At 32.7% G+C, this 55,758-nt stretch carries 54 protein-coding genes, 1 tRNA gene and 2 pseudogenes; 29 read left to right on the top strand and 28 right to left on the bottom strand.

Translation table 11 applies throughout. The features are described from left to right. From UIB65_RS01410 to UIB65_RS01375, 8 genes and pseudogenes are all read left to right on the top strand, one after another. Positions 1 to 910: pseudogene (locus UIB65_RS01410) on the top strand (V-type ATP synthase subunit I); the annotation flags it as partial. 65 nt (positions 911 to 975) lie between these two features. After that, the gene (locus tag UIB65_RS01405) at positions 976 to 1,464 is read left to right on the top strand and encodes a V-type ATP synthase subunit K (protein WP_330039360.1); all 489 of its coding nucleotides are present in this window, start codon (positions 976 to 978) and stop codon (positions 1,462 to 1,464) included. 13 nt (positions 1,465 to 1,477) lie between these two features. After that, entirely contained in the window at positions 1,478 to 2,362 is an 885-nt protein-coding gene (locus tag UIB65_RS01400; RefSeq protein WP_330039359.1) for a V-type ATP synthase subunit E family protein, read from the top strand. A 15-nt stretch (positions 2,363 to 2,377) separates the two neighbouring features. Then, a complete protein-coding gene (locus tag UIB65_RS01395) occupies positions 2,378 to 3,532 on the top strand; it encodes a V-type ATP synthase subunit C (RefSeq protein ID WP_330039358.1) in 1,155 nt (384 codons plus the stop codon). Next, complete coding sequence (locus tag UIB65_RS01390) at positions 3,529 to 3,846, top strand: V-type ATP synthase subunit F (RefSeq protein WP_330039357.1); 318 nt, start codon at positions 3,529 to 3,531, stop codon at positions 3,844 to 3,846. The genes UIB65_RS01395 and UIB65_RS01390 overlap by 4 nt, the downstream gene beginning before the upstream one ends. Further along, positions 3,843 to 5,585 carry an ATP synthase subunit A gene (locus UIB65_RS01385; protein ID WP_330039356.1) on the top strand — a complete coding sequence of 581 codons (1,743 nt, stop codon included), beginning with the start codon at positions 3,843 to 3,845 and terminating at the stop codon, positions 5,583 to 5,585. Before UIB65_RS01390 ends, UIB65_RS01385 begins: the two co-directional genes overlap by 4 nt. 2 nt (positions 5,586 to 5,587) lie before the next feature. Further along, a complete protein-coding gene (locus UIB65_RS01380; RefSeq protein ID WP_330039355.1) occupies positions 5,588 to 6,979 on the top strand; it encodes a V-type ATP synthase subunit B in 1,392 nt (463 codons plus the stop codon). Between the two features lie 27 nt (positions 6,980 to 7,006). After that, positions 7,007 to 7,693: a V-type ATP synthase subunit D gene (locus tag UIB65_RS01375; RefSeq protein ID WP_330039354.1), complete on the top strand. Its 687-nt coding sequence runs from the start codon at positions 7,007 to 7,009 to the stop codon at positions 7,691 to 7,693. 267 nt (positions 7,694 to 7,960) lie between these two features. Here UIB65_RS01375 and UIB65_RS01370 read toward each other — a convergent pair whose 3' ends face one another. The 5 genes from UIB65_RS01370 to dnaG form a co-directional block, all read right to left on the bottom strand. Further along, entirely contained in the window at positions 7,961 to 9,145 is a 1,185-nt protein-coding gene (locus UIB65_RS01370; protein ID WP_330039353.1) for an ATP-grasp domain-containing protein, read from the bottom strand. A 30-nt stretch (positions 9,146 to 9,175) separates the two neighbouring features. Further along, positions 9,176 to 9,247 (bottom strand) — tRNA-Gln (locus UIB65_RS01365). Positions 9,248 to 9,307: 60 nt separating this feature from the next. Beyond that, positions 9,308 to 9,694, bottom strand: coding sequence for a DUF1284 domain-containing protein (locus tag UIB65_RS01360; RefSeq protein ID WP_330039352.1), 387 nt, complete (start codon positions 9,692 to 9,694; stop codon positions 9,308 to 9,310). Between the two features lie 48 nt (positions 9,695 to 9,742). Beyond that, complete coding sequence (locus tag UIB65_RS01355) at positions 9,743 to 10,345, bottom strand: biotin transporter BioY (protein ID WP_330039362.1); 603 nt, start codon at positions 10,343 to 10,345, stop codon at positions 9,743 to 9,745. Positions 10,346 to 10,501: 156 nt separating this feature from the next. Next, entirely contained in the window at positions 10,502 to 11,746 is a 1,245-nt protein-coding gene (gene dnaG, locus UIB65_RS01350; RefSeq protein ID WP_330039351.1) for a DNA primase DnaG, read from the bottom strand. 452 nt (positions 11,747 to 12,198) lie between these two features. On the opposite strand from dnaG, the gene UIB65_RS01345 reads away from it, so the two are divergent. The 4 genes and pseudogenes from UIB65_RS01345 (at position 12,199) to UIB65_RS01330 (ending at position 15,171) form a co-directional block, all read left to right on the top strand. Further along, the gene (locus UIB65_RS01345) at positions 12,199 to 12,936 is read left to right on the top strand and encodes an RraA family protein (protein WP_330039350.1); all 738 of its coding nucleotides are present in this window, start codon (positions 12,199 to 12,201) and stop codon (positions 12,934 to 12,936) included. 116 nt (positions 12,937 to 13,052) lie between these two features. After that, on the top strand, positions 13,053 to 13,340 hold the full coding sequence (locus tag UIB65_RS01340) for a Gar1/Naf1 family protein (protein WP_296803710.1): 288 nt from the start codon (positions 13,053 to 13,055) through the stop codon (positions 13,338 to 13,340). A gap of 53 nt (positions 13,341 to 13,393) precedes the next feature. Further along, positions 13,394 to 14,314 (top strand): annotated as a pseudogene (locus UIB65_RS01335) (transcription initiation factor IIB); the annotation flags it as partial. Between the two features lie 146 nt (positions 14,315 to 14,460). Beyond that, positions 14,461 to 15,171, top strand: a complete 711-nt coding sequence (locus UIB65_RS01330; protein WP_330039349.1) for a DUF4013 domain-containing protein — start codon at positions 14,461 to 14,463, stop codon at positions 15,169 to 15,171. 72 nt (positions 15,172 to 15,243) lie between these two features. Here the strand turns inward: UIB65_RS01330 and UIB65_RS01325 are convergent, their stop codons facing one another. From UIB65_RS01325 to UIB65_RS01315, 3 genes are read right to left on the bottom strand one after another with little or no spacing between them, the layout of a single operon-like run. Further along, positions 15,244 to 17,130, bottom strand: coding sequence for an MJ1255/VC2487 family glycosyltransferase (locus UIB65_RS01325; RefSeq protein WP_330039348.1), 1,887 nt, complete (start codon positions 17,128 to 17,130; stop codon positions 15,244 to 15,246). A 51-nt stretch (positions 17,131 to 17,181) separates the two neighbouring features. Then, positions 17,182 to 18,081 carry a DMT family transporter gene (locus UIB65_RS01320; protein ID WP_330039347.1) on the bottom strand — a complete coding sequence of 300 codons (900 nt, stop codon included), beginning with the start codon at positions 18,079 to 18,081 and terminating at the stop codon, positions 17,182 to 17,184. Position 18,082: 1 nt separating this feature from the next. Next, the gene (locus UIB65_RS01315; protein WP_330039346.1) at positions 18,083 to 19,156 is read right to left on the bottom strand and encodes a hypothetical protein; all 1,074 of its coding nucleotides are present in this window, start codon (positions 19,154 to 19,156) and stop codon (positions 18,083 to 18,085) included. Between the two features lie 42 nt (positions 19,157 to 19,198). Here UIB65_RS01315 and UIB65_RS01310 point away from each other — a divergent pair, with 42 nt between their 5' ends. After that, complete coding sequence (locus UIB65_RS01310) at positions 19,199 to 20,008, top strand: sulfite exporter TauE/SafE family protein (protein ID WP_330039345.1); 810 nt, start codon at positions 19,199 to 19,201, stop codon at positions 20,006 to 20,008. Between the two features lie 78 nt (positions 20,009 to 20,086). Next, complete coding sequence (locus tag UIB65_RS01305) at positions 20,087 to 21,376, top strand: TIGR02710 family CRISPR-associated CARF protein (RefSeq protein ID WP_330039344.1); 1,290 nt, start codon at positions 20,087 to 20,089, stop codon at positions 21,374 to 21,376. A 48-nt stretch (positions 21,377 to 21,424) separates the two neighbouring features. Here UIB65_RS01305 and UIB65_RS01300 read toward each other — a convergent pair whose 3' ends face one another. Genes UIB65_RS01300 through pyrH form a run of 6 tightly spaced genes read right to left on the bottom strand, consistent with a single transcriptional unit; the run spans position 21,425 to position 24,512 of the window. Further along, positions 21,425 to 21,631, bottom strand: a complete 207-nt coding sequence (locus UIB65_RS01300; protein WP_330039343.1) for a hypothetical protein — start codon at positions 21,629 to 21,631, stop codon at positions 21,425 to 21,427. A 10-nt stretch (positions 21,632 to 21,641) separates the two neighbouring features. Continuing rightward, on the bottom strand, positions 21,642 to 22,496 hold the full coding sequence (locus tag UIB65_RS01295; protein ID WP_330039342.1) for a hypothetical protein: 855 nt from the start codon (positions 22,494 to 22,496) through the stop codon (positions 21,642 to 21,644). A 1-nt stretch (position 22,497) separates the two neighbouring features. Next, a complete protein-coding gene (locus UIB65_RS01290) occupies positions 22,498 to 22,821 on the bottom strand; it encodes a YbjQ family protein (RefSeq protein ID WP_330039341.1) in 324 nt (107 codons plus the stop codon). Between the two features lie 8 nt (positions 22,822 to 22,829). After that, positions 22,830 to 23,021 (bottom strand): DUF2116 family Zn-ribbon domain-containing protein, encoded by a 192-nt coding sequence (locus UIB65_RS01285; RefSeq protein ID WP_330039340.1) that lies wholly within the window; start codon positions 23,019 to 23,021, stop codon positions 22,830 to 22,832. Positions 23,022 to 23,037: 16 nt separating this feature from the next. Beyond that, a complete protein-coding gene (locus UIB65_RS01280) occupies positions 23,038 to 23,826 on the bottom strand; it encodes a TatD family hydrolase (protein WP_330039339.1) in 789 nt (262 codons plus the stop codon). Between the two features lie 8 nt (positions 23,827 to 23,834). Beyond that, positions 23,835 to 24,512, bottom strand: a complete 678-nt coding sequence (gene pyrH, locus UIB65_RS01275) for a UMP kinase (protein WP_330039338.1) — start codon at positions 24,510 to 24,512, stop codon at positions 23,835 to 23,837. A gap of 88 nt (positions 24,513 to 24,600) precedes the next feature. Between pyrH and UIB65_RS01270 the strand changes: the two genes are divergently transcribed. After that, positions 24,601 to 25,293 (top strand): nitroreductase family protein, encoded by a 693-nt coding sequence (locus UIB65_RS01270; RefSeq protein ID WP_330039337.1) that lies wholly within the window; start codon positions 24,601 to 24,603, stop codon positions 25,291 to 25,293. A gap of 21 nt (positions 25,294 to 25,314) precedes the next feature. On the opposite strand, the gene UIB65_RS01265 is transcribed toward UIB65_RS01270, so the two are convergent. Further along, positions 25,315 to 25,998, bottom strand: a complete 684-nt coding sequence (locus UIB65_RS01265; RefSeq protein WP_330039336.1) for an MIP family channel protein — start codon at positions 25,996 to 25,998, stop codon at positions 25,315 to 25,317. Between the two features lie 77 nt (positions 25,999 to 26,075). Further along, positions 26,076 to 27,206 carry an adhesin gene (locus tag UIB65_RS01260; RefSeq protein ID WP_330039335.1) on the bottom strand — a complete coding sequence of 377 codons (1,131 nt, stop codon included), beginning with the start codon at positions 27,204 to 27,206 and terminating at the stop codon, positions 26,076 to 26,078. A 464-nt stretch (positions 27,207 to 27,670) separates the two neighbouring features. Here UIB65_RS01260 and UIB65_RS01255 point away from each other — a divergent pair, with 464 nt between their 5' ends. Together UIB65_RS01255 and UIB65_RS01250 are read left to right on the top strand one after the other, a co-directional pair. Next, positions 27,671 to 32,638 (top strand): hypothetical protein, encoded by a 4,968-nt coding sequence (locus UIB65_RS01255; protein ID WP_330039334.1) that lies wholly within the window; start codon positions 27,671 to 27,673, stop codon positions 32,636 to 32,638. A gap of 267 nt (positions 32,639 to 32,905) precedes the next feature. Then, complete coding sequence (locus UIB65_RS01250; protein WP_330039333.1) at positions 32,906 to 33,349, top strand: hypothetical protein; 444 nt, start codon at positions 32,906 to 32,908, stop codon at positions 33,347 to 33,349. Positions 33,350 to 33,355: 6 nt separating this feature from the next. Here the strand turns inward: UIB65_RS01250 and UIB65_RS01245 are convergent, their stop codons facing one another. Both UIB65_RS01245 and UIB65_RS01240 read right to left on the bottom strand, forming a co-directional pair. Next, the gene (locus UIB65_RS01245; RefSeq protein WP_296803692.1) at positions 33,356 to 33,937 is read right to left on the bottom strand and encodes a ZPR1 zinc finger domain-containing protein; all 582 of its coding nucleotides are present in this window, start codon (positions 33,935 to 33,937) and stop codon (positions 33,356 to 33,358) included. Beyond that, the gene (locus tag UIB65_RS01240) at positions 33,930 to 34,874 is read right to left on the bottom strand and encodes a 3H domain-containing protein (protein ID WP_330039332.1); all 945 of its coding nucleotides are present in this window, start codon (positions 34,872 to 34,874) and stop codon (positions 33,930 to 33,932) included. The genes UIB65_RS01245 and UIB65_RS01240 overlap by 8 nt, the downstream gene beginning before the upstream one ends. A 186-nt stretch (positions 34,875 to 35,060) precedes the next feature. On the opposite strand from UIB65_RS01240, the gene UIB65_RS01235 reads away from it, so the two are divergent. Both UIB65_RS01235 and UIB65_RS01230 read left to right on the top strand, forming a co-directional pair. Next, positions 35,061 to 36,113, top strand: coding sequence for a DUF1611 domain-containing protein (locus UIB65_RS01235; RefSeq protein ID WP_330039331.1), 1,053 nt, complete (start codon positions 35,061 to 35,063; stop codon positions 36,111 to 36,113). Between the two features lie 5 nt (positions 36,114 to 36,118). Continuing rightward, complete coding sequence (locus UIB65_RS01230) at positions 36,119 to 36,715, top strand: hypothetical protein (RefSeq protein WP_330039330.1); 597 nt, start codon at positions 36,119 to 36,121, stop codon at positions 36,713 to 36,715. Here UIB65_RS01230 and UIB65_RS01225 read toward each other — a convergent pair. Together UIB65_RS01225 and UIB65_RS01220 are read right to left on the bottom strand one after the other, a co-directional pair. After that, a complete protein-coding gene (locus UIB65_RS01225) occupies positions 36,712 to 37,617 on the bottom strand; it encodes a TDT family transporter (protein WP_330039329.1) in 906 nt (301 codons plus the stop codon). The genes UIB65_RS01230 and UIB65_RS01225 overlap by 4 nt on opposite strands. Positions 37,618 to 37,666: 49 nt before the next feature. Beyond that, positions 37,667 to 38,422 carry a TatD family hydrolase gene (locus tag UIB65_RS01220; RefSeq protein WP_330039328.1) on the bottom strand — a complete coding sequence of 252 codons (756 nt, stop codon included), beginning with the start codon at positions 38,420 to 38,422 and terminating at the stop codon, positions 37,667 to 37,669. 186 nt (positions 38,423 to 38,608) lie between these two features. Here UIB65_RS01220 and UIB65_RS01215 point away from each other — a divergent pair, with 186 nt between their 5' ends. Continuing rightward, positions 38,609 to 39,385: a transcriptional regulator FilR1 domain-containing protein gene (locus UIB65_RS01215; RefSeq protein ID WP_330039327.1), complete on the top strand. Its 777-nt coding sequence runs from the start codon at positions 38,609 to 38,611 to the stop codon at positions 39,383 to 39,385. A gap of 9 nt (positions 39,386 to 39,394) precedes the next feature. Here UIB65_RS01215 and glyS read toward each other — a convergent pair whose 3' ends face one another. Genes glyS through tfrB form a run of 5 tightly spaced genes read right to left on the bottom strand, consistent with a single transcriptional unit; the run spans position 39,395 to position 44,924 of the window. Further along, positions 39,395 to 41,089, bottom strand: coding sequence for a glycine--tRNA ligase (gene glyS / locus UIB65_RS01210; RefSeq protein WP_330039326.1), 1,695 nt, complete (start codon positions 41,087 to 41,089; stop codon positions 39,395 to 39,397). 12 nt (positions 41,090 to 41,101) lie between these two features. Next, a complete protein-coding gene (dcd, locus tag UIB65_RS01205; protein WP_330039325.1) occupies positions 41,102 to 41,689 on the bottom strand; it encodes a dCTP deaminase in 588 nt (195 codons plus the stop codon). A 15-nt stretch (positions 41,690 to 41,704) separates the two neighbouring features. Then, positions 41,705 to 42,532: a 4Fe-4S binding protein gene (locus UIB65_RS01200; protein WP_330039324.1), complete on the bottom strand. Its 828-nt coding sequence runs from the start codon at positions 42,530 to 42,532 to the stop codon at positions 41,705 to 41,707. Further along, positions 42,529 to 43,437 (bottom strand): TrmJ/YjtD family RNA methyltransferase, encoded by a 909-nt coding sequence (locus tag UIB65_RS01195; protein WP_330039323.1) that lies wholly within the window; start codon positions 43,435 to 43,437, stop codon positions 42,529 to 42,531. Before UIB65_RS01195 ends, UIB65_RS01200 begins: the two co-directional genes overlap by 4 nt. A gap of 11 nt (positions 43,438 to 43,448) precedes the next feature. Then, positions 43,449 to 44,924 (bottom strand): fumarate reductase (CoM/CoB) subunit TfrB, encoded by a 1,476-nt coding sequence (gene tfrB, locus UIB65_RS01190; RefSeq protein WP_330039361.1) that lies wholly within the window; start codon positions 44,922 to 44,924, stop codon positions 43,449 to 43,451. A 109-nt stretch (positions 44,925 to 45,033) separates the two neighbouring features. Here tfrB and iorA point away from each other — a divergent pair, with 109 nt between their 5' ends. From iorA to UIB65_RS01170, 4 genes are all read left to right on the top strand, one after another. Continuing rightward, complete coding sequence (gene iorA, locus UIB65_RS01185; RefSeq protein WP_330039322.1) at positions 45,034 to 46,926, top strand: indolepyruvate ferredoxin oxidoreductase subunit alpha; 1,893 nt, start codon at positions 45,034 to 45,036, stop codon at positions 46,924 to 46,926. Positions 46,927 to 46,930: 4 nt separating this feature from the next. Further along, positions 46,931 to 47,515: an indolepyruvate oxidoreductase subunit beta gene (locus tag UIB65_RS01180; protein ID WP_330039321.1), complete on the top strand. Its 585-nt coding sequence runs from the start codon at positions 46,931 to 46,933 to the stop codon at positions 47,513 to 47,515. Positions 47,516 to 47,569: 54 nt separating this feature from the next. After that, the gene (locus UIB65_RS01175) at positions 47,570 to 47,848 is read left to right on the top strand and encodes a hypothetical protein (RefSeq protein WP_330039320.1); all 279 of its coding nucleotides are present in this window, start codon (positions 47,570 to 47,572) and stop codon (positions 47,846 to 47,848) included. A 184-nt stretch (positions 47,849 to 48,032) separates the two neighbouring features. Continuing rightward, complete coding sequence (locus UIB65_RS01170; protein ID WP_330039319.1) at positions 48,033 to 48,155, top strand: hypothetical protein; 123 nt, start codon at positions 48,033 to 48,035, stop codon at positions 48,153 to 48,155. A gap of 89 nt (positions 48,156 to 48,244) precedes the next feature. Here UIB65_RS01170 and UIB65_RS01165 read toward each other — a convergent pair whose 3' ends face one another. Together UIB65_RS01165 and UIB65_RS01160 are read right to left on the bottom strand one after the other, a co-directional pair. Further along, positions 48,245 to 48,676 carry an amino acid-binding protein gene (locus UIB65_RS01165; protein WP_330039318.1) on the bottom strand — a complete coding sequence of 144 codons (432 nt, stop codon included), beginning with the start codon at positions 48,674 to 48,676 and terminating at the stop codon, positions 48,245 to 48,247. A gap of 8 nt (positions 48,677 to 48,684) precedes the next feature. Then, the gene (locus tag UIB65_RS01160; RefSeq protein ID WP_330039317.1) at positions 48,685 to 49,986 is read right to left on the bottom strand and encodes a phenylacetate--CoA ligase; all 1,302 of its coding nucleotides are present in this window, start codon (positions 49,984 to 49,986) and stop codon (positions 48,685 to 48,687) included. Positions 49,987 to 50,227: 241 nt separating this feature from the next. Between UIB65_RS01160 and UIB65_RS01155 the strand changes: the two genes are divergently transcribed. The 4 genes from UIB65_RS01155 to UIB65_RS01140 all read left to right on the top strand — a co-directional run bounded on the left by UIB65_RS01155 (position 50,228) and on the right by UIB65_RS01140 (position 54,253). Further along, positions 50,228 to 51,838 (top strand): sodium/solute symporter, encoded by a 1,611-nt coding sequence (locus UIB65_RS01155; RefSeq protein WP_330039316.1) that lies wholly within the window; start codon positions 50,228 to 50,230, stop codon positions 51,836 to 51,838. Next, positions 51,838 to 51,951 (top strand): symporter small accessory protein, encoded by a 114-nt coding sequence (locus tag UIB65_RS01150; protein WP_330039315.1) that lies wholly within the window; start codon positions 51,838 to 51,840, stop codon positions 51,949 to 51,951. Before UIB65_RS01155 ends, UIB65_RS01150 begins: the two co-directional genes overlap by 1 nt. A 144-nt stretch (positions 51,952 to 52,095) precedes the next feature. Beyond that, a complete protein-coding gene (locus UIB65_RS01145) occupies positions 52,096 to 52,815 on the top strand; it encodes a carboxymuconolactone decarboxylase family protein (RefSeq protein WP_330039314.1) in 720 nt (239 codons plus the stop codon). A gap of 52 nt (positions 52,816 to 52,867) precedes the next feature. After that, positions 52,868 to 54,253: a glutamate synthase-related protein gene (locus UIB65_RS01140; RefSeq protein ID WP_330039313.1), complete on the top strand. Its 1,386-nt coding sequence runs from the start codon at positions 52,868 to 52,870 to the stop codon at positions 54,251 to 54,253. A 23-nt stretch (positions 54,254 to 54,276) separates the two neighbouring features. Here UIB65_RS01140 and UIB65_RS01135 read toward each other — a convergent pair whose 3' ends face one another. After that, complete coding sequence (locus UIB65_RS01135; protein ID WP_330039312.1) at positions 54,277 to 54,684, bottom strand: pyridoxamine 5'-phosphate oxidase family protein; 408 nt, start codon at positions 54,682 to 54,684, stop codon at positions 54,277 to 54,279. A gap of 409 nt (positions 54,685 to 55,093) precedes the next feature. On the opposite strand from UIB65_RS01135, the gene modA reads away from it, so the two are divergent. Next, a partial coding sequence (gene modA, locus UIB65_RS01130; RefSeq protein WP_330039311.1) for a molybdate ABC transporter substrate-binding protein occupies positions 55,094 to 55,758 on the top strand: 665 nt, incomplete at its 3' end.

Here is a 55,758-nt window from a genome sequence, read left to right as displayed (position 1 = left end):
TTATAACGCAATGGATCCAACAATATTTGCTGCAATCACATTCCCATTTTTCTTCGGTTTCTGTTTAACCGATGCAGTTTATGGATTATTTGTATCTCTTATTGGTGTTGTATTGTTAAAAGGATTAGGTAAAATCAAAGAATCTATGCGTTCATTTGGTTGGATTTTAATCTGGTCCGGTCTGTGGTCATTTATACTGGGTATGATAACTAACGGTTTCCTTGGAAACTTCCCTGACCAATTCTTTAAATATAAATTGCCAACTGTAATTGAGGCAGTTGATGCATTTAAGCATCCTGATACAATATTAATTATTGCTATCGCAATAGGTCTTATTTACACAAACATCGGTTTTATCTTAGGTGCAATCAACAACTTAAGATATGGTAATGTTAAAGAGGCTATTGGTTCTCAATTATGTTGGTTTGTTTTTGAAGCAGGAATTATTCTACTTGTTTCAGGATTGAATTTAACTGCAAAGTTCGGAATACCACTTCCTGCAACAGGTTTAATAGGAACTGTATTGGGCGCAATATTAATCGTTGCAACTATTGGAATGCTCATTTGGGCTAACGGTGCATATGGTGTAATGGATATTTTCGGTTTCTTAGGAGATGTTTTATCATACGCACGTCTTTTAGCATTATGTTTAGCTACTGGTGGTATTGCTATGACTGTAAACATTTTAACCGGTTTAGTAAATGATATGGTTCCATTTATAGGTATCCTCCTTGCTATACTCATATTTATATTCGGTCATATCGCAAACTTCCTGTTCCAAGTATTGGGTGCATTCATTAACGCTTTACGTCTTAACTATGTAGAATTCTTCTCTCAATTCTTCATGGAAGGTAAAGGTAAATTCGAAGCTTTCAAAGCAAAAAGGACATTTACAAAAATTAAAAATTAAAAATTTTTCATTTAATCTATAAATTAATTTAAAAAAATCAATATTATTTCAAAGGTGAATTAAATATGGCAGAAATAGGATTAGGTGCTGCTTTAGCAGCTATTGGTGCTGGAGTGGCAATCGGTTTTGCTGGATTAGGTTCCGGTTTAGGTCAAGGTATGGCAGCTGCTGGTTCTGTAGGTGCAGTTGCAGAAGATAACGACATGTTTGCAAGAGGTATTATTTTCTCTGCATTACCAGAAACTCAAGCTATTTATGGGTTCTTGGTTGCAATCTTATTATTAGTATTCTCCGGTTTATTAGGTGGACAAGCTACTAAAATGACTTTAGAAGCAGGTATTATCGCTATCGGTGTAGGTGCATCCATTGGTTTCGCAGGTTTAGGTTCCGGTATGGGACAAGGTATCGCTGCAGCATCTTCCGTCGGTGCTATTGTAGAAGACAATGATATGTTTGCTCGTGGTATTATTTTCTCTGCATTACCAGAGACACAAGCTATTTACGGTTTCTTGATTGCTATTTTACTTATGGTATTTGGTGGAATCTTAGGTTAAGGAGGCAATTTATATGAGCTCAGGCACAGATAAAATTGTTTCAAGCATTATGTCTGAAGCCCAAGAGAAAGCTGATGTAATCATTCAAGAAGCTAATGCAGAAGTTGCAACAATTACTGCAAAAGCTGAAAAAACCGCAGAAACTGAAAAGATTAAAATATCAGATAATGGTAAAAAACAGTCTGAAATGAGATATCAGCAAATTATCTCTGAAGCTAAGATGAATGCTCGTAGAGCTGAATTAGGCGCTAAAGAAGAAGTCATTGAAGCTGCTTTCGCAAAAGCTACTGATGAGTTAAGAGCAAAAGCTGCTTCCTGTGATGAAGAATATGAAATTGCATTAACTAAGATGATTAAAGAAGCTGCTGATGAACTTGGTAGTGATGATTTAATTATTCAATTAAATGAAGCCGATACAAATAACTTAAAAAGTGAATTATCTTCAGATGTGATGCTTGACTCTTTCAAATTAGGAAATGTTATCTTCACATTATGTGACCCTGTAGATATTATAGGTGGAGCAATTGTAAAAACTCATGATGGTGCTGTTAAAGTTGATAAATCAATTGATGAGTCAATTTCCGACCGTGATGAATATGAAAGTTTATTAGCTAAGTTAATTAAAGAGGCTGCTGATGAAATTGAGCATCTTAATTTACTTATTCATTTAAATGAAATTGATACAAAAATGATGAAAGAAGGATTGTCAGAAAATGGTTTATACTCTTTCCAATTAGAAAATATCAATTTAACAATAGGAGAACCTATTGATGCAATTGGTGGAGTTATTTTAAAAACCGCTGATGGATCTGTTGAAGTAAATAACACAATTGATGCAAGATTAGAAAGATATAAAAGTGTCTTACGTAGTGAAGTTGCTGAAATATTATTTAAATAATTAGGAGGATAAATTATGGCAGATGGAATTGCTACCTTAATAAGTGCATTAGGTCTTACACAAGAAACCTTCTTGGCATTTTGTGTAATCGCGTTACTTGTTGTTGGTGCAGTAGTTGTAATCATTACATCCAGACCAATTTTGGACATTTATCCTTATCTTAACCCAAGTGCAAGAGTAAGAGCTAGAAAAGGAAGATTATTTGATGAAAAACAAATTTCTGAAATTGTTGAAACAAACAATGTAGAAGAAGTTGAAAATTATCTTAAAGGTGTTCCTGATTATGCTGATGTTCTTGATGAATATCCTCTTGATAAAGCATTAGATGTAGAACGTGCTAATACTTATGACTTTATTGCAAGATTGGCTCCTAAGGAAGTAAAAGATCCTTTTGTTATCATGTCTAAAAAATCAGACATAGATAATATTAAAAGTCTTTTAACTGCTAAGGAAGTTGGTCTTAATGGTGATGAAACAAGAGAATTATTAATTCCTTGCGGATCATTATATGCACAGTTAGAATCCTTAGCTGATTCTGAAAATGTATCTGACATTGTCACAAGTTTGGACGGTACTGAATACGCAACTGCTTTAGAAGATGCTCTTCCACAATATGAAAGCACTAATATGATTCTTCCATTAGAATCTGCTTTAGATAAATATTATTTAGGCAAGTTATTACGTTCTTCTGATGTTCCTGCAGATGAAAACAGACAAATTATGTATTCATATGTTGGAACTCAAGTTGATGTAGCTAATCTTAAACTAATTATAAGGGCTAAACAAGATGGCCTTGACTATGACGCTGTCGCTCCTTATATATTAGAAGAAGGATACCAATTACGTGAATGGAAACTTAAAGATTTAATGGAATCTCCTGATGTTACAAATGTAGTGTCTGGTTTAGAAGGAACAAAATATGCTGAAGCATTAACTGATGTAATGCCAGTATACAATGAAACTGGTTCAGTTGCAGTATTTGAAAAAGCATTGGATGTTTATGCATCTAACTATGCGAAATCTTTATCTTCTAAAAAACCATTAGGTGTTGGTCCAATTATTGGTTATTTAAGTCAAAAAGAAAATGAAATTAAAAATTTAAAAATTATTGCAAGAGCAAAAAGAGAAGCAAACTTCCCTAATTCAAAAATCATGGAGATGTTAATATGAGTTCTGTAGCAATTATAGGTGATATTGACACTGTATCAGGTTTTAGGTTAGGTGGTGTCAAAAAAGCAGAAGTTGTCAGTACTTCTGAAGAAGCTATCGCAGCTTTTGATAAATTTTTAGATGATGAAATTTCAATTATTATCATTACTCAATTATTGGCTAATGAAATAAGAAATCATATTAATAGAAAAATTGGTTCAAATGTTTTACCAATGATAATTGAAATACCTGATAAAGATGGGTCCTCAGGAGGATCATCTGATCAAATAAATGACCTTATTAAAAGAGTTATCGGGGTAGAGATGGTTAAATGATTATTGAAGGAAATATTATTAAGATTGCTGGGCCTGTTATTATCGCAGATGGTATGAGAGGGGCTCAGATGCTTGAGATGGTTAGAGTAGGTGATGAGAAGCTTATTGGAGAAATCATCGAATTAGAAGGTGACACCGCAACTATCCAAGTATATGAAGAAACAGCCGGTATTCAACCGGGTGAAGTAGTTGAATGTACTGGAGGTCCATTGTCTGTAGAACTCGGTCCTGGTGTAATGAGTTCAATTTTTGATGGAATTCAAAGACCTTTAAGAATCATCAGGGAGGAATCTGGTGACTTCATTGCAAGAGGAATTGATGTTGATTCTGTTAACAAAGAGAAAAAATGGACATTCAAACCAGTAGCTAAAGTTGGAGATATTGTAAAAGGTGGAGATGTACTTGGTGAAGTACAAGAAACTACTGCAGTATTGCATAAAGTTATGGTTCCACCAACTCTCGAAGGTGAAGTAACTGAAATTGCAGCTGAAGGCGACTACACTGTATTAGAAGACATCGCTGAAGTAGCTGGTGAAAAAGTTCAAATGCTTCAAAAATGGCCTGTAAAAAGAAGCCGTCCATACATAGAAAAATTAGATCCAGATATACCATTAGTCACTGGACAAAGAGCACAAGACACTTTCTTCTCCGTAGCTAAAGGAGGAGCAGCTGCTATTCCAGGTCCTTTCGGATCAGGTAAAACTGTTACTCAACAACAATTAGCTAAATGGGCTGACGCAGATATCGTTGTATATATTGGATGTGGAGAACGTGGTAACGAAATGACTGAAGTACTTACTGAATTCCCATTCCTCGACGACCCTAAAACTGGTAACCCATTGATGGACAGAACAGTTCTTATTGCAAACACTTCAAACATGCCGGTAGCAGCTCGTGAAGCATGTGTATATACTGGTATTACTATTGCTGAATACTATCGTGACCAAGGTTACGATGTAGCACTTATGGCAGACTCAACTTCAAGATGGGCAGAAGCTATGAGGGAGATTTCTGGAAGATTAGAAGAAATGCCTGGGGAAGAAGGTTACCCTGCATACTTAGCATCTAGATTAGCACAATTCTATGAAAGAGCAGGAAGGGTAAAAACTATTGGTACTGAACCAAATGTTGCATCCATTTCTGTAGTTGGTGCTGTATCACCTCCTGGTGGGGACTTATCTGAACCTGTTACTCAAAACACATTACGTATTTGTAAAGTGTTCTGGGCATTAGATGCATCCCTTGCGGATAAACGTCACTTCCCTTCAATTGACTGGTTACAAAGTTATTCATTATATGTGGACAGTATTGAAGGTTGGTGGGCTGAAAATGTAGCAGCAGATTGGAGAGCAACTCGTGACCAAGCTATGGGATTATTACAAAAAGAATCCGAGTTACAAGAAATTGTACAATTAGTTGGTCCTGATGCATTACCTGAAACTGACCAAGCTACCTTAGAAACTACCCGTATGTTAAGAGAAGATTTCTTACAACAAAATGCATTTGATGACGTAGATACATACTGTGCACCAGATAAACAATACAAAATGTTAAAAACAATTCTTTTATTCTACAAAGAATCTCTTGCAGCTGTTAACAGAGGAGCTCCAATTGCAAATATTGTAGCATTACCTGTTAAAGAAGAAATCGGTAAAATGAAATACATACCACAAGACGAATTTGATGCAAAAGTTGAAGAAATTCAATCCGCAATTACTAAACAATGCAGTGAGGCTTAAAAATGAATACAAATATTAAAACTAGGGAATATACTACTGTATCTGAAGTCTCAGGTCCTTTAATGGTTGTTGAAGGAGTAGAAGGCGTTGGTTACAATGAAATTGTAGATATTGAAACACCTACTGGTGAAAAAAGAAGTGGACAAGTTCTTGAAGTAACTAAAGATGTTGCTGTTATTCAAGTTTTTGAAGGAACTAATGATTTAAACACTAAAAATACCAAAACAAGATTCACTGGTCAAACCGCAAAAATCGGTGTATCCAGAGATATGATGGGACGTATCTTCAACGGTATTGGTAAACCTATTGATGGCGGTCCAGAAATCATACCTGATGAAGAATTAGATATTAATGGGGCTCCTATGAACCCTGCTTCTCGTGAATTCCCAGAAGAATTTATTCAAACTGGTATCTCTACCATTGACGGAATGAACACATTAGTAAGAGGACAAAAACTTCCTATCTTTTCAGGATCTGGTTTACCTCACAACGATTTAGCTGTACAAATTGCAAGACAAGCTAAAGTATTAGGTGCTGACGATGAATTCGCAGTAATTTTCGCAGCTATGGGTATTACAAACGAAGAAGCAAACTTCTTTATGAGAGACTTCGAACGTACTGGAGCATTAGAAAAATTAACAGTATTCATGAACTTAGCAGACGACCCTGCTATTGAAAGGATTTTAACTCCAAAAATGGCTTTGACCACTGCTGAATATTATGCATTTACCTTAGGTATGCAAGTATTAGTTATCTTAACAGATATGACTAACTACTGTGAAGCTTTAAGGGAAATTTCTGCAGCAAGGGAAGAAGTACCTGGAAGAAGAGGTTATCCTGGATACATGTATACTGACCTCGCAGGTATCTATGAAAGAGCAGGACGTATCGATGGTAAAGAAGGTTCTATTACTCAAATGCCTATCTTAGTTATGCCTCAAGACGATATCACTCACCCAATTCCTGATTTAACCGGTTATATTACCGAAGGACAAATCGTATTAAGTAGGGAAATTTCAAGGAAAGGTATTTACCCTCCTGTAGACGTACTTCCTTCACTTTCTCGTTTGATGAGTGGTGGTATCGGTGGAGAAAAAACTAGGGATGACCACAGTGGTGTATCTGACCAACTTTATTCTGCGTATGCAGAAGGTCGTGAATTAAGAGACCTCGTTGCGGTTGTAGGGGAAGAAGCACTTACTGAAAGGGATCAAAAGTTCTTAGAATTTGCTCAAGCATTTGAAGACCAATTCATTACCCAAAGTAAAGATGAAGACAGAACAATCTTTGAAACTTTAGATCTTGGTTGGAGTTTACTTAAAATCTTACCTAAATCTGAACTCAAAAGGGTTAAAGAAGAATTTATTGAACAATACCTTCCAAAAGATGACTAGTCTCATTGCAGTACTGTAGGTGATTAAATGGCACAAGATATTATAGATGGAATTAATCCAACTCGTATGGAATTATTGTCTCTTAAAAATAGGACAAAACTTGCTGTTAAAGGGCATGGTTTGCTTAAAGAGAAAAGGGACGCTTTAATTAAAGAGTTTTTTGATATCTTGGATCGTGTCAAAGGTATTCGTGAAAACGCAGAACAAAGTCTTAAAGAAGCAAATGATGCATTACTTGAAGCTCAAATTGCAATGGGTGATTTGGCTGTTAAAAAAGCAGCTTTATCTGTAAAAGAATCCATAGATGTTGAGATTACTTCAAGAAGTGTTATGGGTGTTGCAGTACCTGTTACTGATGTAAAAATGGAAGAAAGGTCCATTATTGACAGAGGTTATGGATTTTCTGACACCACAATTCAATTAGACGAAGCTGCTAAAAAATTCGAGGAATCTGTTAAGTACTTAATCGAACTGGGTGAGGTAGAAAAAACAATTTTCTTGCTCGCTGAAGAAATCGAAGCTACTAAACGTAGAGTAAATGCTTTGGAACATATTATGATTCCAAGATTCCAAAATACTGAAAAGTATATTGATATGAGACTCCAAGAAATGGAAAGGGAAAACTTCGTAAGATTGAAAATGATTAGGTCAACTATTGAGAAAAATGAAAAAGCTGCTGCTGCGGCTGAAGCAGCTAAAAATGCAGAAGCTTAAAATTTTCTTAATACTTCTCATTTTCTTTTATTTTTTATATTTTTTAAATTAAAGTTATATGATTTATTTATTTTTAAAATTTGTTTATTTTAGTAAGTTATTGTAAAATTATTTTTTACTAGAAATTTCGAGAAAGTGTGTTTAAAATGAAAAGAAATCCAATTGACCAATATATGAAAGACCCTGACAATAAAGCTAAAGTATTTATTTGGATTACTAGGGTTATGATTATTACTACTTTTATGATAACAATTGGGCTAATAATATTTATTTTACATCTGGTTGGAATGGTATAGCTAAGTTATTTACTTTTTCACTGGATAATTCAACTTTTTTATATAATTTTTCAAAATCTTTATCTTTATCAATTATTGTAAGCAGAGGTTCAGATTTTTCGGTGATGGAACCTATGTGTGGCAGGTCATAGATATTGTTTAAGTTTATTTTTTCATATTTCACTCTTGTTGGTGAATAAATTATTTTTTTGTATGAGTAATATTTTGCTTTTGGAATTTCAATTATTTCACCATTACAGGCTTTAATATGCGCATCTAACATATTTATTCCTAAAGAGTTTTCAACACATTCAAATGTACCCTGAATCCTTGGATTAATTTCGATAACGTACAATCCATTTTCATTAATGATATAATCTACACCATTTGATCCGTTTAACTTAAATTTTTTCGCTAAATTTTCGGAGGTGTCTCTCATTTCAGCGTTTATTTTATCAATGTCTTCAACATCAGCCATAATTGATTTTTTTGTTAAGGGCAAAATGTTTCCAACATATATGAAACTGTTATTTTTTTCAGTGTCATGCATTGTTAACAATCTGGAGTTCATGATTGTTTTTGCATCATTTTTATTTGCAAGAACTGATGAACTTACATTGATTCCAGATATGTATTCTTGAAGAATAAATTCACTATCGTTAAATTGTATTTCACTAGTTTTATCTAAAAGATTGATGTCATACCCGCCACTTCCTTGCACGGGTTTTAAAATAAATTGGGTGTTTGGATAATTTTTACATATTTCATGGACTTCATCTATATCACTTACACTAAAAGTCATAGGAGTTAAAAACTTTTCTTTTATTTTTTGGTAAAACCTGAACTTATTTTCTATATTTTTTACATTAGTATTTCCCAAAATCTTTTTTTGATCTTTTTTTGTAAAGTCAGACGGTGAAACCCCAGAAATCGGAATTATGTAATCAACCTCATCAATATAATCTCTTGATAGTTCTATAATGTCTGTACTGTTAAATTTATCCTCAAAAACTCCACAGCTTATTCCATCCTCTTCTTTTAGAATAATCTTTTGGTTTTTGATTGTCGGAGTATCTGATGTTGAAAAATAACTGGTAGAATAAATAGTGTAATCTAGCTTTAAAGCACTATTAAGCATACTTCTTGTATCAATTCCAATAAGTAATAGCTTTTCCATAAAATATCAATAAAAAATAGTTAATTGAAATAGTCCCGAGCGGAGTCGAACCGCCGTCTCCGGGTCCAAAGCCTAGAAGGATTACCACTACCCTACGGGACTATATTTGTTGTATTACAACATTTAATATATCTTTATTATGTAGTATTTAAAAGTATCGGTTTATAGTTTTTGATAAAATAAACATTCGTCATGCCATCTGCAATTACAACAGATTTTATCCACGCTTTCTTTGGAATTAAATATATTTTCAACTGCAGCAAATAATTCCAGACTGTCATGTTCCTTTGTTGCATCAATGTGGGATAATACTTCATTGTCCATTGACTTGATTACTTCGTTTTGTGATTGATTTTGACATAAATCATTTTTTAAATTTGGACAGTATTCGCAGATATTATCTGCCTCGTTTGTAAGCAAAATGGTTGTATCTTCGGATTTTCTTTTTTTGTTGATATTTGTCATGTTTTTAACAAAATCCTTATTATAACCATATCCCTGAAAACCTTGAAGACATAACAGATGATGTCCTCTTAAAACAAGTTTCATAATATCAAAAATAAAATAAATAAAAAAAAGAAAAAGGTTTAAACCTTTTTAGTCTTTTGGTAAAAATACCTTGGATACTGTAGCAGAACCTAATATTTTAACAATATCTCCAGCGATAAATGGAACAAGTCCCATCATTAAAACATTAACAATGCTTACTGGAGTTCCGGTAGCATTTAACCATAATGCAAGGCCTGCAAGACCTGGGATGTAAATTAGTGCAAAGTTTGCAATACCAATGACTATTGCCATTCTTGTAAAGTTACGTGCACTGCAATATTTGTCTCTTATTGCTCCAATGAAATATGATGCAATAATGAATCCGATTAAGAAACCTCCGGTAGATCCTAATAGTATTTCAATGCCTCCGGTCATTCCACCAAACCATGGGATGAATGCAATACCTAAAATTACATAAAGTATTTGGCTTAAACAACCGTATTTTTTACCTAAAAGTAAACCAGAACATAAAACTGCAAATGTTTGTGCGGTAATAGGTACTGGAGTCCATGGGAGAGGTATAATAATTTGTGCCATTATACCAGTGAAACATGCCATTAATAAAGACATGACTAATTTAGTTGCGGTACTAGAATCTTCAAATCTTTCGAAAACATTTTTTCTAGTACGATAATAATTATCAATATTAATATCCATTTTTACCCTCCAATAATAATTCCTATATTATTTATGTTGGGGGTATTATATATTATTTGTGAAAAATCAGATTTAATAATTAATATTGTTTGATTTAAAAAAGAAGTAAGTTTGGAAATAGAAATTCTATTTCCTTTAAATATATTCTATTTAGTCTATAGTTATTAATTTCACATCATGTGGTTTTTTAACTATATTCATTGATTTAAAAGCAACTAGTTTTTTGATTCCTTTTTGGGAAGCTACATCCACTAATCTTTGACTGATTACACCATCAAATATGACACTATTTGCAGTACCTTCTATGGCTTTAATTTCTTCGTAGATATTTTCCACTTCAACTTCTTTGGTCATATTCAATGCTTCATCCAAAATAGCTCCGCTGCCAGTTCCTTCAAACTCTTTTAACATGTCTTTCATTAGGCCAACTTCATCATCTTCGATAACTGGCTCTTCGACAACTTCTTCACGAGGAGTGAATTTTTGATGTTTTTTAGAGTTTTTATTTTGATATTTCTTGTTATCTTTATTTTTATTGGAACTGTTGGATTCATTTAAAATGTTGTGTGTTGCTAAAAATTGTGCTGTAGGAACTTTATCTCTAAGTGCGACTAATACTTCATCTTTTTCTAAGTCTTCAACTTCTTTTCCTTTTGGAGCACGGGTAATGTAATCAACGTCACCTATTTGCAATAGTTCTTTTAGAATAAGTTCTCCACCTCTGTCTCCATCAACAAATGCAGTGGTGGTTCTTTTTTTACTCAATTCACCAATTGATTGAGGGACACTAACTCCTTCAACAGCAACGGTATTTTTAATACCATATTTGAGTAAGTTTAAAACGTCACTACGTCCTTCCACTACAATGATTGCATCGGAAGTGTGGATACTTGGGCCGGCTGGTAAACGATCGTCTCCGTATTCGGAAATTTCGTGCACTCTCATGGCCTCCCTTACTTCTTCAATCATTTTCATGCTTGCAGGACCAACGCTTTCAACCATGTTTTTATAGATTTCTTTTGCACGGTTGACAACTTGTTCTCTTTTGACAGCCCTTACGTCTTCAACCTTTAAAGTTTGAATTTTAGCTTCACAAGGGCCGACACGATTGATTGTTTCGAGAGATGCTGCGAGTATGGCAGTTTCAACTCTATCTAAACTGGATGGGATAACGATTTCGCCTTTTGCTCTTCCGCTATTTGAATGAATATTAACTTGTATTCTTCCAATTCTTCCAGTTCTTTGAAGTTCTCTTAAATCTAAATCATTACTAAGTAATCCTTCAGTTTGTCCAAATACTGCACCAACAACATCTGGTTTTTCCACAATACCGTTTGCAGTGATTTGGGCATGAATTAAATATTTTGTTGTAGTTAATTCTTCACCTTTTCCCATATTTAAGCCTCCTAAGCTTAATTTAATCGGGATAATTTATGTCATAACTAAAAATTTGATTATTTCTTGGAAATAACCTTTTTTCATAAATTATACGATAAACATATTTTTACCTATTATACACTAAAAAAGAGCTAATACATCAGGAGTGTTACACGATTAAGGGTTTATTAATTCATTCCATATGATTAATTAGAAATTTATAAAACTTGCCAATCTTCGATTCCTTAATATTATGATTTTTCTCCTGTCTTTGAATTAATTAATAATAATTATAATAAATGATTAATGTAAATAAACTCTATGAGCATATAATAATTTTAAGTATTTTTTTATAATACTACATTTATTAATTTTGATAAAACTAATATATAAAATATGTTATATTGAAAAAATATTTTAACATTGTTTATGTAATATCAATGTATAGAAAAATAAAAAATGGTGAGGTAATGTCAATAACTCCACAAGATGTTTTGAATAAAAATAAGGATTTAGAAAAAAGGGTTGATGTTGAAGACATTGATTTAGAAAAGGTTACTGTTGATGATTTAAAGTTTAATGGGGACAATTACAAGGAATATATTAACCTCCAATCTTTGCTTGAAAATATTTCTGCTTGTCAAATTTCAGATGCATTTAAAGGTATTGCACAACGTTCAGGAACAATAAAATCCATAAAACCGATTAATAACTTGAAAGTATGGGGAAGCATATATCCTGCTGAAACATCATGCGATGATTGGGGAACTTCTGCTTTAGCGATTGATGATGCTGATGAGGGAGATATTTTATTTTTCAAGGTAGACAGTGATGAAAAAGCTATTTGGGGAGAATTGGCTTCAACTTCTGCTAAAAATAATGGAATCAAGGCAACTGTAATTTATGGATCTGTTCGTGACTTAGACGCTTTATTATATATGGATTACCCTATTTTTGCATCTAATTTTGTTCCAAATGCAGGATTTGCTCTTGGTTTAGGTACCTTGAATCAACCTATAGAAATTGAAGGCAATAAAATAAATCCTGGAGACTTTTTCTTTGGTGATGAAACTGGAGTTGTTATAATTCCTAAACAGTTATTCAACAAGGTCATGATTTCAGCACTTGGGGTTAAATTAACTGAATCTACCATTGTGGATAAATTGGGTGAAGGTATGACTTTGGCTCAGATTACTGGTCTCAGATAAAAATAGTAAAACATTTAAATAGGAATTATTTGTTTATATAAATATTACCGATATCTTTATATATTACTTTTTTTATAATATATAAACGATACAGATTTGATTTTAAGTTTGATTATATGAAATTCTTAGGAAATAGTTTGCATATTGCAAATTCTGGTAAATTAATAGCTAGGTCTTCCAAAACACCATCACCTGGTGGAATCGTTTTTGATAATAATAAAAACAAAATTGGTAAGGTTAGCTATGTTTTTGGACCAACTAAACAACCATATGTCTCTATTAGATTGTTTAAATCTGCAAATAGAGATCGTATTGCAAAAAATTGTGGTGAAAAACTATTTGTATCAAAACCAAAATCCAAAAAACCTAAAAGAAGGAGGATGAAAGCACGACACAAGAAGTAACAGAAGCTCCTAGTAGTAGAAGTAGGAGAACTAGGAGAGAACCAAAAGATAAAGTTTTTGATGATAATAAACAAACTGTTTGTCCAGAATGTGGTTCTGAAGAGTTGATTGGTGATTATGAAAGAGCAGAAGTAGTTTGTGCTCGTTGTGGTTTGGTTATTGATGAAAACCTTGTAGATATGGGTCCTGAATGGAGAGCATTCGACCATGAACAAAGAGATAAACGTACTAGGGTTGGAGCTCCAATTACTTATACAATTCACGATAAAGGTTTAAGTACTATGATCGACTGGAGAAATAAAGATATCTACGGTCGTGATATCCCTGCTAGAAACCGTGCACAATGGTATAGATTAAGAAAATGGCAGAGGAAAATTAGGATTTCCGGTGCTACCGAAAGAAACTTGGCATTTGCATTGAGTGAGCTTGATAGGGACTCTTCAAGATTAGGTCTTCCTAGAAGTGTAAGGGAAGCTGCATCTGTTGTTTACAGAAGTGCAGTGGATAATAAGTTGATTAGAGGAAGAAGTATTGAAGGAGTAGTTGCTGCTTCATTGTATGCTGCATGTCGTCGTTGTAATGTGCCACGTACTTTAGATGAAATTGCTGAAGTATCAAGGGTTACCAAAAAAGAGGTAGGACGTACTTACAGATTCTTAACTCGTGAGTTAAACATTAAATTGCCACCAACTTCCCCAGTAGATTATGTTCCAAGGTTTGCAAGTGAGTTAGGTCTTTCTGGTGAAGCACAATCTAAAGCTATTGAAATCATTGAAAAAGCAATGGAAAAAGGTTTGACTTCTGGAAGAGGCCCTACTGGTGTTGCTGCAGCTGCATTATATATTGCATCTGTCTTGCTTGGTGAAAGGAAAACCCAAAGAGATGTTGCAGACATTGCAGGAGTAACTGAAGTAACCATCCGTAATAGGTACAAAGAATTAACCGAACAGTTGGAAATGGGTGTAACTTTATAGTTTCATTCTGATTAATTAATTTTTTAATTAATCATTCTTTTTTTTATTAATATTTTTGTTTCATATTATCATTTTTATTTAAATTTATATACTTTTCAAAATAAACTATTATATATGTATTAAAATTTATGAAGATGGTGTATAATATGGATATGGGTGACATTTTAAGCAATTCTTTGTTATATCCTTTGCAAAATATTAAGGCATTAGTAATATTTATTGTATTGGGAGTCATTGCTGGTATTTCTGGTGGTACAACTGCTATAGATTTTATTTTAGACTTCTTGGGTGTAAATAATATTATTGCTAATGAAGCTGATATATTGGGCATACTCCTTTTTTTAATTCTCTCATTGTTAATCGTGGGTTATATGATAGATGTTGTTAAATGGAGTATTTACAGAAGAAGTGATTCTCCAGGAATTGATATTAGGAGACAATTTTCAAATGCACTTAAATTGGTAGTGGTTGAAATTGTTTATTTATTCGTGCCGTTCGTTATTTTTCTAATTTTATCAATTTTTTTAGCAAGATGGATATCTGCAATAATAGGTATTGTTTTATTCATCATTTTTGCATTGGCGGAATTAATGGCAAGATGCAGGTTGGCTAAAAATGACAGTTTAAGGGAAGCTTTAGCAATTAATGAAGCTATGGCTGATATTTTTAAAATAGGTTTAATCAAAATTATTTTTACTGTAGTTTTGGCTTTTGTTATGGGATCTGTTCTATTCGTTGTTTCCGATTCAATCTCTGATTATAATTATATTATTGGCGGATTCGTGTTGGGTGTGTTAAGTGTTTATATAATATTTTTCTATAATCGGGCTACTGGTTTGTTATACTCTAATGTATAATTAACCAATTCTTTCTTTTTAATATGTTATAATTGTCTTTCTGTTAATTTTATATTCTGATTTTTTTCACGGCTATCTGGAATATTTCTCAATTCTATAAATTAATTCATTGATAATTCCATCATTATTGAATCTTTTAACTGTTTCAAGCTGTTCTTGGTATTTTGGAAGCCTTTTTAAAAATGATTTCACTTTTGAAACATTCATTGTTTCATGATACTCTCCATAACCTAATTTTTGAACATAAAATGCATTCAATACTTGTTCAAAGTTTCCAATTGCAGGAATAGAATATATTGGCTTTTTAAGATAGATGGCTTCTGAAATAAATGTAAAACCACCATTACATAATACTGCTTTTGATGAAGCCAGATCATCATAGAATTCATCTTCGTTAAATTCTTTAAAAGTCAGATTTCCATCCTCTTCATATTTATTGAATCCGTAAACAATAAATTTTTCATTTTTAATTGCTTTTAATTTATGGACTAGCTTTACACTTTCTTTGCTTGTTTGGTAAACGATGATGTGGTCTCCTTGGCTAGGCTTTAATTTTAAAATATCTTCACGGATTATTGGGGGATAGATAACTGCCTTTTTCCCTGGTCTAATTTTCGGATAAAAGAAACTGGTTAAAATGTGTACTTTAGGTTTTACAACGTATGTTTTAATAACTCCTTTGGCTTTTATCATTTCCACATATTGATTTTTCGGATAATCAATTTTTGCTTGGGTCATTATGTGCATGTTGTCCAAGCTAATTAAAGGAATATTTAAAATTTTGGACACTGTGGTTGCATAAATCTCAAAATCGGTTACAATAACGTCTGGTCGTAATTGCCTTGCTTTTTTGTATAATATTTCATATCCTACCTTTATATTGGTTGGATTTCTTTTTATAGCATTGGATAATGTTTTTAAGTTATTTACTTTGTTGTTGATGTAAACTGTGTTAAAACCACCAATTTCATAAACATTATCGAATTTTTCATTAAGATATTTATATGCTCTTTCGCTTGAGAAAAGATAAATGTCATATTTGTCCTTGATTCTGTCAACTATCACTCCGGTTCTTATTGCATGGCCCATTCCTTCACCGCACACACAATAAAAGACTATTTTTTTATTTCTTTTTCGTTTAGGTTTTAATTGGTGTCTGGTTGAGTTAATTTTTTGAATAGATTCATTATAACTTTCTTTTATCTTGTTTAAGCGTGCAGTGGTTCTTTCCAGTCTGGATAATTCGTCTGTAGTTACTTTTTCATGGCCGAAATTATAATTGAGGGCACTGGCATCTGTTCGTTTTCCTAAAAAATCATTAACAGTACTCTTTCCATATTGTCTAATTAATGTGGTAATTCCTTCTTCTTCAAGACGTCTTGTTGAAACTCCGATTTGGGCATTTCTCAAAACTCTAAACTTTTCTTTTTTAGCTAATCTTTCAATATAATCGGTATCTTCACCAAAGGTTAATGATTCGTCAAATCCTCCGCATTCGTCATGCAATTCTTTTCTTGAAATAATTCCATAACATCCTGCGCCATGAGGTTTTATTTTTTCAACGCTTATCATAAAATAATTGGCAAATTCGTGGAAAATTTTATCTTCAATTTTTGAAGACAGTGGGTGCATTTGTGTGATTGCGATTCCCAGTTTTTCCATTCTAAATTCATATAGGACATTTCGCAGGTAATCGTCAGTAAGCTCCAAATCAGAATCTAAAAATAGCAGATACTCTCCTTTGGCTACTTTGGCACCATTATTTCTACCTACTCCTGGAAGGCCTCCTTCAACTATTGTGCAGCCATGTTCTTCGGCAATTTCTCTTGTTCTGTCAGTTGAATTTGCGTCTGCAATTATGATTTCATAGTCGGTGAAGCTTTGTTTTTCAATGCTTTCCAAAAGGTTCGGAAGATATTCTTCTTCATTATATGTAGGTATAATAATGCTCAATATCATATATTTTATTTTATTTTTTTAAAATTAATAAATTTTTTTAAATATATGTTTTTAAGTGCTGTTTGATTCATTTTTTTCTTTTTTGCCTAATGTTATTATGGCCGTTAGAGTTAATGCAAATCCGCAAAACATTAATGCTGTAGGTATTTCTGAATATATCAGAAATCCAAATATCAATGCCGCTGAAGGTTCAGCTCCTGACAATAATATCGATGAAATTCCGGACTCCATATAATTCAAACTTAAGGTTGAGAGAATATATGGAAGTGCAAATGACAGTGTAGAGTGCAAAATTAAAAATATTGTGGTTAATAAGGGGTTAATGTCGATAAATATGACTATCTGATTAATATTGGTAAATGGAATTAAGGACACTGAAATTAATATCACTGAGTAAAACAGTATTGTGAAAGTGTGCTTTCCGGAATCGAGAGATTTTTTCGAAGCTATCAGATAGATTGCCCAAAATAATGCGGCACCAATGCCAGACATTATTCCAGATATTGAAAAACTCACTAGATTCTTTTCTAAAACTCCGGTCATTAGAAAGCATCCTGTAATGGCCAATATTATGCAGGTTATCTTTTTTAGGGTAATTTTTTCTTTAAAAAATATAAAAGCAAATATTAATACGAAAATTGGTGCGGTTGAAAGCAATACTGCTGCAAGGGATAATGGAATTGTGTTCATTGAGTAATTATAACACAGATTAAGTCCCATGATACAGATGGCGCATAGAATGAAAAGCGGAATGTCAGATAGTGTTATCCTGAACAATTTTTTGTCGGTTAGTAGTATTGCAAGGGCTATGGGGATAATGGCTATTGAAAACCTTAAAAAAAGCAATGTGGTTTGGTCTATTCCATTTTGGGTTAATGTTCGAACAAATATGCCACTTGATCCAAACATGAAACCTGCTAGGATGGGTAAAATTAAGTATAATTTCCTCATGCTAATCTAAATAGGAATAAATATTCCAACTGACAGTATAATATTCACACGAATCAGTTAAAGGAATTTTCAAGTCGTTTAAAAGTTCCATTTCATTATATTCTGGTGTTACATGATATGTAACAGTATTGTTTGTTTGGCTGATTTTTTCAAGGGGTATGTCTCCAAAATCAACGTTCTTGTCCATGTTTGCGATTTCAACGGTATAATAATCAGGTTCGGCACCGGCAAAAGCTACTGTGAATCTTAAAAAAATCACGGCAAATATGACAAGTATATATGCAAATCTGTTAAAAATATATCTTGCTTCGCTTAAACCAACGTTTCTGTAGGGGGCCTGGAAGTTTTCATTTTTAGCAAGTAAATCTTCATCTCTAATTATGTATCCAATAATATAGTTCATGTAATAACCGTTCCTGTAAACTAGATGTAGACCACAGATTCCAACGAGTGCAGGTGTTCCAAACATTCCTCCGTCAATGACCCCTATTATTAAACAGCTTCCAAATAAAGCTATTAAAAAGTTTGTAAGCCATGGTCTTTTTTGACTTGCCAGAACAATCATCACAAATAAAACTGGAATCAATAATACGACTAGTTTTGCGATGTCGGGAACATATGTGTATAAACCAACGCCTGTGTTGATTTCACTTTGGATAAATGGTCCCATAACATTCGCTAAGATTTCTCCCAAAATTGATTTTATGAGGTGGGTGTGCAGAATGCTTGTGGAACTCATTCCATGGGTCATGGATGCAAAAATAGAGTTTAGGGCTATTCCCATTTGCAATCTAAAAATAACTTCTATTAGAATTCCTAAAGTCAATAAAATAACTCCAGTTACAATGGATAATTTCAGATATTTTGTTGCATCAATTTCCTTTTTGATAACTTGGGACATTATTAGAAACAGTCCTAAAAGACCAAAAAACATTATGTCCTTTCCTTTTGATGATCCCATTAAAAATTGGTATGTAACCGGTCTTATGATTGGATTGAACATGTCCGTTACAAAAATTATTCCTGCAAATATGATGAATAGGAATCCAACTAAGATAGTTTTATTAACTTTCATTACAATAATTTAAGTATTAATAGTTTAAATAAATTGATATTTATGTTTCCAATTGAATATTTCTTGGGTTTGATTTTAATAGGTATTTGTGCAGGATTCGCATCAGGTCTTTTGGGTATTGGTGGAGGATTCATTATTGTTCCTTTGCAATATTTCCTGTTAAAATACATAGGAGTCGAACCAGACCTTGCAATGCTGATTTCTTTAGCCACCAGCCTTGCCATTATTATTCCAACATCGTTGAGTGGTGCATATAGACATACTCGATCAATGGATAATATTATTAAACCGGGTTTGCGTTTGGGAGTTTTTGGAATAATTGGTGGTGCTGTTGGAGGATTTGTGGCATCAGGATTGCCGTCAAGAGTTTTGGAGATAATTTTTGGATGTTTGCTACTTTTCATTACAGTTAATAATATTGTGAACATCAACAAGGAACGAGAAGATGCTAAAATCCCATTTAATTTAATTTCAACAGCAGCCATTGGTCTTCTTGTCGGATTTTCATCTGGCCTTTTAGGTGTTGGTGGAGGAATATTTTTAATAGCTATTTTAACTTCACTATTAGGATTTTCAATGATTGAGGCTATTGGTACATCTTCTATTTTTATTTCCCTAACTGCCATTGGCGGTTTTTTATCATATATTGTGTCTGGTTGGGGAGTAAATACCTTTCCGTATTCTATTGGTTATGTAAGTATAATTAATTTTGTTCTGATAGCTGCATTTTCGGTTCCATTAGCTTCTGTAGGTGCGAAATTTGCACACAAAGTCCCTCAAAAAAAGCTGAAAATTGTATTTTCAATTTTGGTATTTTATATGGCATTGAAGATGTTGGGCGTCCTGCCATAATTTGCTTAAGAGTTGAATTTTCAACAACTTTTTTAATAGAAAGTTATAATATATTTAATTAATTATTTGTGTGATAACATGAAAAGAAAAGATATTATACTATTTATGATTGTTGGAACTGGTGTTAATTCAAAGTCTGGCGATGAAGGGTTTAGGTTGCTTGCTCAAAAATTATATTCAACTATAACTAAAATATATCCTAATCATGTTGTGTTTTTTGCATCAGATAGATCTAAAGAAACAATCGGCTATATTGAAGAATTATTTGAAAACGATAATGATGAATTTATTTTTGAAGAAGACTATCATATTGTTCCAATTGATGCTATTGATGATTTTAATACTTGTTTTGAAGTATTTGAATCAAAAATATGGGAATTTGATATGGACATAACAAAAGAGTATCAAATCATAATGGATTATACTTCAGGAACCAAAACAATGTCTGCAGCTATGGCCTGTTGTGGCATGTTTTACAATAAGGATTTGATTTCCGTTGGTGGGGATAGGACTACAGGTGAAGTTTCTGTCGGTACTGAAATCATAAACTATCAAAATCTCTATAAGATTTATGATAGATTTGCGGTAATTCGGATAAGGCATAATTTCAATGCTAACCGTTTCATGGCATGTATTGAGACATTAAAGAGAATTGTTGATTTGAATATTGAGAAAGAATCCTTTTTAAATCTATGTAAAGCTTATTATTATTGGGATAATATGGATTTTGAAAATGCTTATAGCTTTTTAACTAAAGTCAATATCAATCAGAGACATTTTATTGAAATCGCAGTTAAATTGAAGAAAAATTTAAATGCATTGGGCATTATTGTTAACTCAAAGTCTGAGAATCTGAAAAATTGTTATGCTCTTGCAAGCTTGATTAACAATTCTAAAAGAAGAGCTGCAGAATATAAATATGATGATGCTATAGCCCGTTTATACAGATCTTTTGAATTGATTGCTCAAATTAAACTGTCTAAATACAATCTTGTCAGTTCAGATATTGATATGAATCTGCTTTTAGAAAAAAATGTATCTGAAGACTTCATTAGATATCTGGAAAAAATGGAAGAAGATGGAAAAATAAAAATCGGTTTGACTGCTGATTTTTTACTACTTAATGAATTGGGTGATGATTTAGGAAAATATTATAAAGAGCATGAAAATAAGATTAAGGATTTGACCCATAAGCGTAATAATTCTGTCTTGGCTCATGGGCTTGAATCACAATCTCAAAAAGATTTTGAAAACTTTTTGAATGTAGTTGTTGATTTGGCATTAAAATTAGATAAGGACATGAATAAATTTTTAAATGAAACCGAATTTTCTAAATTCGATTTAAAATTAAAATATAATCAATTTTAAATAATAAATTATCTTATTAATTAAATTAATAAGATTTTACCTTTTTTTTTATTTCAAGACAAAGAGTCTCATTATCCAGCTTACAATGAATACTGTAATTGAAAAGTATATTATGAATCTGCCATGCTTTCTATACAATAAAACATCTTTTTTTGTAAAAAATAATATCGCTCCATAAACTAAGCCTATGAGTGGGGATATTAATGCAATGATGTATCCAATGATTGGTATTATGATATTTCCTTTATTTTCCATGTTTTCACTTCTATTGTTTGATGTTAATTCCCATTCCTCGTGCTGTGATTTGAATATTGTCTCCACCTACTCCAATTAAATTATATGTCATGGATAAATCTAAAACACCATTTCCTCCATTTTTTTTAATTTGTTCGGATAATCTAATTAAGCATTCATCTTTCCCCGCTTTGATGTTGTTGAGCTGTTTGATTTCAGCTTTTTGAGGGCCTAATTTTATCAAATTTTTATCTTTTTCCAGAATAATTTCGCTTTGATAAATTCCAATGATATCATGCTTTCTTGTTTTCATATCACTACTGGTTATAAAGAAAAAATCCAACCCATTGATTTTTTCATTACTTCCCGTTTCATCGTAAGCGGGTATTGGTTCAGTATTCAATTCGGTATCCGGCCCATCCCATTTGACATATTGCTGTTTTTTCATAAATAATTTAAGTTTTCTCCAGTATTCCTTAAACGTATTAACGAATAGGGAAAGGAATCCTCCAACCACTACTAGAAGGATGTAGTTAATCAATGTTGGAAATGCTGCCTGAAGAATAACTAATATTGCTCCTGCAGTTATTAAATTAAAACCCAATGTCGGATTTTTCAGTATGAAACTGTAAAATGTAGTATCAATAAAAAGTATGAATGCACTTATTGCTCCGATATCTTCACCGATAATCCTATGTGCCAGGATTGTTTCTACATAACCTGCAGCCAGTGGAGCAAATATCAAACCTAAATTCCATCCAAAGATGTCTATCTTAAAATATAAAAAGATTCCATAAACTAGAAGCCCTACTGCTGTACCTATTCCTATACAGAATATTGCTCGTTGTAATCGTTTTTTATCGATTTTTTTATTTCTGATTTCCATGTTATTCAAATTTGATGGCTGTTCCGTATGCGGTTACAAGTATTGTATTTCCCATAGTGCCTCCAAGGTTATCGTAAGAAATTTTTAGCCCGATAATTGCATTAGCATCTAACCTTTCAGCCTTTTCAATCATACTGTTTATTGAGATGTCACGTGCTTTTTGAATTTCTTCTTCATATCTTGAAGTTCTACCACCTACAACATCACGAACACCTGAAAATAAGTCTTTATAAATATTGGCACCAATTAGGGATTCTCCAGTTACTAATCCTTTATATTCCATTATTTTCTTATTTTCAAGTGTGTTTGAAGATGTTAATATCATTTATATCACTATTTCATAAATGTCAGATATGCCCAAATTATTAAAAATATTGCTATAACTACATATAAAATTATTTGGGATCTTTTTCTTTGATTTAATCTTGCATCCCAGACTTTTTGGCAGTCTGGTGAGCAAACAAGTTCGTTTAAAGGTATTGGTGTCCCGCAAATAGGACAATGTTTATGAGGTTCTACTGACATTTTTTTCATCTCCTTTTTATATTTTAAAAAATTCTTTAGTATTTTTAGTAACTTGGATTGCGAGTTCTTCAGCATCAAGGCCCATGCAAAGTGCAATTGTTTCGAGGATATGTGGTAAATATTTTGGTTCATTTCTATTCTTTTTAGGTTTTTTATCAAAATTTTTAGGTATTAAAAAGGGGGCATCTGTTTCAATCATTAACTTTTCTGGAGGAATGACGCTTACAGCTTCTTGTAAATTTTTTCCTCTTTTCATGTCACAAATCCATCCTGTAACACCTATGTGACAACCTAAATCAATGTAATTTTGTGCTTCTTGTTTTGTTCCTGTAAAACAGTGAACAACAGCTTTTTCAGCAACACCTTCATGCTTTTTCAATATATTGTACAAATCTTCATGAGCTTCTCTTTCATGTAAAAATAAACCCATGTCTAATCTTTCAGCCAATTCAACTTGTGCTTCAAACCATTTTCTTTGCAAATCTTGTGGAGAAAAATTTCTGTTATAATCAAGACCGCATTCTCCAATGGCCACAACACATTTGTTTTTAGCTATTTTTTCTAATTCATTGATTGTATGTCCATTGCAAGTTTTCGCATCATGAGGATGCACTCCTGATGTAGAAAATAAAGTTTCAGGATATTTTGATGCATATTCTGCTGCTATGTGACTTGAATGAACATTGGTTCCAGTAATTATGAACTGATTAACGCCTACTTTTTTAGCTTCTTCAATTATTTCTAATCTGTCTTTTCTAAATGAAGAATGCATAAGGTTTAAACCGATATCAATGAGATTTTCCACTTAATCACCTATTCATTTATAACTTTAGTACCTATCTTTTCACCATTAACGGCTTTGATAAGGTTTTTAGGTTCAAAACCATTGGTGATGACAGTTTCCAAATCGGATCTTTTAATCATTTGAACAGCAGTTGTGTCGAAAAATTCGTAAGTTCCAGCTTTAACGTCTTTCCCGCTTAAAAATTCAAGCAAATCAGTTGCAGAGATTTCCGGAACAAGTTCGGCATCATCAAATTTATTTGGGTCTTTGGTATACATTCCATCAACTGAAGTTAAATTGATTAATTTATCAGCATGAATATATTCCGCAAGAATTGCAGATACTGCATCTGTACTGTGTGCAGGTTCAGTTCCGCCCATAACGATAATTTTTCCGCTAGCTGAAAATTCCAATGCTTCCTGGAAGTTATGAGGCACTCTTTGATATGCCACATCTCCAAGCGCAGACAATAACAGTTTTGCATTTATTCTTGTAACTTCTATTCCAATATCATCGCATTGTGCTTCTCCTGCCCCTAAATCACGAACTACTCCAATATATTCTCTTGCAGGTTTTCCACCACCTACAACAACAAATAACTCATGTTCTTTTGAGAGGTCTTTTAAGATATCACTATACTCTTGGAATTTTTTATAATCATATTCTTTTAATAATATTGATCCTCCAATTGCAATAACAATCTTCATAAATTCACCTTATATATATTCTATCTATTCAATATTATTTAAATTTTATATTGTATGAAATATAGATTAGTATAAAAGGTGATTTTCGATGAATTTAGTCAATCAGATATATCTTAGGAAGTCTTGTCGCAAGTATGTTGATGATACCATTGACATGGAACCTATTCATGACTTTATATCTAATGTTAAACCATTAAATGAAGGGATTAGTTATAGGTATGAGATTCTTGAAAAAGAGGATGTTAAGATTAAAACTCCTTGGAGTGCACCATATTACCTGGCATTATATTCAGAGAAAAAAGAAAATTATCTAGAAAATATTGGATTTATTTTTCAACAGGTTTCTCTTTTTTTACAAAGCATTGATATTGGGAGCTGTTGGGTTGGAATGGCTTCAGTAAAACAGAAGGATCCTAATTTTATAATCTTAATTGCATTTGGAAAATCTGATAATAAAACTAGGGATGTACCTGATTTTAAACGAAAAAAGCTGTCTGAAATTAGTGATTTTGCCGATGAGAGTTTGATTCCTGCACAATTGGCTCCATCAGCCATTAACTCACAGCCTTGGTATTTTAAACATAATAATGATGGTTTTGATGTATATCAGGTTAAACAAAATATTTTAAAAAGACAAATTCTTAAAAAATGGAATCCGATTGATATTGGAATCGCTTTGGCTCATATGTATGTAGCCAATGAAAAAACCTTTAAATTTAATATTAAAACTGATTTTGAAAAAATTAAAGGACATACTTATATTGGAAGTATTGAAATTTAAAAATAAAAAAAGTTAGAGGATTTAAGCATCCTCTGAAATTAAACCTTTGTATAAAAGACCTGCAATTACTGCACCTACTATAGGGGCTAAAATAAATACCCAAACTTGTTGGAGAGCTTGCCCACCTAAGAATAATGCAGGAGCTAAACTACGTGCAGGGTTAACTGAGGTACCAGTTAGTGGAATTCCCATAATGTGTACAAAGGCTAAAGTTAAACCAATGACAATACCTGCAATAGTTGCGTTTTCTGCTTTTTTGGTAACACCAAGAACGGTGAATACAAATACAAAAGTTAAGATAATTTCTACAATGATTGCACCTGTAACATTAAGACCGACGCTTGATGCAGGTCCAAATCCGTTTTGACCTAATCCTGTTACAGCGTATCCTCCAAGGCTTGGAGCAGAGTTAATGATAGCTGCAAGAAGTGCAATACCAATTATTGCACCTATACATTGGAATACAATGTACATAATTAAGTCTTTTGTTTCCATTCTTCCATCAATCCACATTCCGATGGAAACTGCAGGATTGATATGACAACCGGATACATCTCCGATTACATAAGCCATGGCAACAATAGATAATCCAAAAGCCATTGCTATGCCCAGATTACCTAAAACTGTTCCCGCTACGGCAGCACTTCCACATCCGAATAGGACAAGAACCATAGTTCCTATTAATTCTGCAATATATCTTTTCATTTATTTTCCCTTCGTGTTAAATTTATTATTCATTAATTAATGAACATTAAGATTTTGTATTTTATAATATTTAACATCTACCTTCTTATCCTTTTATAAACTAAATATGCTAAGAATAATATGAATAATATTAATATGAATGGGAATGCATCCAATAAGAATGAATTATTCACTCTATCGAAGTTATATTCATTATCAAAGCCCATATGGTATGTATCTGTGTGATTCTGAGTTATTTTTGCAAAGTTATACAATAAATCGTAATAACCGATTTTAGCTCCATTATAATCAATATAGTCTGGAGCTTTTCCATGTTCGTCCATGTAATTTCTTACTATTCCTCCCATTTTGAAATAATCTGAAATGGAATATGTGCCTTTGTTAAATAATGAAATACCCATCGGATTTTCTGGTTCTTCGAATGTTTTAGGAACATCTAATCCATTACCATTTAAATATGAACTGGTCTGATATAACAGTTGTGGTCCTGTGTATGGTCCAAATGGACCTTTCATTTCTTTATCGCCACTGTTTATTAATGCTTTACTTGCATCTGCCATTCCTTTTGGAGGGATGTTGTTTTTTACAATCAGTTCGTTACTAAGTACCTTGGTTTCATTGTCGTGGGTATTGATTATATCGACTATTTCTTTAGAAATTTCTTTAGCCATTTCATCGTTATAACTGTCTAAAACACCGTCTTTAAATTTATCAGGATATTTTAGTGCCGGTTGGACATAGTATATTCCTGAATTTCTGAGAAGTTTTCCAGGGTCATGAACTCCAGCAAAACTTTCATTAGTATAATTGTCGTCCCATGCTCTTCTAAGGAAATTTGAAGAGTTATCTAAATTATAATTGCCTATATTTACAAAAACAATTTGCTTATTTGAATTTGCACTATAATTTGCTAATTGTAAATAGTTCCCAGCATCTGAAGCTGCCAGGTCTATACTCACATCACTTGTCACAGCTATTGATCGATAACCTTCACCCGGTGCTGGGGCTTCGTTATCGACTACCACTTGGAGTTCTCCACCACTTAATTCTTGTACATAGTTTTTAATGGCTGTTATTAATCTGACATCAAAATCATGATCAACTATATTGTCTGTTGTAATGAAAACAGTTTTAGTTGCAGTAACGTCCTGCATTACTGGTGCAATCAATAATAATGCCATAAGAAATATTGCAATTTTTTTCTTCATGTTTATTACCCTAACTTTTACTATAATTTTAATATCTATTTTATAGATAAAATATTTTTTTCATAAATGTTTGTCAAGTTTATTTTCGAATCTAATATTTTTTATAAATAATAAATTGTAATCGTTTTTAAGAAAAAATTTAAATATATTGGGGTTTAATACTCATTTTGAGGATTTATAGGAGGTTATCTTTTATTTTAAGTTAAATATGATGAGATTTTAAAAAAGTTTATTTTAGTATATAAAATTCGTTTAATTTTAAACTTTGAGCGGATATTTGAAAAAAATATTTTGTGGTAGAATGCTAATAAATAGTTTTTCTAATAATTTTGGAATTATTGTTTAAATTTTATATTGATGAGGTATTCTTTTTAGAATGTTAATTAAAGTAAAAAGTTTAATTGCTGGTTAATAGCTTTTGTTAATTAATAGTATTTTATCATCGTCCTCAAATTGGTGATTAAATGTTGAAAATAACTCAAAAGATAGCTATTAGCAAAAATTTCCTAATTTCAATGCTATTTGTTTGCTTAATTTTTACAACATGGGGATTGACAATCGATGATTCTTATGCTGTGGATTTAAATGAAACTAGTGCTGAAATGGAAATTGGATTAGATGTTGAAGATGAACTGGAAAATTCTCAAAATGAAATTCTTGGTGTAGCGAATAATAATAAAGATGAAATTTTGGCCGCAAAATCATATACTTTGAATGGCGGTTCATTTAGTGATATTCAAAAGGTGGTTGATCAATCAAAAGCAGGAGATAAGATTATTTTAAAGGGAACTTTTGTATCTAAAGATAGTAATGATGGAATAGTAATAAATAAAAAACTTAATATAACATCTTCCTCTTCAGCAGTTCTTAATGGTAAGAATTCTGTAGGGATAATGTGGTTTGAAAAAGGTGCTGCTGGGTCTACAATTAGTAACCTTAAGTTTATCAATGGTGATCGGTTTAGAGGCGGAGGTATTTATATTGAAGGCAATAACATTGTGGTAGACAATTGTGTTTTTCAAAAAAATCATGCCTCTGTTGGTGGTGCTGGAGTAAGTAGTGTTTATAATTCATCATTGGCTAAGAATACTGTTGTTAAAAACTGTAAATTTGTTTCAAATACTGGAAACTTGGCAGGTGGTGCTTTAGGTTTATTCGGAAAGAATTCGAAAGTTATTAATTGTGTGTTCAATGCTAATCGGGTTATAGATAATGTTGGCAGAGATTGTTACGGAGGTGCAATTCAAATAGGTATGGACGAGCCAAACTGTAAGGGATATGTGATAAACTGTAACTTCACTAATAATTATGTATCTTCCAAAGTGGGCCATACTCATGGGGGCGCCGGATGTATACGTGATGGAATTGAATATTCTGGATGTCTATTTAGAAATAATTCCGCTGATGAAGGTGGAGCATTGACTTATCATGCATCAGGTAAAGTAAGCAATTGTACTTTCATTTCTAATACAGCTTCTGAATTTGGTGGTGCGTTATCTACTGGAATTGGCTTAATTCCTTCAATGGTTTTAAATATTGTGGATTGTAAATTCGTTGAAAATGAAGCTCCTTTAGGTGGTGCAGTTCAATTAATTGGATCCAATATAGGAATTGATAATTCAGTATTTAAGGATAATCATGCATTTTCCAATGGGGGTGCAATTAACATGGAAGCCATAACCGTTACTTTAAAGAATTCTTATTTGGCAGGCAATATTGCTGAAAGTGACGGTGGTGCCGTTTTTATTAAAGGAAAAAATACTTTAATCGTTAATTCTTCATTTGAAAATAATAGTGCAATACCTGATGATGATAAGTATTTTGAAGGATTAGGCGGTGCAATTTATGTAAACAGTACCAATACTAACATTGAAAATAACCGTTTCTATTATAACACTGCAAGAAATGGTAGTGCTGTTTATTATGATAAACATGGTGAAAAATTGGTATTGGTCAATAATACAATGTATCAGAATCAGGCATGGGTTTATGCATTGCCAATTTTTGCAAGAAATATCTATTGCGGTGATGATGAGATAATTGGAGCTATCATTCATGGAGGTAACAATATAGCAAAATACAACAATTTGGCTGTGTCCAATGCAATTTACAATGCTGCAAGTTATTCTAAAATTAAAGTTGATAATGAAAGTCCGGTTAACGGTGCAACAAACGACGGAAAACTCTATCAGGATGATAGAGAATATAATATGGAAATCATATTGACTGTTGAAAAAGATGATGGTAAATTGATTTACAATAAGACATTAAATTCCAACTATCTTGGTGAGGTTTCAGATGTCTTGACTAATTTGCAGCCGGGAAAATATTATGTAACTGCAAAACACTTGGAAGATACATACTACAAGGCAATAACCAACAGAACAACTTTCACAGTTTCTCCTAAAATAGACAGCAGAATCAAAAAATCACCTTCATTGGATTCATACAATTTTGAAGATATGGTTATCTGGACATTGAATATTACCAATGCCGGTCCAAACAAGGCAACCAGTGTTGTTGTAAGAGATGTATTGCCTGAAGGATTAATTTATGTCCGTGATGACAGTGGTGGTAAATATGACGTCAAAACAGGTATTTTGAACATTGGTGAATTGGATGTTGGTGAAGTAAAAATTATCAATATTTTCACCATTGTCAATAAAACCGGTGAAATAGTAAACAAGGCCAACATCACTTCCAAGGAATATGACACAAACTTGACCAACAATTTTGATGAGGCATCCATAAACATTCCTCCGACTTGTGATGTGGAAATAAAAAAGAATGTCAATGTTTCATCACCGAATTATAAGGATTTGGTAAATTGGAGTATTGTCGTTAGAAATAATGGTCCTGATATTGCTCATGATGTTGTAGTGACTGAAATTCTTCCTAAATCTTTAATATGGATTAGCAATACTGGCAATTATGATCATATCTCTGGAATTTGGAATATTGGGACTCTTAAGGTTAATGAAGAGGTTAAATTAAATATTATTTGCTTGGTTAATGGCACTGGCATAATTGTAAACGATGTTTCAGTTTCATCAAAAGAATTTGATTATGATTTGTCTAATAATAATGATTCTGAAGTTATTAAGGTTTCTCCTTCTTCAGATTTGGCTATTGTTAAGTTGGTCAATGTGTCTAAAGCGGATTTCAATGATTTGGTTACTTGGAAGTTGTTGATTTCAAATAATGGGCCTGATGATGCAACTGGTGTGATTGTGACTGATATTTTGCCGGAGGGTTTTGTCTATGTGGATTCTGTTTTGGATAAAGGAAGTTATTCTGATGGTGTTATTAAGATTGATAAGTTGGCAGTGGGTGAAAAACTAACTTTAAGTATAATATGCAAAGTTAAATCTACTGGGAATTTTGTTAATGTTGCAAATATCACTGGAAATGAGTATGATTATGATTTGTCAAACAATGTGGATGATGAGCCAATAGTGATTAATCCGGCTACTGATTTGGAAGTTGTAAAGACTGTTAATGTGTCCAATCCTAATTATGGAGAATATGTGACTTGGAGTATTGTCGTTAGAAATAATGGTCCTGATGTTGCTCACGATGTGGTTGCAAGTGATGTTCTTCCTAAATCTCTGATTTGGATTAGTGACAATGGTAATGGTAAATATGATTCAAAAACCGGTACTTGGATTATAGGTCAGCTAAACTCTAACGCTGTCGTTCAATTGGATATTGTTTCTAAAGTTAATGGAACAGGCATTATTCAGAACAATGTTTCAATCAGGGGCCATGAGTTTGATTATGATTTGTCAAACAATAATGATTCTGAAATAATTGAAGTCAATAAAACTGCGGATGTTTCAGTTGTTAAATTTGTTGACGATCCGAATCCATATTATGGAAATCTGATTAAATGGACAGTGATTGCTAAAAACAATGGTCCGAATAAGGCTACTTCCGTAAATGTTTATGATATCTTGCCTGATGGTTTAATTATGGTTGATGTGGAGGCATCTAAAGGATTTTATGAAAATGGTGTTTGGTTTGTTTGCTGTTTAGAAAATGGTGAAGAGGAAACCTTGGAAATTGTTTGTGAAGTCAATAAAACAGGCAATATTACCAATGTTGCTTCTATTGAGGCTGAAGAGTATGACCCTGACATAACCAATAATAAGGGCAATGCTACAATTGATGTTCCATTGACTGTTGATTTGGAAGTTATTAAAGATGTATCAAATAAGAACCCTTATTTTGGTGAAATGATTACATGGTTTATTTCAATTAAAAATAATGGTCCGGATATTGCAACAAATGTAGTTTTATATGATTTATTGGATGATGGATTAATATTCAATAGCTATGACAGTACTGTTGGAGAATATGCAAATAATAGTTGGATTGTAGGGCAATTAAACGTTAATGAAATTGTCTATTTAAACATCACATGCATTGTTGATGATTTGGGCATGATTTCAAATTATGCTGTTGCCAACTGTAGTGAATATGACTTGAATATCTCAAACAACAATGACACCGAAGTTATCGATGCATCTCCAGTCGCAGACCTGGCTGTCGTAAAACTTGTTAATGTATCTTCTCCGAATTATGATGACCTAGTAAAATGGACAATAATAGTCACCAATAATGGTCCTAATGATGCAACAGGAGTCCTTGTTAGGGAAAGCCTGCCTAAAGGCTTGACATTAATAAGAACTAGTGATTTCGTTTATTCCGATGGAAGCTGGTATGTAGGTGATTTAAATGTGGGTGAGGAAAAATATTTGGAATTGATTTGCAGGGTTTCCGCAACCGGAACTTTCAAAAACATTGTAAGCATTCAAGGCAATGAATTTGATCCTGACGTTTCAAATAACAACGATGATGAATCAATTTATGTTGCTCCTGCCTGTGATTTAAAAATAACAAAAACAGCATCTAAATACAACTATAATGTTGGTGATGTCATTACCTATTCAATTAAATTGACAAACAACGGTCCAGATAAATCTCGAAATATTGAAGTCAAGGAAATGTTCGACAATTCATTGACATTAAAATCATTCAGTGTTTCTAAAGGAACTTTCGACGAATCCACTAAAAAATGGGAAATCGATGCATTGGATAATGGCGAATCTGCAGAATTATTAATTAAGGCTGTCGCAAAAGCTAAAGGAATTGTCAAGAATGTGGTTTCAGTGACCAGTGAAACATTTGACCATAATCCGAAAAATAATGATGATGTTGAAATTGTTAACGTCACTGAAAATAATAAGACTCCAAAAAATGACACCAATGAGACTCATAAATTCAATAAAAAGCATTCAAACGATGTAAATGTGGACAAACCTCTTAGTTTGCTTGAAAGTAATGTAACTGGAAATCCATTTTTATTTTCAGTAATTTATGCTCTAATTGTATTGATTCTCATGGGTGGTTGTTATTCAAAGAAAAGATAATTTAAAGTAGCTTTTATGCTACTACTTTTTATTTTTTTCAAACGATTTTTCAAAATTTTGCAAGTATCAAAATTATTAATTTTCCCTTATAGCATTTCATTAGTTGCACTGATAAATACCAAAATACTGCTTCAATTCTCCAATTAAATCAATACATTTAAATAATACTTTTGATAAATTATTAATTAGATATTGATGTATTGATAATTTTTTTTAAAAAATTACACATGGACTCAATATTTTAAAATAACTAAATGAGGTGTAATTATGTCTGAAGAAGAAATGATTGAAGAAACTTCCGAAGAATTTATCGACGAAGATGATGAAAAATTACCTTTCGCTAAAGCTGAAGTTGTCCGTTTAATGAAAGAAAATTTGGATGACGACAAAATGATTAGGGAAAGAGTAAAAGTTGAAATGAACAAATTCTTAGGTGATGTTTTAAAAAATGTATGTAAACAATTAAATGATTATCCATACACAACTATAGAATACGAAATGCTTAAAGAATCCACTTACCCATACACTAACATTGAAAGGATTAATCAAGAAAAAGAAAGAATTTTATTACATTTAGAAGCTATTAAAGCAGATTGTAATGCATTAGCTATGGATGTTCAAAAAACTTTAAAATTAAAAGACGTTGTTGAAGAAGATTCATTCACCGATTTTTCAGCAAATGTCGATGATGAAGAAGTTGAAGAAGAATAATCTTCTTTAATTATCTTCAATTTTACTAAAACCTGTTTTTAATTCACGGAGTTCCTCTTCAGGAATTTCCAATATTTCTGCATTTTCACTTACGATATTGCTCTGTCCGAACGGATCAAGCATAATTAATGTTGCAGTGCCATTTCCTTTTTTCAACTCTTGGATATTTTTCAATGTATTTTTTGCATTTATCTGTGATTCTTCATCCTCAAACAGATTCAATGCTTTTTTAACGGCACTTTCAAAACGTGTCAGCACTCCCTCAACATTGGTTACATATCCTTCTGATTTTGGTCCGGGTTCTACTTTAACTCCTATTTCAGGTATGGAAATTGTTGCGGACTGTGACCTGACGACTCTTATGGATAAATTATTTTTATTTATTTCCAGAATGTATTTTGCAGGGTCATTCTGTTCCAAAGCTATAACATCGCTGTGTTTGAATCCACAGGAAGGGCAGAGTATTGTTGTTTCTAAAACCTTACCGAAATGGGGGATTTCAAGCTCTTTCATTACTGATTTTGCAACGCCTTCAATGCCACATACTGGGCATTGAATAATCATTTCATTAATTTCTTCTTCATTCATTTAATACATATCCTTTAGCTTTTAGTTCGTTAATAATTTTGGTTAGTTTTTTCTGATTTGAGGCACATATAACTGTGGTTCGATAGTCTGATAAATCGTATAATTTAGTTAAGTATTCTTTTTTGTCTTCTTTTTCGTTTATATTTTTGATAAATTTTTCTGCCGAATTGATGTCTGAAATATTTATATTTCTAACCAATGGTTCACTGAATCCTGAAATGTTGTATGTGATTTTATCCATTGATCCGTTATTTTCTTTTATAATGATATTGATGACGTCTTCAAGTTCTTCAACGTTATTTGTCAATTTCACAGTGGTGCATGCTTTATTGATTATTGATAATATGTTATCTAGAGATTTTTCGATGGTTTCTGTGTTGATAACGTCCACATTGTTTTTTTCCGCTTGTATTAATAGGTGGTCATGAATAATTCTGTTTTCTTTAAAGAAGTCCAGTTGTTTTCCGCCTCTGTGTATTTGGACTGCTCTTTTAACGAATCTTTCCTTATGTGATTCCTCGTCGGAACTCAATACAAAAAAGTAGATATTTGCAAATTCTCTAAATTGCTCGATATCTATAAGTCCTGGAACTAAGTGAACACCTTCAATAACGATATCGTCGTAATCTGTTATTGCTCTTTGAATTATTTTTTCAAGTGCTGGAATTACATAGGAAGCATGCTCGTCAAATCCTGCGGATACTAAATCGTTATAATTTTCAAAACGATTTTTGTTTCTTAATTGTTTGTATGCATCATATGAGGAACTGTGTAGTGCAGGTGCATATTCTTTTCCAATAATTCCACGAACAACTGCCCTGATGAAATCACTTTCAATTAAATGTTTGATATTCAATTGTTTGGCTAATTCTGCAGCTATTGTTGATTTTCCAATTCCAGATGCACTTCCAATCAAAATAACATATGGTTTTCTCATGCAACTTTCTCCTTAATTTTTTTCATTGATAATATATTTATGAATTATTCTTCTTAAAACATTTACATTTATTAATATGAAAAATTATATTTAATAATATAATATTATTTTTATGATTTTTTCAAAAATAGTAGGATACTAAATTACAGGGATAATTATAAATTATAAGTTATAGGGGTGAGATTGTTGTATTCAGTAAAATCAGTTAAAGATATTCAAGAGTTAAATCCATTCATCGTTGTTGGTTGTGGTGGTGGAGGAGAAAAATTCTCTAATCTTGAAGGTGTAGAAGCGGTAGGATTCATTGATGATAATATTAATAAACAAGGAAAAGAATTTTGCGGACATGTTGTAGCAGGCAGTCTTGACGAATGCTTAAAACGTGCACCTAATGCAAAATCTCTTGTTATAATGTTGCCAATCGGCGCTGAAGGTTCAGCTTTAAAATATGCTGTCCAAGCTATTGATGCCGGATTAAATGTAATTACTTCATTTAGATCATTATCAATCGAGGATAATTTATCCTTAAAGAAATTTGCATCCTCAAAAGATGTTGTTATTAAGGAAATAGGTTCCAGATTGGATGTTGTTGAAATGGTGGCTGGTGTGGCTCCAGAAAAGCCTTGTGAAATTTTACCAAAGATTTCTTATACTCCAAAAGCTCCAGTAATATTTGTTGGTGGAACATCTCAGGAGTGTGGAAAAAGAACTACAACTAAACAGTTGGGTAAAGCTTGTATGAAAAGAAATTTAAATCCTGCAATTATTTCCACTGATGAAATGGGATTGGAGGAACCTACTGATTTTAATTTTAGGGCTGGAAGTTTATCTGCAATGGATGTTCCGGCTGCGGTTTTGTCTTCAATTAAATATGTGGAAGAAACCAAACAACCAGACATTATATTTATTGAAGGTCAATCTAGTTTAACTGAAGATGGAAATCCTCATCCAAGAGGTTTATCTGCAGCAATATTGATTGGAAGTGCTCCTGATGCAGTTATAGTTGGACATAGACCAAATCACCCTTACAGAGAACCAAGAGGTATTGCAGAAGAAATTAAAGCTATTGAAGCAGTTGAACCTACAAAAGTTGTTGGTTTATCAATCAATCTTAAAAATGCTGATTCCGACATGACAATCGAATCTTTTGAATCTGAATTTGGATTGCCTGCTGAAGATGTTTACAACAATGGTGCGGATAAGTTATTAGATGCTATTTTTAGATATTTAGAGGAGTAGTTAGAATGGGATTTAAAGATAACCTAAAAAGAAGTTTGGGATTCGAAGAAACAGAATCATCTGGTGAAAACACTAATGATGCTTCTAGTATTACAGAAAGATTTAACGATATAAAAGACACTATCATGACTGAGGTTTCCAATTTTCAAAATTCCTCAAGCAAAGATTATCAAAGTTCACAACCAGCACAAGATTATGATGCTGATGTAAATTATCGTTCTAGTCATAGACCTAGTCCTAATCCGACTCCTAATTATAATCCAAACCCTGACCCTATGCCTAAATCAGCTCCAGTTTATAATACATTTGATGATTATGTAATTACTCCTGAACAATCATTTTATGAAATCGCTCTTATTAGACCAAAATCAATTGATGATGTTAATTATGTTGTTGACCAGGTAATTGAAGAGAAAAATCCAGTCATTGTAGATTTGTCCTTTTTGGAAAGGGAAAGTCATGCTAATTTTAGATTGGCTGGTGAAAAGATTAAAAAAATGAGAACAAGATATGGTGCTCAGGCATTATTGCTTGCCCGTTCAGAAAATAAAAATTTAATCATTATTTCTCCAGAAAAAGTTAAATTGGTAAATAAAAATTAAGTAGATGATTTTCTACTTAAAAATTTTATATATTTCATTAATACATATGCTACAATACCTGTAGCTATTACTGTTTCTATATTTAGAATATTATTTAGAATGATGTTTGGTCCTATTTTTGATATTACTCCTTTTGTTGCAAGTCCGCTTATTACAAATGGAAATGAAAATGCTGCAAAACTTGGATAAAACTTTAAATTTCGATATTCTATGAATTTTACAAATGCAAATATATATAATATGCATGCAAATATGTACATCACTATTAAAAACTCGTTTGATATTGTGTTGAATGAATTGATATATCCTACAATCAGTATGCTTAAAACAGCAGTAAAAATACAAATCAGAGGCTTATTTCCATTTGGAATGTCCGTATATTTTATATATCTGTATATTATGAGGGGCATTGTTAAAATCATCGCTATAAAACCGACAATGAAGAATATGATTCCTATTTCTTCAAGATTGTGTGCATGTGCAGTAATTGCTCCCATCGTAATTCCAACATACACTATCCAGTAGCTAGGATAGACTGTTAAAATATTAAAATTATGTATGATAAAATGATAGGTAAAGTAAATCATCAGTAGAATGTGCAAGGCTACACCTAATATCCAAATACCAAATGCAATATTTGGTATAAATAGTGAAAGGTATGTAGATAAAAGCATTAAACTCATTGAAAAAGTACCTGAATTGCTTGTCAGTATTGGATTTTGAAAGTCTGCTTTTATTTTTTCAGGGTATAGTATTAGTTTAGATATTATTAAAATTAAAAATATCATGCCCAATGCCACACAGATGGACTTTAAAAGGGGATGAGTATCATTTAAAAGATTTCCAAGTGAAAATAATGCAAGAATTACTCCACATATTGGAAGAGGTATTTTTTCAATCATGATATTATTTTAATTTTTAAAAATGAAAAATATTTGGTAGGATGCTCATTTAAATATCGAAAAAATATTCGGCATTTTTATGTGATACCTTATCTATTTCATTTTTGTCGTATCCGAGCCTTTGCAGTTCACGTATTGTTTTTGGAACAGAAAGGGGATCGGAAGGTTTGTTGCTGATATCACTATTCAACAGGAATTTGTCAAATCCATACTCGTCTAAAATTGAAATTGCTTCTGTTTTATCCATTTTCTGAGGTTGCACTGTCAGGCCTAAAGTATACTCGGTATCTATTACGTCTTCTATGACATTTGGATTGATGTGGTCTATTACAGCTTGTTTTTCATCTAAATGTTGTGGGACGATGTTTAAAATTTCTTTTAAAACTTTATTTTTATTTTTTCTTGGAGTATGGATAATCACTTTGGAATTTGTTTCATCTGCAATGTCCAATTGCTTTTTAAATATGCTTATTTCATTTTCAGTTAAATCTTCAAGGCCAATTTCTCCGATAGCAACTATTTGTTTGTTTTCTATCCATTCATATAACTTTTCAAAGATTTTTTCTGGATTCACATTTGAATTTGTTGGATGGATTCCTAAAGCTACTTTCAAATTTAACCCATATTCATTTGCTCTTTTGGTGTCCAGTTCTAAAATTCTGTTCAGGTGATTTAAAAGAACTATCTCATGTTCGATTTTATAAGGGTAAAAACTACATGTGATTGCAGTGTCGATTCCTGCAAGATACATTTCTTTGAAGTCTTCCCCGCTTCTTGAATCTGCATGCATGTGTGTATCAATCATATTTATCTCTCGGTGTTTTTTTATCTGTTTTTTTAATTTGTCTATCATATTTTAAAAAAATATCTGAATTTTATTATATTTTTATATTTTTCGGAAGTGTTACTTTTCACACTTGTTCACTTCAAGAGATTTTATATTTTTAGTAATAAAAATAATATGTTAAGTAATACTGATAGGTGGTCTACTGTGATCGAAAATAAATGTTATTTAAAATGTTATAATTCAATTGCAAATGAGTTAAAATATCTTACCAACTCATTATCTAGGTTGAAAGTACTTGCATCACTATATGATGCTCCTAAAACTATGAAAAATTTAACAGTTACTACTGGATTAAGTTATAGCTCCGTATCAAGTACGATGCACAAATTGGAGTTGGAAGGATATATCTATCGTGAATCTAGTAAATATTATCTGTCTAATTGCATGAGGTTTAAAATCGAGACCATAATTGAGTTGAACGAAACTATAGACATATTAAACAAGTTTTTTAATATATTGGATAAGCATTTGGTTGATATGATTCCAAATGATTCAGTAGCAGAATTGTATCTTTTAGGCAATGCAAGTTTGATAGAGTCAAATGACATTGATGCATATAGGACTTATAACTATATTGAAAGTGCATTGGAACAGGCAAACGAGGTAAAATGTATTTTGCCGTTTAATTACGATAATTTTAATAAAAAGTTGGATAATCTGATGGAACAGGGCAAACATGTTGAAGCCATTGTAGGTGAAAGTATCTTCAGTATTTTTGAAGAGGAATCAAAAGTTGAAAAAATTTCTTCATTCAGTGGAAATAATAATATTTTGCTGATTATAACTGACGAGGTAATGATTTTGGGTTTATTTAAGGAAGATGGTAGTTACGACCAAAATAGGTTGTTGATTTCTAAAAATTATGATTCAATTAGATGGGCCATGAGCCTTTTTGAAAATTTTAAAAATGAGAATAAATGAGTTTTAAACTCATTTATAATATTTTTCTAAATAGTTGTTAATTTCATCGATAGCTATTCTTTCTTGAGCTTCACTATCTCTGTCTCTTATTGTAACCTGATTGTCTTCAAGAGTATCAAAATCTACAGTAATGGCAAGAGGAATACCAATTTCATCTGCTCTAGCATATCTTTTTCCAATAGTTCCGGTTGCATCGTATTCTACCCTAAATCCTGTCATTCTCAACTCTTCAGTCAAATTTTGTGCAATTTCACGAGGACCCTCTTTGTTTACAAGAGGGAATACTCCAATCTGCACTGGAGCTACTGATTTGTCAAATTTAAAGTAATCTTTTTCATCAGTTTCTGTAAATGAATGCAATAAGACTGAATATACAATACGGTCAATACCGAATGAAGGTTCGATTACATGAGGAACAATCTTTTCTCCGGTTATTTCTTCTTCGACATCTTCAAAGATGAGAAGTTCTTCATCCACTTCATAGGTCTTGTCCAGTTCAACAGTGAATTTTCCATCTTTTTCAAGTGCTGCTTTGATGTCTTCAGGATTTGCATCTTCAATGGCTTGTTTAACTTTAGGTGAATCTCCCTTAAAGATTGGTCCGAATTTGGATAGGTTAGGTTTAACAATGGTTTTTTGAACTTTTTTAGGTTCGTCGTATTCGACAAATACGTTCAAATCATCATTACTGAATTTTGAGTGGGATGACAAGTCGTAATCTCCTCTGTCAGCAATTCCAATAATTTCAACCCATCCGTATTTATCAGTTTTAACTTCAACGTCCCAACAGTCAAGTGCATAATGGGCCATTTCTCCTTTTAAATGTTGTCTGAATCTTAAGGCTTTATTTGGAATTCCAATTTCATTTAAAAATTTACGGGCTAAGTATAATTGATAAATGAGCATTTCATTAGCAACAATGCCTTTGTCCAATGCTTCACGTGCAGTTATTTCTATTGGGTCTGTATTATTCTCTTGAACTTCCTGTGAATTTAGGGTTAAAATCTCATTTTCAATTTGTGCGAATTTTGGGTGGGTTTTATCTTTAGGATTTAAAAATATTTCCGCTTCTGCCTGTGTGAATTCCCTAAGCCTGATTACTCCTTGTCTTGGTGAAATTTCATTTCTGTATGCTTTTCCAAGTTGGACTGCACCAAAAGGAAGTTTTCCTCTGAAAAACCTTTCTAAACGTTTAAACAAAATGAATATTCCTTGGGCGGTTTCAGGTCTCATGTATCCTACTTTGTCTCCTTTTGCACCGATTTCGGTTTTGAACATTAAATTGTAGTTCCAGATGTTTGATAATTTTCCGCCACATTCAGGACAGGTTATATTGTTGTCAATAACTATTTGATCAAGTTCTTCATTCTCTAAACTTTCTACATCTTCCCCGATTACTTCTTCGATGATGTGGTCTGCTCTGAATACTTCTCCACATTCTTCACATTTACACATAGGGTCTGTAAAGTTATCAACATGTCCAGATGCTTTTAAAACTTCTTTAGGCATTACTGTAGGGCCTTCAATTTCATAAAATCCTTCACCGGAAACATATTGTTTTCTCCATTTTTGCATGATGTTGTTTTTTAGACTTGCTCCGAGAGGTCCATAGTCTGTAAATCCAGAAACTCCTGAGTAAATTTCAAAGGATGGCCATAAGAATCCTCTTTTTGCACTGATATTGGTCATTTTGTCATGATTCATAATTATTAACTCCTAATCTTTTTTCAATTCATAATCTAATTTAACTCTACTACTTTCTGGGCGAGTTTGTCCCATGTATTTACTATTTCTATCTGGATGTCCATATGGGGTTTGTGAAGGAGTAGTCATTGTTTCAAATACAATTTGACATACTCTTTGACCTGGATAAAGTGCCACAGGCATTGCTCCAATGTTGGAAATTTCTAAGGTAATTTTTCCTTCAAAACCTGGGTCGATGAAACCAGCGGTAACGTGCATGGTAACGCCCAAACGCCCCATACTTGAACGACCTTCTACTCTGGCCACCAAGTCATCAGGTACTTTAACATATTCTAATGTGGTTGCAAGTGCAAATTCATTAGGGTGTATAATAAATGCTTCACCTTCTTTAACTGTGGTGTATTCCATATAAGAAGCAATGTCCTCTTCGTCTTTAGGGTCGATGTAAGGTTTTCTAATAACTTTAAATACTTTAAATTCATCGCCCAATCGCATGTCAACAGAAGAAGGTTGTATCTGTTTTTCATCTAAAAGAGGTTCAATAGATATTTTCCCTTCATTTAAATATTCTTTTATAGTCTTGTCACTTAAAATTGCCATATTTTCACACAAACATTATAATTCTTTTTTATATAAATTGTCCATCCTATTAATTACATTATCAATAGTTTCATCAGAATAATCAATTGTAATAGCATCAAATTTACATGCAGTTGTACAAAGGCCACATCCTCGGCAAATATCATAGTCAATTGAGATTTTACTGTCCTTTAAACTTATGGCCTTGAACATGCAAACTTCTTTTAAACATTTTTTACACATTCTGCATTTGTCCTCATGGAGAGTTATTGTAATGCCGTCGAGCTTTTCTACTTTATTGCTTATTTCCTCATCCAGGTTAGGATAAACTTTCCATAGGCAGCAACATGGGCAGCAATGGCATATGGTTAAAAGTCCATCTCCTGGGTGTATATTCATCCAAACGGTATCGATTTTATTTTTTCCAATGAGATGGCTTAAACCTGCAGCATCCGCCTTATCGATGTGGTCTAGAGCTTCATCAACTGTCACCTTTTTTCCAACATGTTTTGGAATCTTGTTTGCTGTTGGTCCAAGGAAAATACAACCAATGTCTTGAGGATAATCTTCACAGCCGTTAGAACTTCTGCATAAGCATGTATTCATAACTACAATATCATCACAGCGTCTAACAACGTCTTTGAGAATGTCTGTAGGTAAGAATTCACTGCCTTCAGATTCTATTTTCTTATTGACATTAATGCTGTTAGGTATAATGACGATTTCATCATTTTCAAAAAGCATCTTGTCGATGAATTTTCTGTAAGATTTTGATTTTTTGGTAATCTCTGCAATCCAAAATCTCCAATTGAATATGTATTTAAGAGTAAAAATACTAATGTCTACAAATCTAGGTCGTCTCATTGTTCACCAAGTTTATTCTTTAATCTTCTTAATATTCCTTTAAGGGTATGCGCTTCTCTACTAGTTATAAATGCTCTTGAAATTATGTTGTTGAATGTTTTCAGTCCATTTCTCTTTTTATGCTCTGGAATGTCCAAGTAATCTATCAGTTCTTTCATGTCTTTTAATAGGTAATCCTTTTCAACGGCGTTGCTTTCATTCAAACCCTCAACACCAAATTCGTGCTTGTTTTTGAATAGTTCATAGAATATTATGGCTGCTGCATGGGAAATGTTCATTATTGGGTAAGTCGGATCGGTTGGAATGGATACGCAGATGTCGCAGTTGTTGATTTCATTGTTTGTAAGGCCATCTCCTTCTCTTCCAAATAGGATAGCAATTTTATTTGAAGCATTCAAAGACTTTCCTAATTCTTCGGGTTTTATGGGAATTCTGGCTAGATTATAGCTTCCTCCTGCCATCCCTGTTGATGCAACTTTAAAATCTATCCTTTGTGATTGATAGAAATCATCTAATGTATTATAGACTTTTGCATTTTCAACAATGTATTTTCCATGAGTAGCCTGATAATAAGCTTCATTGGTTAATTTTGGAGGGTTGATAAGTATTAAATTTTTCAATCCAAAATTTGCCATAGTTCTTGCAAGAAAACCAATGTTTCCCGGAGTTTCACATTCCACAAAAACAATATAAATGTTTTCTTTAAAATGGTTTACCTCTTTTTCTTCGTTTTCACGAATGAGTTTTGCTCTTGCTTTTCCTCTGGATTGAGTTCTTGGCTTTGATTTTTTTGTGGAGGTTGATGAAGATTCTGCTTTGCTTTCTTCTTTGTTTTCTGATGATTTGATTGCACTAGTTTCTACAACCTTTTGTTCACTTACAGCAGTATCTCCCATATTAATCAACTTCTAGATAATTATTCATAAGCTTTTGTCAATAATTCAAGTAAATGCATTGTTTTAATATTTTCACAACCTATTGAATCCAATCCATCCTGAATATTTAATTCACAAAACGGACAAATTGTAATCACTGCATCGGCTTCAGTTTCCTTTACCATTTCTGCTTTTGATTGAGCTAATTCCAATGCAATTTCAGGTTTTCCGGATTTGATTCCTCCTCCTGCTCCACAACATTGGCATGGATATTTCATTTCATTAAATGTGATTCCTGGAATCTTTTCAATAATATCGCGGGGTGCATCTTTAATGCCTTGGCCTCTGCCTAAATGGCAAGGATCGTGGTAGGTAACAGTCATGTTTACATCTTTCAATTTGCTGGTATCCAGTTTATCTACTAAAAATTCACTAATGTCCATCACATTTAATTTGGAACCGAATTCAGGATGGTTATTTTTGAGTGTAGCTCCGCAACCGGAACAAATTGTAATGATTGTATCGTAATCCTTGAAAACTTCTTTATTTTTATCAACAAGGTCTTGAACTATGTCGGTTTGACCTGTTCTTAATAATGGGGAACCACAGCAAACCTGTCCTTCTGGAACATCAATATCTATGCCGTTTTCTTTTAAAACATCAACTAGCATTTGTCCGATTTCGGGGAATTTGTAGTCAACCATACATCCTGTAAAGAATGCAATCTTTGATCCTTTATAATTCTCAGCCTGTTCGACAAAAGGTGTTTTATTGGTTTTAATAGATCTTCCGCTTTCTAAAATGTTTTCTTTAAATGCAACATGCTCTGGAAGTGGTCCTGAACCATTTGCAACTGCAATAGCTCTCATCTTTTCAATCGCATCACCAAATGTGTTGATATTTTTAGGACATACTGCAAGGCATTTTCCGCAGCTGGTACATTTGTATAAACCTTCATCCAAGGCTTCTTTAAGTCTGTCAAAGTTTTCTCTTGGATCGGTTTCAAACTTGTCAATATATCTCATTATGTAAGGTCCGCCAAATTCTTCTGTTGCTATATTAACAACAGGACAAGTTGAAAGGCAGGAATAACATTCTATACAACTTCTTACTTTTTTTGTATCTCGAATGTCTTCTTTTGTAATTGAAGTATCAAGCTCGCTACATTTATGGTCACATTGGAGGGATAACTCTAAATCTTTTACTTTGGCTTCGATACTTGACTTATCAACAATCAAATCTTTAATGACCGGGAAGTTCAGCGGTTCAATTATCGCTCCGTCCTTAATCTCTTTTTGACAGGCAAGAGCACCATTTCCTTTAAACAATATTCCGCATGATCCGCATTGTCCCGCCCTGCATGAACTTCTAAAGCTAATGTCAGCATCATATTTTTCATTGATAGCTTGAAGTGCATCAAGTACTTTCATATGGGGTGTTTTTTCGATTTCATAACACTCCAAATGAGGTTCTGCATCGGTTTCACTATTGAATCTTGAAACATATACTTTAATCATCATTTCCCCTCCAATTATTATAAAAGCTTATAAAATATTATAATATAATATTTATATCTTAAACTATTATATAATATATTGTATTAATGATATTTTTGAGGAAAATATAATGAATTTAAAAGAATTAGTTACAGGAGTTACTGGTGAAAAACAATTTTTACTTGGTAATGAGGCTGCTGTAAGAGGAGTAATAGAGGCAGGTGTTTCTATTGCAGCTACTTATCCGGGAACTCCTTCATCAGAAATTGGAAATGTATTATCAGTATTGGCTAAAGAAGCTAATATTTATTTTGAGTTTTCTGCTAATGAAAAAGTCGCTATGGAGGTTGCAGCTACTGCTGCCGCTTCAGGATTACGTTCATTTACATTTATGAAACATGTAGGTATGAATGTAGCTGCAGATTCTTTCATGACTACTGCTTATTCTGGAGTTCGGGGTGGAATGGTAATATTGTCTGCAGATGATCCTTCACTTTTTTCATCTCAAAATGAACAGGATACTCGTAATTATGCTAGATTAGCTAATGTTCCTATTTTAGAACCATCTAACTGTCAGGAAGTAAAGGACATGGTTAAATATGCATTTGATTTATCTGAACAGTTCCAAATTCCGGTAATCGTTAGGACAACTACTCGTGTATCTCACATGAGGGGGGTTGTGGAATTTGGTGATATTAATGATAACTCATCAAACAACGATGACCATTGGAAAAGAGGTCACTTTAAAAAAGACCCTTCTCAATTTGTTCCGGTGCCTGCTTTTGCCGGCGAAATGCATGTTAGATTATGGGATAAAATACATAAGATTGAAGAGATTACCAATAGCAGTGATTTAAATAGTGAAGTGAATTTTGCAAGTGATAAGAAATATGGTGTGATTTCTTCAAGCAGTGCTTATAACTATGCTCATGATGTTGTTAAATTCAATGATTTGGATGTGGATATTTTAAAATTGGGATTCTCATATCCTTTCCCACAGGAAAAAGTGGCTGAATTTTTAAGTGATTTGGACGAAGTGTTCATTGTTGAGGAAGTTGATCCTATAATAGAAAAAGACACATTGGCCACAATCGGTTCTAAAAAGTTGGATGTTATTGTTCACGGTAAATTGGATGGAACCTTCCCTCTTTATCATGAATTTAATTCAGACATTGTTGGCGAAGGATTCAATAAAATATTGAAATTTGATGAAAGTGAATCTACCAGTTACTCATCAAGTTTGGAAAAATTATCTCAGGATATTCCATCCCGTGCACCTGTTTTATGTGCAGGATGTCCTCATAGGGCGATGTATTATGGAATCAACAAAGCTATTGGTGAGCTTGGATTGAAAGCTGATGATGTGGTGTTTGCATCAGATATTGGATGTTATACTTTAGGTATTAACCCGCCATATAATGCGGCCGATTACTTGTTGTCTATGGGTTCAAGTGTTGGTGATGGTTGTGGATTTTCTGTTTCAACTGACCAAAAAGTGGCAAGCTTTATTGGGGATTCAACATTTTTCCACAGTGGTATTTCTCCATTGATAAATGCAGTTCACAACAAACATAATTTTGTATTGACTGTTTTGGATAATAGGATTACTGCAATGACTGGCGGTCAGCCAAATCCTGGAATTCCGGTTGATGGAATGGGTGATGAAGCACCTGAAATATCCATCCGTAAATTGGCTTTGGCTTGCGGATGTGATTATGTGCGCGTAATCAATCCATTTAATTTGGAACAAGTTATTAAAACTTATAAAGAAGCATTTGAAAGAAATGATGCTGCTGTAATTGTATCAAAAGCTCCATGTACATTAATTAAAGGTTTAACCAAAAAACCTCCAGTAAAATTGGTTGAAAGCAATTGTAATAACTGTGATAAATGTGTAAGTGAACTTGCATGTCCTGCTATTTCAAAAATTAATGGAAAAATTGTCATAGACCAATCACAATGTGATGGATGTAATGTATGTATTCAAGTTTGTAGGTATGGTGCTTTAGAGGCAGGTAGGTGAGAAAATGGATAATCATTATAGTATATATATTTGCGGTGTTGGAGGTCAGGGAATTATTAAAACTTCTACAATCATAGGTGAAGCTGCAATGAATCAGGGTTTGGATGTGGTAATGAGTGAAATTCATGGAATGTCTCAAAGAGGTGGATCTGTTTCTACTGAATTAAAAATAGGAGGATATAATTCTTCAATCATTCCAAATCATGGTGCAGATATGTTGCTTTCTTTTGAACCGATTGAAACCATAAGGGGATTGGATAAGGTAAACAGTGAAACTAAAATTGTATATAATACTCATCCAATTATTCCTTCTTCATCAGATAAGAATTATCCAAGTGTTGACAGCATAACCAAAACTTTAAAAGAGAATTTTAAACATGTTCTTCCGATTGATGGAACTAAATTGGCTATTGATGCGGGAAGTGTTTTGGCATTGAATATGGTTTTATTGGGTGCTGTGACTGCGGATGATAAGTTCCCTTTATCAAAGGATTCTGTCATTGATGCAATGAAAAATAATTTAAAACCAAAATTCCATGATATGAATTTAAAAGCTATTGAAAGTGGATATAAATCTATTAAAGGTTAAATATTTAAATACTATTTAAAATAAAGTTTTTAGTAAGTGGAGAGTTGTGGTATTATGACTTACAAAATTGATAATGCAATTGTAAAAAAAGATGTAACAGGCAAACTTACTTTAATTGATCCGGACAATGTTTTTGCTGATGAAGATGCATTTATTGCTGTTAAAAGTGATGATTTAATCACTATTCAACTTTTAATCAATGGTATTTTAAAAAATGATTTTAAAAGTTGGAGGGAATTGGGTTCAATTCCTGAAAATGAATCTATTAAAAATCTTTTTGTTCGTTTAGGTTATTCAAAAGAAGATGTAGCTAAAATGATTAAAGAATTCTAGCTATTTTTCTTTAATTTTTTCTATTTTTTTCATGTTTTTAATGGTCTTTTTTTAGTTTTTTAGATTTTATTTTTTTAAAATTGAATTTGAGTTTAAATGAAAAACTGTTGAATTAAAATCTATCGTGAAGGTTACTGGGGGATGATCTCCAAAATCTGAGTTTTATGATGATGATTTTGAATAAATGCAGTGTTTACAAGAGAATAAAACTTTTGAAGATAAATATCTCTCATTTGAATTGCATACTGCTTCAATTAAAAAAGTAGCAGAAAAAAGTAGTGTGTTGATGAGTTTTAGAGCACTTTAAGATTCATCCTCGACTTACAGAAGTTGAGGTATTCTTGCATCATTATGTAAAAAAATAAAAATAAGTTATAGAAAAGATTTCAATCTTTTCTAAAGTTCTTTTATGTCATCAGTATTTAAAATTTTGGCATCACTATCTTCTAAAACTTCAATAGCTTTTTCCATATTTTCCAATCTCATAACTACTATAGCTTCATCAGTGTTACTGCTTACAAATGCATATAAATATTCTAAATTGATTCCTTTTTCATCAAAGATTGCTAATGTAGAATTTAATCCGTTTGGTTCATCAGGAACTGCCACGATGATAACATCATTTTCTTTTACAACAAAACCGTCTTTTTCAAGGGCATTAATTGCCTTTTCATTGTCAGAAACAATCAATCTTAAAATTCCATATTTTGTTGTATCAGCTATTGAAAGCGCACGAATGTTAATATTTTCCTTAGCTAGTGTGTCAATAGCTTTTTTAATTCTTCCTTCTTTGTTTTCGATAAATATTGAAATTTGTTGAACTACCATTATATCACCTATTCAAAATTCCTTTCATCTATTACACGAACAGCTTTACCTTCACTTCTTGGAAGTGAATCTGGTTCACATAATGTTACATCTACTCTTAAACCAGTTTCTGATCTAATTGATGCTTGGATTTGTTTTTCTATTCTTTCCATTTCTTTCATTTCATCTGAGAATAACTCTTTGGAAGCTTCTACCTTAACTTCGACCTCATCAAGAATGTCTGGTCTTGTTACATGAATCATGTAATTAGGACTGATTCCTTTAATTTTGAGCAATGCTTTTTCAATTTGTGATGGGAATACCATTACACCTTTGATTTTAAGCATGTCGTCACTTCTTCCAGTGATTCTGGTCATTCTTACAGTTGTTCTTCCACATTCACATTTTTCACCAATTAATGAAGTCAGGTCTTTTGTTCTAAATCTTAAAATAGGCATTCCAGTTTTAGTTAGGGATGTTAAAACAAGTTCCCCTTTTTCACCGTAATCTAATGTTTCGCCGGTTTCTGAATCGATGATTTCTGGGTAGAAATGATCGTCTTGGATATGCATTCCGTTTTGTTCACCACATTCCTGAGCAACTCCCGGCCCCATTACCTCGGTTAATCCATAAATGTTGTAAGCTTTAATTCCAAGAGATGTTTCAATTCTTTTTCTCATCTCGCTAGTCCACATTTCAGCCCCATGTATTCCTGCTTTAAGATTAATGTCTTCTAATTGAATTCCAGCTTTTTCTCTTGATTCACCAAGGTATGTCGCATATGAAGGGGTACAAGTTAGGATATCACTTTGGAAATCTACCATGGTGTCAAGTTGCCTTTTTGTATTTCCTGCAGAAATCGGTATGGTTATGGCACCCATTTTATTTCCTCCGTGGTGAATACCGAAACCTCCTGTAAACAATCCGTATCCATAAGCATTTTGGATAATATATTCTTTTTCAGCACCAACCATTTTAAGGCCACGTGCAATACATTCTCCCCAAATATCCAAGTCATCTTGTGTGTATGCGGTTACTGTTGGTTTACCAGTTGTTCCAGATGAGGCGTGAACTTCTACGATTTCTTCACGGGGTACCGCTAGTAATCCCAATGGATATGCTTCTCTTAAATCGGTTTTTGTTGTAAATGGGATTTTTTCGATATCCTTTAGGGTTTTGATGTCTTCTGGCTTTAATCCAATTTCATCAAATCTCTTTTTATAAAATTCAATATTTTCATATGCATGCTTGACAGTTTTTTGAAGTCTTTCAAGTTGAAGGGCTTCTTTTTCATCTTTGCTCATACATTCCGCTTTTTCATTCCAAAACATAGTATCCCTATTTTAATATTTTTTTTAATATGTTTAATTATTAGGTTGAAGTACTATAAAAATTTATAATGTTGTTTAATTATTGTGTGGAGTTTATTATATTTTTTGACCAATAATATTAATGTACTTTATTGTACATCAATGTATCATTATGCCAATATTTATATATTATTTTATAGTATATAAATAATTGTAATATTAGAATTAATTTTTAATATTCCTTTTTAAGAGGTAATTATTTATGGACGTAATGATTTTGGCAATTGTATTTATAATCTACATTTTTGCTTTGGTTCTTGTAGGTTATTATGCATACAAAAAAACTAATTCCTCTGAAGATTTTATGATAGCTGGTAAAGATACTCATCCATTTATTATGGCAATGAGTTATGGTGCTACATTTATTTCGACGGCGGCTATTGTTGGTTTTGGAGGTGTTGCGGGCCAATATGGTATGAGTGTTTTATGGTTAGCATTCTTGAATATTATTATTGGTGTGTTCATCGCTTTTGTATTTTTGGGAAAAAGAACTCGACGTATGGGTCATGCATTGGAGTCATTGACTTTTCCAGAGTTTTTAGGTAAACGTTTTGACAGTAAATTTATTCAGTCAGTATCTGGATTAATTATTTTTTGTGCAATGCCAATCTATGCTGCTGTCGTATTGATTGGTGCGGCTAGATTTTTGGAATCATCTCTGTTGATTGATTTCAGTATCGCACTTTTAATTTTATCAATCATTATTACATTTTATGTTCTATTTGGAGGCATACGTGGTGTAATGTATACTGATGCACTTCAGGGAACAATTATGGTTTTAGCTATGGTTTTCCTGCTTGTATTTGTATATTGGTTGCTTGGTGGAATCGATACTGCAAATATTGCACTTACGAATATGGGTAATTTGTATCCTGCAGATGCTTTGGCTACGGGCGGAACGGGTTGGACTTCGTTTCCAGAATTTGGAACACCGTTCTGGTGGTCTTTAGTTTCATCTACTTTAATTGGTGTGGGTATTGGGGTACTCGCACAGCCTTCATTAATTGTAAGGTTCATGACTGTTAAATCTGATATGGAATTGAACAGATCTGTTTTAATTGGTGGAATATTCATTGCAATTATGCCTACAACTGCTTACATTGTAGGGTCACTTTCAAATGTATATTTCATGGATAAATTGGGTAAAATTGCAGTTGATGTTGTTGGAGGAAATATTGATAAGATTATTCCTACATTCATTACAATGGCACTGCCTGAATGGTTTGTATATATCTTCTTATTGTCATTAATTGCTGCTGCAATGTCAACCATATCCTCACAATTGCATACTCAGGGAACAGCATTTGGTGTGGATATATATCATACTTTAAGAGACAAATCAAAACAAAAACTGGATCAAGTATCAATTTCTAGAGTGGGTATTTTAATAGCTATTATTTTGGCATTGGTCATGGCATTTTCACTTCCAGGAAGTGTGGTTGCACTTGGAACAAGTTTATTCTTTGAAATCTGTGCGGCAGCATTCCTGCCTGTATTTTTAGGTGCACTTTACTGGAAAGGAATTACAAGACTTGGAGCAATTGCAGGAATATTGTCCGGAACATTTGTAAGTCTGTTCTGGTTAATGTTTGTATTCAAAAAGACTGCGGTTGGTCTTGGAATTTGTAAATTCATATTTGGTGTTGATACACTCTTGCCTGCAGCACCATGGCCGTTTATTGATGTAATGCTAATTGCTGTTCCGGTTTCAGCAATATTTGTAATCGTTGTAAGTTTACTTACTCAGCCTCCTGCTCAAGAAGTAATTGACAAAGCATTTGAAAACATAGGCAAAAAAGGAAGTGATGCATAATGATGATTTTTGGAATAGAGGATCCATTGATTTGGGGAGTTTATGTTGGAATTATCTTATCCACACTTTTATGTATTGTTTATGGTATTGTGAACTGGAATAAGGGAGCATAATTCCCTTATCTTTACTTTTTTTATTAATCATTAATTTCTTTGAATGATTTCTTTTTTTACAAAATCTATAAACGCCAGCCTACATCATCATATTTCTATGCCAAATCGGAAATTTAATTATTTAACAACATTAAAGATATTATCATGAATGATTTATACGACAATTTTGAAAGAATCCGGAAAAATGATCCTGAATTTCATGAGATATTTAAACGATTTGCTTTTAATGAAGTTTATGAATACTCTACATTAACACAGAAAGAATCTGTATTGGTGACATTGGCTTCATTGATTGCCTGTCAATCACCAAAGGCATTTAAAAAGATTTTACTTTCTTCAATAAATAAATATATAACTCCTGAAGAGGTTAAAGAATTGCTCTACCAGTCTGTGCCTTATGTTGGATTTGGCCGTGCACATAATTTCTTTGGAGTTGTAATTAAAGTGTTTGAAAAAAAGGGAATTGATTTACCATTGGAAAACAGGTCAAATACTACTTCTGACAACAGGCGTCAGAAGGGACGTGAAATTCAGGACAGGTATTTCGGAGCTGAAATGATTCAGGCAATGAATGACAATGCTCCTGAAGGTCAAAAACACTTCAACACTTTTCTGGAAGGATTTTGCTTTGGAGACTTTTACACCCGTGATGGTTTAAACGACCAGCAAAGGGAACTAATCACCTTTGTGTTCATTGCAACACTTGGTGGTTGTGAAAACCAGCTTAGGGGTCATGCTCAAGGTAATTTGTCTGTCGGCAACAACAAAGAAAAATTAGTTTCAGCTATAACAGTAGTTTTACCTTATATTGGTTTTCCAAGGTCACTCAATGCACTATCGATTATTAATGAAATTTGTGAATAGCTAAAATATTTATAGTAGGTAATTACTTATTAAATCAAGTGAGTTGGTTACCATGATATACAAATGTACAATTTGTGGTCACATACACAACGAAGAAGCGACAGGAATACTTTTAAAAAATTTAGATAAATGTCCAATCTGCGGCCAGCCGATATCTAAATTTGTAAAAGTAGAAAATTCACAGTCTAGTGAAAATTCAACCTCAGACGATTCTAATTTGTTTTATGACAAGAAATATGCAAAAAGCGATAAAGACATAAGACAAATGGATTCAATTCATCAAATGGCAATTACTGGTAAATCATTGGTATCTGCAATGTATACAGATTTGCCAATGCCTAATTGGGATGAAATACTAATTTTAGGAAATCAGTTAAACCCTCAACCTTTGGAAAGTGATGTCGATGTAAACACACAGACAATAATTGGTAAAAATGCTAAAAAACCATTGGTCATTGAAAGTCCAATATACATTACTCACATGTCTTTTGGAGCACTGTCAAGGGAAACTAAAATTGCACTTGCGAAAGGCAGTGCAGCTATTAAGACAGCACAGTGTAGTGGTGAGGGAGGAATACTTCCCGAAGAGATGGAAAATGCTTACAGGTATATTTTTGAGTATGTCCCAAATCAGTATTCGGTAAATGAAGAAAATTTAAAAAATGTTGATGCAATCGAAATTAAAATTGGTCAGGCAACCAAACCTGGTCTTGGAGGACAGCTTCAAGGAGAAAAAGTAACTTCTGAAATTGCAGAAATCCGTGGAAAACCTTTGGGTCATGATATTCATTCTCCCGCAACGATTCCTGGTATTGAAACTAAAGATGATTTGAAAGAGTTGGTGGATGATTTAAGATCAAGGTCTCATGGCAGACCAATTGGTTTAAAGTTTGCCGCTGGAAGAATTGAAGATGATTTGGAGTATGTATTATATGCTGAACCTGATTTTATTACTATTGATGGTCGTGGCGGTTCAACCGGTGCAAGTCCAAAGTTAATCAGGGATGCTACATCAGTTCCAACTGTTTATGCACTTTCACGCGCTCGAAAATATTTGGATGAACATGAAAGCGATATCTCCCTAACAATAACTGGAGGTTTAAGGGTGTCCTCTGATTTTGCAAAGGCATTGGCAATGGGTGCAAATGCAATAGCTATTGGTACTGCTGCAATGATTGCTGCTGCATGTCAGCAGTATAAAATTTGTGATAGTGGGGATTGTCCTGTTGGTGTTGCAACGCAAGATGAAGAATTAAGACAAAGGTTAAAAATAGAATCTGCTTCAAAAAGAGTTGAAAATTATTTAAAAGTTTCAACTGAAGAGTTAAAAACTTTTGCGAGAATAACTGGTCATGAAAATGTACATGACTTGAACATTAATGATTTGTCTACAATAAATTCGGAAATATCTGATTATACGGATATTGGGCATGTTTAATTTTAAATAGGATTTGAGTATTGTTAATACTCAAATTCATATGTTTCTTCAACTTCCATCATGTTTCTGATTTCAGCTGTAGCTTTGTCTAGGAAAAAGACTCCCATTTCCCAGCCGTTTGCTTTGTATGCTTCAGCAATTTCCGGCATGAGTTCAAATGCTTTTTCAACTATTTCTTCATTTTTGGTTAAATCGGCAACACCATAATATCTTAGGAAGTGTTCTCCGTCCCATGCGGCTATTTCAACATTTGGATTAGCTTCCATTTGTTTATAAACTGCTTTGAAGGTTCCAACACCAAAGTAGATTTTGTCATCATCTAATAAATGGAATCCTAAAGGTCTTACTTTTGGTTTGTCTCCGTCGACAGTTGCTAGGTAGAATTCTTCTGCTTTTTCTAATATTTCGTTAACTTTTTCAATATCTGACATTTAAATCCCTCTAAAAGTTTGATACCATTATTGTTATATTTTGGAAAGCATATATTAATCTATTCATTTTTTTAAGATAATAATTTTGCTCGATATGAATATGGTTATATCGATATGTAAATATTTATATATCATGTTATTATAGTTATAATTATGGGCCAAAATATTTTAATTGTACTTTAAGAACGTCGAATAAATAGTGAAAAAAATGAGATATTATGAATTAAAATTTAAGTTATTTTTATTTTCATGATTTCATGTCTGCAATGTGTAGATGTGTGTGTTGTGTTATATTGGAATATTTTATCATATATTTTTTTCAAAGTTCATCACTTTTTTTCATTATCTTTCAATTCGTGTTTTGGATGTTTGGTCATGGTATGTTTAATTAATTTAAAGGAGAATAATTATGAAGTCTACAAAAAAAATATTGCTCATTGCAATTTTTGCTGCAATAGTTGTTGCTGGTGCGGGTATTGTTTCTGCAGGTTTCTTTGACTCAGTAGGTGCTAGTGATTCTAATAATGCACCTGATTTAAATGGACAAACTGTTAACTTAGCTGCAGCAGCTAGTTTGAAAAATGTTTTCGACGAAAAATTAATCCCGATGTTTGAACAAAAATATAATGGTGTAAAAGTTACACCTACCTATGCTTCAAGTGGGGATTTGCAAACTCAAATTGAAAATGGTTTAAAAGCTGATGTGTTCATGTCTGCTGCTAACAAACAGATGAATGCTTTAGCTGATAAAGGTATTGTTGACAATAAAACCAATCTCCAATTTTTAGAAAATAAGGTTGTTTTAATTGTCCCTAAAGATTCAAACTCTAATATCTCTTCATTTGATGATTTGAAGAATGTAAAAGGTAATATTGCTATTGGTGATCCTAAATCTGTACCTGCTGGACAATATGCTCAAGAAGTATTAAATAATACTGGTATTTGGGATAGTGTAGAATCTAAATTATCATTAGGTACCGATGTGACTGCTGTATTAAATCAAGTTGCTCAAGGATCTGCAGATTGTGGTATTGTATATGCTACTGATGCTAAATCCAATGATAATGTTAAAGT

Origin of the sequence: Methanobrevibacter sp. (assembly GCF_036307625.1) — an archaeon.
Taxonomy (GTDB): domain Archaea; phylum Methanobacteriota; class Methanobacteria; order Methanobacteriales; family Methanobacteriaceae; genus Methanocatella.
Note: the sequence above shows the minus strand (reverse complement) of the source record. Positions and strands in the feature narration are given on the sequence as shown.

What these genes read in the sequence shown, in the direction of transcription:
- UIB65_RS01340 (WP_296803710.1), top strand. Translation starts at nt 13,053, where the DNA reads ATGAAATTCTTAGGAAATAGTTTGCATATTGCAAATTCTGGTAAATTA.
- UIB65_RS01175 (WP_330039320.1), top strand. Translation starts at nt 47,570, where the DNA reads ATGACTTACAAAATTGATAATGCAATTGTAAAAAAAGATGTAACAGGC.
- UIB65_RS01180 (WP_330039321.1), top strand. Translation starts at nt 46,931, where the DNA reads ATGGATAATCATTATAGTATATATATTTGCGGTGTTGGAGGTCAGGGA.
- UIB65_RS01260 (WP_330039335.1), bottom strand. Translation starts at nt 27,206, where the DNA reads ATGAAGAAAAAAATTGCAATATTTCTTATGGCATTATTATTGATTGCA.
- UIB65_RS01360 (WP_330039352.1), bottom strand. Translation starts at nt 9,694, where the DNA reads ATGAAACTTGTTTTAAGAGGACATCATCTGTTATGTCTTCAAGGTTTT.
- UIB65_RS01255 (WP_330039334.1), top strand. Translation starts at nt 27,671, where the DNA reads ATGTTGAAAATAACTCAAAAGATAGCTATTAGCAAAAATTTCCTAATT.
- UIB65_RS01285 (WP_330039340.1), bottom strand. Translation starts at nt 23,021, where the DNA reads ATGTCAGTAGAACCTCATAAACATTGTCCTATTTGCGGGACACCAATA.
- UIB65_RS01250 (WP_330039333.1), top strand. Translation starts at nt 32,906, where the DNA reads ATGTCTGAAGAAGAAATGATTGAAGAAACTTCCGAAGAATTTATCGAC.
- UIB65_RS01390 (WP_330039357.1), top strand. Translation starts at nt 3,529, where the DNA reads ATGAGTTCTGTAGCAATTATAGGTGATATTGACACTGTATCAGGTTTT.
- UIB65_RS01290 (WP_330039341.1), bottom strand. Translation starts at nt 22,821, where the DNA reads ATGATATTAACATCTTCAAACACACTTGAAAATAAGAAAATAATGGAA.
- tfrB (WP_330039361.1), bottom strand. Translation starts at nt 44,924, where the DNA reads ATGATTAAAGTATATGTTTCAAGATTCAATAGTGAAACCGATGCAGAA.
- glyS (WP_330039326.1), bottom strand. Translation starts at nt 41,089, where the DNA reads ATGAATCATGACAAAATGACCAATATCAGTGCAAAAAGAGGATTCTTA.
- UIB65_RS01405 (WP_330039360.1), top strand. Translation starts at nt 976, where the DNA reads ATGGCAGAAATAGGATTAGGTGCTGCTTTAGCAGCTATTGGTGCTGGA.
- UIB65_RS01145 (WP_330039314.1), top strand. Translation starts at nt 52,096, where the DNA reads ATGAATGATTTATACGACAATTTTGAAAGAATCCGGAAAAATGATCCT.
- UIB65_RS01315 (WP_330039346.1), bottom strand. Translation starts at nt 19,156, where the DNA reads ATGAAAGTTAATAAAACTATCTTAGTTGGATTCCTATTCATCATATTT.
- UIB65_RS01310 (WP_330039345.1), top strand. Translation starts at nt 19,199, where the DNA reads ATGTTTCCAATTGAATATTTCTTGGGTTTGATTTTAATAGGTATTTGT.
- UIB65_RS01230 (WP_330039330.1), top strand. Translation starts at nt 36,119, where the DNA reads ATGGGATTTAAAGATAACCTAAAAAGAAGTTTGGGATTCGAAGAAACA.
- UIB65_RS01345 (WP_330039350.1), top strand. Translation starts at nt 12,199, where the DNA reads ATGTCAATAACTCCACAAGATGTTTTGAATAAAAATAAGGATTTAGAA.
- UIB65_RS01375 (WP_330039354.1), top strand. Translation starts at nt 7,007, where the DNA reads ATGGCACAAGATATTATAGATGGAATTAATCCAACTCGTATGGAATTA.
- UIB65_RS01170 (WP_330039319.1), top strand. Translation starts at nt 48,033, where the DNA reads ATGCAGTGTTTACAAGAGAATAAAACTTTTGAAGATAAATATCTCTCA.
- UIB65_RS01200 (WP_330039324.1), bottom strand. Translation starts at nt 42,532, where the DNA reads ATGAGACGACCTAGATTTGTAGACATTAGTATTTTTACTCTTAAATAC.
- UIB65_RS01330 (WP_330039349.1), top strand. Translation starts at nt 14,461, where the DNA reads ATGGATATGGGTGACATTTTAAGCAATTCTTTGTTATATCCTTTGCAA.
- UIB65_RS01400 (WP_330039359.1), top strand. Translation starts at nt 1,478, where the DNA reads ATGAGCTCAGGCACAGATAAAATTGTTTCAAGCATTATGTCTGAAGCC.
- UIB65_RS01140 (WP_330039313.1), top strand. Translation starts at nt 52,868, where the DNA reads ATGATATACAAATGTACAATTTGTGGTCACATACACAACGAAGAAGCG.
- UIB65_RS01300 (WP_330039343.1), bottom strand. Translation starts at nt 21,631, where the DNA reads ATGGAAAATAAAGGAAATATCATAATACCAATCATTGGATACATCATT.
- UIB65_RS01380 (WP_330039355.1), top strand. Translation starts at nt 5,588, where the DNA reads ATGAATACAAATATTAAAACTAGGGAATATACTACTGTATCTGAAGTC.
- UIB65_RS01325 (WP_330039348.1), bottom strand. Translation starts at nt 17,130, where the DNA reads ATGATATTGAGCATTATTATACCTACATATAATGAAGAAGAATATCTT.
- UIB65_RS01240 (WP_330039332.1), bottom strand. Translation starts at nt 34,874, where the DNA reads ATGAGAAAACCATATGTTATTTTGATTGGAAGTGCATCTGGAATTGGA.
- UIB65_RS01160 (WP_330039317.1), bottom strand. Translation starts at nt 49,986, where the DNA reads ATGTTTTGGAATGAAAAAGCGGAATGTATGAGCAAAGATGAAAAAGAA.
- UIB65_RS01155 (WP_330039316.1), top strand. Translation starts at nt 50,228, where the DNA reads ATGGACGTAATGATTTTGGCAATTGTATTTATAATCTACATTTTTGCT.
- UIB65_RS01305 (WP_330039344.1), top strand. Translation starts at nt 20,087, where the DNA reads ATGAAAAGAAAAGATATTATACTATTTATGATTGTTGGAACTGGTGTT.
- dnaG (WP_330039351.1), bottom strand. Translation starts at nt 11,746, where the DNA reads ATGGGAAAAGGTGAAGAATTAACTACAACAAAATATTTAATTCATGCC.
- UIB65_RS01225 (WP_330039329.1), bottom strand. Translation starts at nt 37,617, where the DNA reads ATGATTGAAAAAATACCTCTTCCAATATGTGGAGTAATTCTTGCATTA.
- UIB65_RS01265 (WP_330039336.1), bottom strand. Translation starts at nt 25,998, where the DNA reads ATGAAAAGATATATTGCAGAATTAATAGGAACTATGGTTCTTGTCCTA.
- UIB65_RS01220 (WP_330039328.1), bottom strand. Translation starts at nt 38,422, where the DNA reads ATGATTGATACACACATGCATGCAGATTCAAGAAGCGGGGAAGACTTC.
- UIB65_RS01385 (WP_330039356.1), top strand. Translation starts at nt 3,843, where the DNA reads ATGATTATTGAAGGAAATATTATTAAGATTGCTGGGCCTGTTATTATC.
- iorA (WP_330039322.1), top strand. Translation starts at nt 45,034, where the DNA reads ATGAATTTAAAAGAATTAGTTACAGGAGTTACTGGTGAAAAACAATTT.
- UIB65_RS01245 (WP_296803692.1), bottom strand. Translation starts at nt 33,937, where the DNA reads ATGAATGAAGAAGAAATTAATGAAATGATTATTCAATGCCCAGTATGT.
- UIB65_RS01295 (WP_330039342.1), bottom strand. Translation starts at nt 22,496, where the DNA reads ATGGAAATCAGAAATAAAAAAATCGATAAAAAACGATTACAACGAGCA.
- UIB65_RS01150 (WP_330039315.1), top strand. Translation starts at nt 51,838, where the DNA reads ATGATGATTTTTGGAATAGAGGATCCATTGATTTGGGGAGTTTATGTT.
- UIB65_RS01135 (WP_330039312.1), bottom strand. Translation starts at nt 54,684, where the DNA reads ATGTCAGATATTGAAAAAGTTAACGAAATATTAGAAAAAGCAGAAGAA.
- UIB65_RS01395 (WP_330039358.1), top strand. Translation starts at nt 2,378, where the DNA reads ATGGCAGATGGAATTGCTACCTTAATAAGTGCATTAGGTCTTACACAA.
- UIB65_RS01320 (WP_330039347.1), bottom strand. Translation starts at nt 18,081, where the DNA reads ATGAGGAAATTATACTTAATTTTACCCATCCTAGCAGGTTTCATGTTT.
- UIB65_RS01165 (WP_330039318.1), bottom strand. Translation starts at nt 48,676, where the DNA reads ATGGTAGTTCAACAAATTTCAATATTTATCGAAAACAAAGAAGGAAGA.
- pyrH (WP_330039338.1), bottom strand. Translation starts at nt 24,512, where the DNA reads ATGAAGATTGTTATTGCAATTGGAGGATCAATATTATTAAAAGAATAT.
- dcd (WP_330039325.1), bottom strand. Translation starts at nt 41,689, where the DNA reads ATGGCAATTTTAAGTGACAAGACTATAAAAGAATATTTAAATGAAGGG.
- UIB65_RS01370 (WP_330039353.1), bottom strand. Translation starts at nt 9,145, where the DNA reads ATGGAAAAGCTATTACTTATTGGAATTGATACAAGAAGTATGCTTAAT.
- UIB65_RS01270 (WP_330039337.1), top strand. Translation starts at nt 24,601, where the DNA reads ATGAATTTAGTCAATCAGATATATCTTAGGAAGTCTTGTCGCAAGTAT.